The organism is Cellvibrio polysaccharolyticus (assembly GCF_015182315.1).
Classification (GTDB): Bacteria; Pseudomonadota; Gammaproteobacteria; order Pseudomonadales; family Cellvibrionaceae; genus Cellvibrio; species Cellvibrio polysaccharolyticus.
Map to the genome: position 1 here is coordinate 3,397,785 of NZ_PRDL01000001.1, position 57,671 is coordinate 3,455,455.

The 57,671-nt window shown below is 52.0% G+C and carries 40 protein-coding genes, 4 tRNA genes, 6 rRNA genes, 1 other RNA gene and 2 riboswitches (2 of these 53 cut by a window edge); of the genes, 14 read left to right on the forward strand and 37 right to left on the reverse strand.

Annotated features, from left to right (window positions below; all coding sequences use genetic code 11):
* The 12 genes from murC to rnpB form a co-directional block, all read right to left on the reverse strand.
* Positions 1-1,061, reverse strand: the 5' portion of a protein-coding gene (gene murC / locus C4F51_RS14350) for a UDP-N-acetylmuramate--L-alanine ligase (RefSeq protein ID WP_193910952.1). 364 nt of this gene lie to the left of the window's left edge; only the first 1,061 of its 1,425 coding nucleotides appear in the window; its start codon is at positions 1,059-1,061; its stop codon lies off the left edge, out of view.
* Complete coding sequence (murG, locus tag C4F51_RS14355; protein ID WP_193910954.1) at positions 1,054-2,145, reverse strand: undecaprenyldiphospho-muramoylpentapeptide beta-N-acetylglucosaminyltransferase; 1,092 nt, start codon at positions 2,143-2,145, stop codon at positions 1,054-1,056. Before murG ends, murC begins: the two co-directional genes overlap by 8 nt.
* Positions 2,142-3,341 (reverse strand): putative lipid II flippase FtsW, encoded by a 1,200-nt coding sequence (gene ftsW, locus C4F51_RS14360; protein ID WP_407926934.1) that lies wholly within the window; start codon positions 3,339-3,341, stop codon positions 2,142-2,144. Before ftsW ends, murG begins: the two co-directional genes overlap by 4 nt.
* Complete coding sequence (murD, locus tag C4F51_RS14365) at positions 3,341-4,687, reverse strand: UDP-N-acetylmuramoyl-L-alanine--D-glutamate ligase (protein WP_193910956.1); 1,347 nt, start codon at positions 4,685-4,687, stop codon at positions 3,341-3,343. Before murD ends, ftsW begins: the two co-directional genes overlap by 1 nt.
* Positions 4,688-4,755: 68 nt before the next feature.
* Entirely contained in the window at positions 4,756-5,838 is a 1,083-nt protein-coding gene (gene mraY, locus C4F51_RS14370) for a phospho-N-acetylmuramoyl-pentapeptide-transferase (protein ID WP_193910958.1), read from the reverse strand.
* On the reverse strand, positions 5,838-7,226 hold the full coding sequence (locus C4F51_RS14375) for a UDP-N-acetylmuramoyl-tripeptide--D-alanyl-D-alanine ligase (RefSeq protein WP_193910960.1): 1,389 nt from the start codon (positions 7,224-7,226) through the stop codon (positions 5,838-5,840). The genes mraY and C4F51_RS14375 overlap by 1 nt, the downstream gene beginning before the upstream one ends.
* On the reverse strand, positions 7,223-8,803 hold the full coding sequence (locus C4F51_RS14380) for a UDP-N-acetylmuramoyl-L-alanyl-D-glutamate--2,6-diaminopimelate ligase (RefSeq protein ID WP_193910962.1): 1,581 nt from the start codon (positions 8,801-8,803) through the stop codon (positions 7,223-7,225). Before C4F51_RS14380 ends, C4F51_RS14375 begins: the two co-directional genes overlap by 4 nt.
* The gene (locus C4F51_RS14385) at positions 8,800-10,554 is read right to left on the reverse strand and encodes a peptidoglycan D,D-transpeptidase FtsI family protein (protein WP_193910964.1); all 1,755 of its coding nucleotides are present in this window, start codon (positions 10,552-10,554) and stop codon (positions 8,800-8,802) included. Before C4F51_RS14385 ends, C4F51_RS14380 begins: the two co-directional genes overlap by 4 nt.
* Positions 10,547-10,858 (reverse strand): cell division protein FtsL, encoded by a 312-nt coding sequence (ftsL, locus tag C4F51_RS14390; protein WP_193910966.1) that lies wholly within the window; start codon positions 10,856-10,858, stop codon positions 10,547-10,549. The genes C4F51_RS14385 and ftsL overlap by 8 nt, the downstream gene beginning before the upstream one ends.
* 33 nt (positions 10,859-10,891) lie before the next feature.
* On the reverse strand, positions 10,892-11,821 hold the full coding sequence (gene rsmH, locus C4F51_RS14395; protein WP_193910968.1) for a 16S rRNA (cytosine(1402)-N(4))-methyltransferase RsmH: 930 nt from the start codon (positions 11,819-11,821) through the stop codon (positions 10,892-10,894).
* A 9-nt stretch (positions 11,822-11,830) separates the two neighbouring features.
* Positions 11,831-12,271, reverse strand: a complete 441-nt coding sequence (mraZ, locus tag C4F51_RS14400) for a division/cell wall cluster transcriptional repressor MraZ (RefSeq protein WP_193910970.1) — start codon at positions 12,269-12,271, stop codon at positions 11,831-11,833.
* Between the two features lie 512 nt (positions 12,272-12,783).
* Positions 12,784-13,177: RNase P RNA component class A (gene rnpB, locus C4F51_RS14405), an RNA gene on the reverse strand.
* Positions 13,178-13,349: 172 nt separating this feature from the next.
* Here rnpB and C4F51_RS14410 point away from each other — a divergent pair.
* Positions 13,350-15,731: a TonB-dependent receptor gene (locus tag C4F51_RS14410; RefSeq protein WP_193910972.1), complete on the forward strand. Its 2,382-nt coding sequence runs from the start codon at positions 13,350-13,352 to the stop codon at positions 15,729-15,731.
* 13 nt (positions 15,732-15,744) lie between these two features.
* Here C4F51_RS14410 and rsmI read toward each other — a convergent pair whose 3' ends face one another.
* Positions 15,745-16,608: a 16S rRNA (cytidine(1402)-2'-O)-methyltransferase gene (rsmI, locus tag C4F51_RS14415; protein ID WP_193910974.1), complete on the reverse strand. Its 864-nt coding sequence runs from the start codon at positions 16,606-16,608 to the stop codon at positions 15,745-15,747.
* A 69-nt stretch (positions 16,609-16,677) separates the two neighbouring features.
* Here rsmI and C4F51_RS14420 point away from each other — a divergent pair, with 69 nt between their 5' ends.
* The 7 genes from C4F51_RS14420 (at position 16,678) to C4F51_RS14450 (ending at position 24,322) form a co-directional block, all read left to right on the forward strand.
* On the forward strand, positions 16,678-18,633 hold the full coding sequence (locus C4F51_RS14420) for a penicillin-binding protein activator (protein ID WP_235992342.1): 1,956 nt from the start codon (positions 16,678-16,680) through the stop codon (positions 18,631-18,633).
* 8 nt (positions 18,634-18,641) lie between these two features.
* Positions 18,642-19,016, forward strand: coding sequence for a YraN family protein (locus C4F51_RS14425; protein ID WP_193910976.1), 375 nt, complete (start codon positions 18,642-18,644; stop codon positions 19,014-19,016).
* Positions 19,017-19,162: 146 nt separating this feature from the next.
* Complete coding sequence (locus C4F51_RS14430; protein WP_193910978.1) at positions 19,163-19,753, forward strand: SIS domain-containing protein; 591 nt, start codon at positions 19,163-19,165, stop codon at positions 19,751-19,753.
* Positions 19,750-20,325 (forward strand): BON domain-containing protein, encoded by a 576-nt coding sequence (locus tag C4F51_RS14435; RefSeq protein WP_193910981.1) that lies wholly within the window; start codon positions 19,750-19,752, stop codon positions 20,323-20,325. Before C4F51_RS14430 ends, C4F51_RS14435 begins: the two co-directional genes overlap by 4 nt.
* 15 nt (positions 20,326-20,340) lie before the next feature.
* Positions 20,341-20,937 carry a LemA family protein gene (locus tag C4F51_RS14440; protein ID WP_193910983.1) on the forward strand — a complete coding sequence of 199 codons (597 nt, stop codon included), beginning with the start codon at positions 20,341-20,343 and terminating at the stop codon, positions 20,935-20,937.
* A 24-nt stretch (positions 20,938-20,961) separates the two neighbouring features.
* Positions 20,962-22,977 carry a M48 family metallopeptidase gene (locus tag C4F51_RS14445; protein ID WP_235992343.1) on the forward strand — a complete coding sequence of 672 codons (2,016 nt, stop codon included), beginning with the start codon at positions 20,962-20,964 and terminating at the stop codon, positions 22,975-22,977.
* 67 nt (positions 22,978-23,044) lie between these two features.
* Entirely contained in the window at positions 23,045-24,322 is a 1,278-nt protein-coding gene (locus C4F51_RS14450) for an aminotransferase class I/II-fold pyridoxal phosphate-dependent enzyme (protein WP_193912612.1), read from the forward strand.
* 144 nt (positions 24,323-24,466) lie between these two features.
* Here C4F51_RS14450 and C4F51_RS14455 read toward each other — a convergent pair whose 3' ends face one another.
* Both C4F51_RS14455 and C4F51_RS14460 read right to left on the reverse strand, forming a co-directional pair.
* Positions 24,467-24,892, reverse strand: coding sequence for an ExbD/TolR family protein (locus C4F51_RS14455; protein ID WP_193910985.1), 426 nt, complete (start codon positions 24,890-24,892; stop codon positions 24,467-24,469).
* A gap of 1,047 nt (positions 24,893-25,939) precedes the next feature.
* On the reverse strand, positions 25,940-26,380 hold the full coding sequence (locus tag C4F51_RS14460; RefSeq protein ID WP_193910987.1) for a hypothetical protein: 441 nt from the start codon (positions 26,378-26,380) through the stop codon (positions 25,940-25,942).
* Positions 26,381-26,436: 56 nt separating this feature from the next.
* On the opposite strand from C4F51_RS14460, the gene C4F51_RS14465 reads away from it, so the two are divergent.
* Positions 26,437-27,273: a hypothetical protein gene (locus C4F51_RS14465; protein WP_193910989.1), complete on the forward strand. Its 837-nt coding sequence runs from the start codon at positions 26,437-26,439 to the stop codon at positions 27,271-27,273.
* Positions 27,274-27,340: 67 nt separating this feature from the next.
* Here C4F51_RS14465 and C4F51_RS14470 read toward each other — a convergent pair whose 3' ends face one another.
* Positions 27,341-28,018: a cyclic nucleotide-binding domain-containing protein gene (locus C4F51_RS14470; RefSeq protein ID WP_193910991.1), complete on the reverse strand. Its 678-nt coding sequence runs from the start codon at positions 28,016-28,018 to the stop codon at positions 27,341-27,343.
* 333 nt (positions 28,019-28,351) lie between these two features.
* Here C4F51_RS14470 and C4F51_RS14475 point away from each other — a divergent pair, with 333 nt between their 5' ends.
* On the forward strand, positions 28,352-29,500 hold the full coding sequence (locus C4F51_RS14475) for a TonB family protein (protein ID WP_193910993.1): 1,149 nt from the start codon (positions 28,352-28,354) through the stop codon (positions 29,498-29,500).
* Between the two features lie 37 nt (positions 29,501-29,537).
* On the opposite strand, the gene C4F51_RS14480 is transcribed toward C4F51_RS14475, so the two are convergent.
* The 5 genes from C4F51_RS14480 to C4F51_RS14500 all read right to left on the reverse strand — a co-directional run bounded on the left by C4F51_RS14480 (position 29,538) and on the right by C4F51_RS14500 (position 35,611).
* Positions 29,538-29,879, reverse strand: coding sequence for a hypothetical protein (locus C4F51_RS14480; RefSeq protein ID WP_193910995.1), 342 nt, complete (start codon positions 29,877-29,879; stop codon positions 29,538-29,540).
* On the reverse strand, positions 29,879-31,462 hold the full coding sequence (locus tag C4F51_RS14485; protein WP_193910997.1) for a peptide chain release factor 3: 1,584 nt from the start codon (positions 31,460-31,462) through the stop codon (positions 29,879-29,881). Before C4F51_RS14485 ends, C4F51_RS14480 begins: the two co-directional genes overlap by 1 nt.
* A gap of 230 nt (positions 31,463-31,692) precedes the next feature.
* Entirely contained in the window at positions 31,693-33,063 is a 1,371-nt protein-coding gene (locus C4F51_RS14490) for a cytochrome c (protein WP_193910999.1), read from the reverse strand.
* A gap of 12 nt (positions 33,064-33,075) precedes the next feature.
* A complete protein-coding gene (locus C4F51_RS14495) occupies positions 33,076-34,851 on the reverse strand; it encodes a GMC family oxidoreductase (RefSeq protein ID WP_193911001.1) in 1,776 nt (591 codons plus the stop codon).
* A gap of 4 nt (positions 34,852-34,855) precedes the next feature.
* Positions 34,856-35,611: a gluconate 2-dehydrogenase subunit 3 family protein gene (locus C4F51_RS14500; RefSeq protein ID WP_202987694.1), complete on the reverse strand. Its 756-nt coding sequence runs from the start codon at positions 35,609-35,611 to the stop codon at positions 34,856-34,858.
* 334 nt (positions 35,612-35,945) lie between these two features.
* Positions 35,946-36,031, forward strand: a riboswitch (glycine riboswitch).
* A riboswitch (glycine riboswitch) is annotated at positions 36,032-36,138 on the forward strand.
* A 22-nt stretch (positions 36,139-36,160) separates the two neighbouring features.
* Between C4F51_RS14500 and C4F51_RS14505 the strand changes: the two genes are divergently transcribed.
* Positions 36,161-36,781 carry a trimeric intracellular cation channel family protein gene (locus C4F51_RS14505; protein ID WP_193911003.1) on the forward strand — a complete coding sequence of 207 codons (621 nt, stop codon included), beginning with the start codon at positions 36,161-36,163 and terminating at the stop codon, positions 36,779-36,781.
* On the opposite strand, the gene C4F51_RS14510 is transcribed toward C4F51_RS14505, so the two are convergent.
* Positions 36,778-38,127 (reverse strand): MATE family efflux transporter, encoded by a 1,350-nt coding sequence (locus C4F51_RS14510; RefSeq protein ID WP_193911004.1) that lies wholly within the window; start codon positions 38,125-38,127, stop codon positions 36,778-36,780. The two genes, C4F51_RS14505 and C4F51_RS14510, sit on opposite strands and share 4 nt — an antisense overlap.
* A gap of 185 nt (positions 38,128-38,312) precedes the next feature.
* Here C4F51_RS14510 and C4F51_RS14515 point away from each other — a divergent pair, with 185 nt between their 5' ends.
* Both C4F51_RS14515 and C4F51_RS14520 read left to right on the forward strand, forming a co-directional pair.
* Positions 38,313-39,596 (forward strand): ATP-binding protein, encoded by a 1,284-nt coding sequence (locus C4F51_RS14515; RefSeq protein ID WP_193911006.1) that lies wholly within the window; start codon positions 38,313-38,315, stop codon positions 39,594-39,596.
* On the forward strand, positions 39,589-40,131 hold the full coding sequence (locus C4F51_RS14520; RefSeq protein WP_193911008.1) for a response regulator transcription factor: 543 nt from the start codon (positions 39,589-39,591) through the stop codon (positions 40,129-40,131). The genes C4F51_RS14515 and C4F51_RS14520 overlap by 8 nt, the downstream gene beginning before the upstream one ends.
* On the opposite strand, the gene rimI is transcribed toward C4F51_RS14520, so the two are convergent.
* From rimI to tyrS, 15 genes are all read right to left on the reverse strand, one after another.
* Positions 40,132-40,614, reverse strand: a complete 483-nt coding sequence (gene rimI / locus C4F51_RS14525; protein WP_235992344.1) for a ribosomal protein S18-alanine N-acetyltransferase — start codon at positions 40,612-40,614, stop codon at positions 40,132-40,134.
* A complete protein-coding gene (locus tag C4F51_RS14530; protein WP_193911010.1) occupies positions 40,607-41,401 on the reverse strand; it encodes a hypothetical protein in 795 nt (264 codons plus the stop codon). The genes rimI and C4F51_RS14530 overlap by 8 nt, the downstream gene beginning before the upstream one ends.
* On the reverse strand, positions 41,401-42,951 hold the full coding sequence (locus C4F51_RS14535) for a 2-isopropylmalate synthase (protein WP_193911012.1): 1,551 nt from the start codon (positions 42,949-42,951) through the stop codon (positions 41,401-41,403). Before C4F51_RS14535 ends, C4F51_RS14530 begins: the two co-directional genes overlap by 1 nt.
* Positions 42,952-44,065: 1,114 nt before the next feature.
* Positions 44,066-44,181, reverse strand: a 5S ribosomal RNA gene (rrf, locus tag C4F51_RS14540).
* A 208-nt stretch (positions 44,182-44,389) separates the two neighbouring features.
* A 23S ribosomal RNA gene (locus C4F51_RS14545) occupies positions 44,390-47,278 on the reverse strand.
* A 253-nt stretch (positions 47,279-47,531) separates the two neighbouring features.
* A tRNA-Ala gene (locus C4F51_RS14550) sits at positions 47,532-47,607 on the reverse strand.
* Positions 47,608-47,716: 109 nt separating this feature from the next.
* Positions 47,717-47,793, reverse strand: a tRNA-Ile gene (locus tag C4F51_RS14555).
* Between the two features lie 146 nt (positions 47,794-47,939).
* Positions 47,940-49,473: ribosomal RNA gene (locus tag C4F51_RS14560) — 16S ribosomal RNA — on the reverse strand.
* A gap of 348 nt (positions 49,474-49,821) precedes the next feature.
* Positions 49,822-49,937 (reverse strand): 5S ribosomal RNA (gene rrf / locus C4F51_RS14565).
* Positions 49,938-50,145: 208 nt separating this feature from the next.
* A 23S ribosomal RNA gene (locus tag C4F51_RS14570) occupies positions 50,146-53,034 on the reverse strand.
* 253 nt (positions 53,035-53,287) lie between these two features.
* Positions 53,288-53,363: transfer RNA gene (locus C4F51_RS14575), tRNA-Ala, on the reverse strand.
* A gap of 109 nt (positions 53,364-53,472) precedes the next feature.
* Positions 53,473-53,549, reverse strand: a tRNA-Ile gene (locus C4F51_RS14580).
* A gap of 146 nt (positions 53,550-53,695) precedes the next feature.
* A 16S ribosomal RNA gene (locus C4F51_RS14585) occupies positions 53,696-55,229 on the reverse strand.
* The 16S, 23S and 5S rRNA genes sit together here with 4 tRNA genes alongside, the layout of an rRNA operon.
* 163 nt (positions 55,230-55,392) lie before the next feature.
* Complete coding sequence (locus tag C4F51_RS14590; RefSeq protein WP_193911014.1) at positions 55,393-55,539, reverse strand: hypothetical protein; 147 nt, start codon at positions 55,537-55,539, stop codon at positions 55,393-55,395.
* A gap of 113 nt (positions 55,540-55,652) precedes the next feature.
* Entirely contained in the window at positions 55,653-56,960 is a 1,308-nt protein-coding gene (gene tyrS / locus C4F51_RS14595) for a tyrosine--tRNA ligase (protein ID WP_193911016.1), read from the reverse strand.
* A gap of 206 nt (positions 56,961-57,166) precedes the next feature.
* Between tyrS and C4F51_RS14600 the strand changes: the two genes are divergently transcribed.
* Positions 57,167-57,671 carry the 5' end (the start) of a peptidoglycan DD-metalloendopeptidase family protein gene (locus tag C4F51_RS14600; RefSeq protein ID WP_193911018.1) on the forward strand. 941 nt of this gene lie beyond the right edge of the window, so the window shows 505 of its 1,446 coding nt (coding positions 1-505); its start codon is at positions 57,167-57,169; the stop codon falls past the right edge of the window.

Below are 57,671 nucleotides of genomic sequence, written 5' to 3' on the forward strand. Positions count from 1 at the left end.
GCGGCAACTTCACGCGGGTGATGGCCATAATCGTCCACCAACATCGCCGTGCCGTTATCAATCGGGAATTCGCCATACACCTGAAAGCGACGACCAACACCCTGGAATTGTTCAAGCCCTTCCTGAATAGCCGCATCGCTCAGGCCTTCGTCGGTTGCCACAGCAATCACCGCAGTTGCGTTAAGCACATTGTGAATGCCAGGAATATTCAGGCGGATCGACAATGGCTTGTCATTGCCCGGGCGTACCACGTCAAATTCGGATTGCAGTTTGTCCTGGCGGATGTTAATCGCCCGGAAATCACTTTCTTCATCAAAACCGTAGGTGAGAATCGGTCGGGAAACCGAAGGGATGATGTCACGCACCACGGCATCATCACGGCACAACACCGCCAAACCGTAAAATGGCAGGTTGTGAATAAAGTCGAGAAAAGTTTTTTTCAGCTTTGAAAAATCGCCGCCGTAGGTTTCCATGTGGTCAGCATCAATATTGGTAACCACAGTAACCATCGGCTGCAAGTGCAGAAAGGACGCATCGCTTTCATCAGCTTCGGCCACCAGGTAACGACTGTCACCGAGTTTGGCATTGCTGCCGGTGCTGTTCACCAGGCCACCGATGATAAAGGTCGGGTCCTGTTTTGCAGCGGCAAGTACCGAGGCCATCAAACTGGTGGTGGTGGTTTTACCATGGGTGCCGGCTACCGCAATACCATGGCGATAGCGCATCAATTCACCGAGCATTTCTGCACGACGCACGATAGGAATACGGCGCTCACGCGCACCAATCATTTCCGGATTGTCTTCGCGCACCGCACTGGAGTTTACAACCACATCGGTGCCAATTACGTTGGTATCCGCATGACCGATAAAAATACGAGCGCCCTTGCTCGCCAAACGCTCGGTAACGTTGCTCGCACGAATGTCGGAACCGGAGATTTCATAGCCTTGGTTCAACAACACTTCGGCAATACCGCTCATACCCGCGCCGCCAATACCAATAAAATGAATACGGCGAATACGGCGCATTTCCGGCACTTCGTAATGTTCCAGTGTTTTATCCATTAGCCACCTCCAGACAGCATGCGGAAACTTCAGCTGCTGCATCAGGACGGGCTAACTGCCGTGCCTTTTCTGCCATCGTCAACAACAACTCACGTTCAGATAATTCGTTGGTTAGTAACGCAGCCAGATCAGCTGCGGTTAATGCCCGTTGAGGAAAGGAGCGCGCTGCGCCCGCCTCAACCAGCACGTTTGCATTAAAAGTTTGGTGATCATCAATCGCTGTCGGCAACGGAATAAAAATAGCCGCGACACCGGCGGCCATGACTTCCGAAACCGTCAGGGCACCAGCACGGCAAATAATCAAATCGGCCCAGCCATAGGCTTGCGACATATCGCCAATAAAGGCATCTACTTTCGCCGTAACACCGACATCCTGGTAACGCTGACCGGTAGCTTGCCAATGCTTTTCGCCCGCCTGATGCCACACGTCGGGGCGCTGCGCTTCATCCAGCAAAGCGATTGCCTGAGGTATTAATTCATTAATTGCCAGGGCGCCCAGGCTGCCACCGAGAATCAATAATTTCAAGGGCTGTTTTTCGTTGTTGCGAGCCAGATAACGTATCGCCGGTGCTGGCAACGCAGCAATATCACTACGCACCGGATTACCCACCGTAATCGAGTTGCGCAAGCTAACCGGAAACGCAGTCAGTACCCGACGCGCCAATGGCGCCAACAAACGATTGGTCGTTCCCGGTACGGCATTTTGTTCGTGAATCAGCAACGGCTTGCCGGCCAACCGCGCAGCGATGCCACCCGGGCCGGAAGCAAAGCCGCCAAAACCGATAACGACATCCGGTTTTTCTTTTTTGATCAGGCGCAGCGCTTCCGCAATCGCACCGATGATCAAAAAGGGAGCTTTTAACAAGCCTTTGATACCGCGCCCACGCACACCTTCAACGCGTAGAAAAAATAACGGAATACCCGCTTCAGGCACTACGCGGGATTCAATGCCGCGTGCCGTGCCAAGCCAGATAACATCGGCACCCTGCTCACGTAATTCTCTGGCCACCGCCAGCGCAGGAAAAACATGCCCGCCGGTACCACCGGCCATCACCAGAACTTTGCTCACTGAAGGCGCACTCATGCCGGCACCTCCTGAACAGGAATTACCCGGCGCTGAATACGCGCTGCAGTTTCGGGCAATGGTGAAACCCGGGTATGCAATTCCCACCGGGCGCGCACCACAAAGCCCATCAATAAACAGTTGATCAACAAACTACTGCCGCCGTAACTGATGAACGGCAAGGTCAAACCTTTGGTTGGCAATAATCCGGAAGCGACACCGGCATTAATGAAAACCTGGATGGAAAAAAGAATGGCAATACCAAACGTAGCCAGTGCCGGAAACACCCGCCCCATGGCCAGATTCTGCCGCGACAGCAGAAAAATTCTCCAGATCAGGGCCGCGAATAACGCCAGCGTAACCACCGCACCCACCAGCCCGAATTCTTCAGCAATAATGGCGAAGATAAAATCGGTATGGGCTTCCGGCAGGAAGAATAATTTTTGCAAGCTGTTGCCCAGCCCCAAACCTACCCATTCACCACGGCCAAAACCAATCAGCGACTGGGTGAGCTGGTAACCGGAATTGAATTGATCCGCCCAGGGATCAAGAAAGGTAATCAACCGTTGCATACGGTAGGGGGAAAAAACAGCCACCGCCGCCAGCGACATAACACCGATGGCGATCAACAACAGGAAATGCCACAGCCGTACCCCGGCGATAAACATCATGGCAAATACGGTGCCGCACAAAACCACCGAGCTACCAAAGTCCGGCTCGAGCAACAACAGCACAACAAACAAACCTACAATCAACAACGGCTTGAGAAAGCCCTGCCAACCGAAATGCAACTCCTGATAGCGGCGCGCGAAAAAGCTGGCGAAAAATATCACCGCACAGACTTTGGCAATTTCCGATACCTGAATGGAAATAAAACCGAGGCTCAACCAACGCTGGCTACCATTAACCCGCTTGCCAATACCGGGGATCAATACAATCACCAGCAGCAATAATGTAAACAACAACAGGTAACCGCTGTAGCGCTGCCAGACGCTCATTGGCAAGCACATAACAAACAGCGCTACCATCATGCCCATCATCAAATAAATGCCATGGCGACGGGCAAAATACCAGGCGTCGTCATAATTGAGCGCAGCAAAAGCAATGGATGCCGAGGCGACCATGATCAGACCAATGGTCATCAAGGCAACCCACAGCGCGATCATCGCGCCATCAACGCGGGAACCGGCCAGTGGCATGGCATTGGGTGAGCGCATCATGACGTCAGCGCCTCCACCGCATTGCAAAATTGTTGTCCACGGTCAGCGTAGTTACGGAACATGTCGAGACTGGCGCAAGCTGGCGACAAGAGCACTGCATCACCGGGGCTTGCCAGGGCGAATGCCTGTTGCACCGCATCCTGCATGTCGGTTGCGAACGCGATAGCAACCTTGCCTTGCAGCGTGTCCGCCATTTTTTTTGCGTCGCGGCCAATCAATACCGCATGACTTACCGTATCGCGCACGGCCGGCACCAGATCATTAAACGCTGCACCTTTGCCATCGCCACCGGCTATCAATACCAGTGAGGCAGGTGAACGCGCCAGACCTTTCAATGCGGCAACAGTGGCACCCACGTTGGTGCCTTTGGAATCGTTGTAAAAATCAATGTCGTTTTTAGTGGCCACCCACTCGCAACGATGCGGCAAACCTTTGAAGGTTTTCAGGGTTTTCAGCATGGCATCCATCGGAATGCCGGCAGCTTGACCCAACGCCAGTGCAGCCAGGGCGTTATCCACGTTGTGGCCGCCCGCCAGTTTCAATGCGGAAACCGGTAACAGCGCCTGAAATTGCCAGGCCAACCAGGATTCGTTGTTTTGGTTGAGCACGCCGAAATGATGAAACTCAGCCGGACCACCAAAAGTGATCGGACGCGCATCGCGAGCCAACGGTGGCTGGGTCAGAATATCCTTGCGGTTATAAACAACCGTTTCAGCGCCCCAGTAAACTTTCAGTTTGGCAGCGTGGTAAGCACGCATATCCGCATAGCGATCAAGATGGTCTTCGCTGATATTAAGAATGGTGGCAACTTTGGCATTCACTTTGGTCACGGTTTCCAACTGAAAGCTGGATAACTCCATAACGTAAAGCTCAACCGCGTCATCCAGCAATTCCAGCGCCGGGGTACCGAGATTGCCGCCTACCGCAACGCGAATACCGGCGGTTTTTGCCATCTCACCGACCAGCGTAGTCACGGTACTTTTGGCATTGGAACCGGTGATGGCAATGACCGGCGCGCGGGCATCGCGCAAAAACAGTTCAATATCACCCACCACCGGAATACCGGCCGCGACCGCAGCTTGAATAGCCGGGTCGGCAATGGATAAACCCGGGCTGACAATAATTTCATCCGCCAGCAACAAGGTTTCTTTATTCAACGCACCGGTTTCGATAGCAACCTGCGGAAATTCCTGGCGAATTGCGTCCAGGTTGGGCGGATTGTCACGCGTGTCGAGGAAAATAAATGGCTGCTGCTGACGCGCCAGAAAGCGCGCCACCGACAAGCCGGTAATACCGGTGCCGATAATCGCTTTCAATTTGCTGGTCGCAATCAGTTGAGCCACGTGTTTGATCCTTGTTTTTTCAAAATCGTATAAAGACAGTTGTCAGTTATGCTGCTGCAATCAATTTATTAACGCAGCTTCAGGGTTGCCAGGCCGATCAGCACCAGCACCACAGTAATAATCCAGAAACGCACAATCACCCGCGGCTCCGGCCAACCTTTCAGTTCAAAGTGATGATGAATGGGCGCCATTCGGAAAATACGTCGACCGGTCAGCTTGAAGGACGCCACCTGCAAGATGACCGAAATGGTTTCCATCACAAAAATACCGCCCATAATGAAGAGCACGATTTCGTGACGAATAATCACGGCAATCACCCCCAGCGCCGCGCCCAGCGCCAGCGCGCCAACGTCGCCCATAAATACTTGCGCGGGATAGGTGTTGAACCAGAGAAAGCCCAGCCCGGCACCGATCAGTGCACAACAAAAAACCACCAGTTCACCGGCACCGGCGACATAAGCAATTTGTAAGTACTGGGCGAATTTCACGTTGCCACAGAGGTACGCGATCAAACCCAGCGCCGCCGCCACCATCACCGTTGGCATAATGGCCAGGCCGTCGAGGCCGTCGGTAAGATTCACCGCGTTGCTGGTGCCGACAATCACGAAGTAGGTAAATACGATGTAAAAAATGCCGAGATCAATCGCAACATTTTTGAAGAACGGAATAAACAATTGTGTTTCAACCGCACTGGAGGCGGTCATAAACAAAAAGGTTGCCGCACCGATACCGGCGATGGACTGCCAGAAGTATTTCCAGCGCGCCGGCAAGCCGCGGCTGTCACGCTTGGCGACCTTGCGGTAATCATCCACCCAGCCAACTGCACCGAATACCGCCGTTACCACCATCACCACCCACACATAGCGGTTGCTTAAATCAGCCCATAACAGTGTGCTGATAAAAATGGCTGACAGGATCAACGCACCGCCCATGGTTGGTGTGCCGGATTTACTCAGATGCGATTGCGGACCATCGGTGCGGATGGATTGGCCAATACGCATTTCATTCAAACGACGAATAACCCAGGGTCCCATTAACAGGGATATGCCCAGCGCGGTCAGCACACCGAGGATGGCTCGCAAGCTCAGGTATTGGAACACCGCCAAACTGCGCATATGTTCCTGTAAATAATCGGCCAGCCAATACAACATCAGTGCAGCTCTCCACAGGCTTCAGGGTTGGAACTCAGAGCAGCGGCGATAATATCGGTGCGCGCACTGCGAGAGCCTTTGATTAAAAATACCGTTTGCTCATCGGCAAACGCTTTCAGGTCGTGAATCAATTGTTGTTGATTCGGGTAATGCTTCCCGTGTGCGCCAGCGGCCAGGCTGGTAAACCGGCTGACGTCGCCCTGGGAAAAAACATAATCAATCTGCTGCTTGAGCGCATGCTCACCCACTTCCGCATGCAGTCGCTCTGCCTCGGAACCCAGCTCGCCCATATCGCCCAGCACCAGAACGCGCTTACCCGGTTGCAATGCCAGCGCATCAATAGCGGCTTTTACCGAACCGGGGTTGGCGTTGTAGCTGTCATCAATAACGGTGCAACCCTGAATGCCTTTTCGCATCACCATACGGCCAGCAACCGGTGTAAAAGCAGCTAGCCCGGACGCAATTAACGCGATATCCGCACCGACAGTTACTGCTGCCAGCGCCGCTACAATGGCATTGCGAACATGATGAAGACCCGGCAGATTCAACTGGATGGCAATGACCTGCTGCTGCAAACACAACTCAAAGCGGGAATAGTTGGCGAACAATTGCACATTGCGTGCATAAGCATCGGCTTCGGTGTTTTCCAAGGCAAAGGTCAGAAATTTCTGCCCCTGCAAACTATTAATCCACTGCTGCGCGTAAGGCTCATCAAGATTGATCAGCGCTACGCCATCGGTGGCGAGCCCCTGATAAATTTCACCTTTGGAGGTGGCAACACCGTCCAGCGAACCAAAACCCTGAATATGCGCGGGCATAACATTGTTGATAAACGTTAGCGTCGGCTTTGCGAGTTCACACAAATACGCAATTTCACCGGCGCCACTGGTACCCATTTCGATAACGGCATACTGATGATCTGCCTGCAAACGCAACAAGGTCAGCGGCACACCGATGTGATTATTCAGGTTGCCCTGAGTCGCCAGTACCGAGCCGGCCTGCGCGAGAATTTGAGCAATCATTGCCCGCACGGAGGTTTTTCCGCTGCTGCCGGTAATACCAATCACCGGGCCGGAAAATGCCTGGCGGTTCAGCGCGGCAATAGCGCCCAGAGCCAACAAGGTGTCGTTAACAATAAATTGCGGTACCGCCAGCGCAGCTGTTTCATGATCTACCACCACCGCCACCGCACCTTGCTCAATAGCGGTCGTTAAATGATCGTGACCATCAAACCGCTCACCGCGCAAAGCAACAAAAATTTGCCCTTCACTCAAGGTGCGGGTATCTGTGGAAAATTGGTCAGCGAGCGCATCGCCACCCACCAGACGTGCCACCAGTGATGCAGGCAGTTGTGAAATCAATTCGGATAAAAGTAATGGAGTAATCATGCAGATTCTCCATTGGCTGCGGCATCAAGACGGGCAAGACGGCGCTGCAACGACAGGCGCGCCTGTTTTACATCGCTGAATGGCAGAGTTTGATCCGCAAAAATCTGATAATCCTCGTGACCTTTACCGGCGATCAAAACAATGTCGCCCTCACGGGCTTGCTGCACAGCAAGGTCAATCGCTTGCGCACGGTCGGCAATTACCAGGCAAGCATGTGCGTTGTGCATACCGCGCAAAATTTCCGCGGCAATGGCTGATGGCTCTTCGCTGCGCGGGTTGTCGTTGGTGACAATGACATAATCGCTCAAGCGCTCGGCGATACGCCCCATCATCGGGCGTTTGTTTTTATCGCGGTTACCACCGCAACCAAACACCGTCCAGATTTTTGCAGCGCTGTGCTCGCGCAATGCCTGCAAGGTATTTTCCAGGGCGTCCGGCGTGTGGGCGTAATCAACAATGACAGAGATCGGCTGATGTTGCTGTTCCAGCGCGACCACTTGCATACGACCAGGCGCAGCAACCAGCAGCGGCAGCGCACTCAGCACTTGTGCCAGCGCAATACCTTCGCAACAGGCCACACCGATGACCGACAGCACATTGCTCAAATTGAAACGGCCAATCAGCGCGCACTCCAACCGCCCTTCGCCCCAGGGCGTAACCACCTGACCACTGACACCCGAGGTGCTGCAGGCAACATCTTTTATATAAATATCGGCGCTGCCATCACTGATCGAATAGCGGTAAAGCTTGACGGAGGCGGGGGCGATATCGCCCAGTGTTTTCGCCCAGTCGTCATCTGAATTGACCAGCGCATAACCGAGTTTTGGCGCGAACAACAATTGTTCTTTGGCTTTGCCATAACTGGCCATGTCACCATGAAAATCCAGATGATCGCGGGTGAGGTTGGTAAATACCGCGCCGGAGAATTCCACCGCAGCAACACGCCCCAACACCAGGCTGTGGGAAGAAACTTCCATGGCAACACGGGCTGCCGGCATATCTGCCGCCAACTGAGCCAGAATACGCTGTGTACTGACGGCATCCGGCGTCGTAAAGCCGGTGGCCTGCAAAGCATTCAGCTGTTGCGCGAGCGGCGCCAGCGTTTGACTATTGAGCACACCAAAACCGATAGTTCCGATTACCCCGGCCTGCTTATCGAGCAGGGCGAAGAGTTGTGCCAGCAGCAAGCTGCAGGTGGTTTTACCGTTGGTACCGGTAATGCCAATAACACGAAGCAAGGCAGAAGGCGTCTGATAAAAACGGGCCGCAATCGCGCTTATTTGTTGCGGTAAATTGTCCAGCGCAATTACCGGAACATTATTGAGCCAGCGAATGCCCTGCCACTGTTCATCGGCGTCTACCAGCACCGCAGCAGCGCCGCGTTCTATAGCCTGATGAATGTATTGGCGGCCATCGCTGGCAGCACCGGCAACCGCAATAAAAAGATCATCATGGGTAATGGTACGGCTGTCGAGTGACAGTCCTTTAACCACAATCCCCGCTGCCTTTTGCAAATCGACGTCGGGCAACAGGGAGTTCAGTGATTGAACCAGCAGTAATTTTTCAGCAGTCATCATGATACCGGTTTCCCCTTGGCAGGCTTGGAAACCATATTCTCCGGCTTGACAGTTTCTTCGTTTTTTCTGGGCGGAACCTGCAACATACGCAAGGCGCCTTCAGTCACTTTGGAAAAAACCGGAGCAGCGGCGAGGCCGCCAGCATATTTTTCGCGCTTGGGTTCATCAATAACAACCACGGCAACAATCCGTGGATCTTCAGCAGGCGCCATACCGGCAAAAGAGGCCATGTAACGATTTTCATCGTAGCCCTGCGGGCCTACTTTGCGCACCGTGCCGGTTTTACCGGCAACAGAATAAGACACCGCACGGGCGCGACTACCGGTACCTTCGGTACTGGCCACACGTTTGAGCATGTCGGTAATTTCGTTGGTCAGGTCGGTGCTGACGACTTGTTCGGCTTCCTGCACCTGATCTACCCGCAACAGGGAAACCGGACGCTTGTAACCACCACTGGCGATAACGCCGTAAGCCTGCGCCATTTGCAATACGGAAACATTCATACCGTAGCCGAAAGACAAGGTAGCCCGCTGGATAGGACGCCATCTTTTAAAAGAAGGCAGCATGCCAGCGGTTTCACCTGGAAAGCCGGTGCCGATGGCCTGGCCAAGCCCGAGGCGCGCATACATGTTACGAATGATGTCCGGCTCCAGCTCCAGTGCCAGCTTGGTCATGCCCACCTGGCTGGATTTGGCAATAACCTTGGAAAGGTCCATCACGCCGTAATTGATCGGATCGCGCAGGGTTTTGGTGCCGACACGGATATAACCAGGGCTGGTGTTGATCAGATCATCCGATTTGAAGCGACCGGTTTCCAGCGCCGCCATCACCGCAATCGGCTTGACGGTAGAACCGGGTTCGTAGTTATCGGTAATGGCACGGTTGCGCAAACCGGCACCACGGGAGTGGCTGCGATCGTTAGGGTTGTACGACGGCCAGTTGGCCATCGCCAGCACTTCGCCGGTATCCACATCCAGAATAACGAGAGAACCGGCGATAGCGCCGGTGTCTTCTACTGCCAGTTTCAGCTCGCGATAAGCGAGGTATTGCAAGCGAAGATCAATACTGAGTGTGAGGTTCTGGCCGGAGCGGGCAGATTTGATCAGTTGCACTTCTTTGACGGTGCGCCCTCGCAAATCCTTGAGCACCTGCTTGGCACCGTTCTCGCCAGACAACCAGGCGTCGTAAGCGAGTTCCATGCCTTCCTGACCACGGTCATCAATGTCGGTCATGCCAACCAGATGTGCGGTTACGTCACCTGCCGGGTAATAACGACGGTATTCGGTTTGGCCGTAAACGCCAGGAATGTCGAGAGCCAGAATACCTTCCGCAGTTTGCGGCGGAACGTGACGCAGCAGATACATAAATTCTTTGGTGCCGAAGCGGCCCAAGCGGGATTCAAGATCAGCCTTGCTCAGATTCAATGCCTGGGCGAGTTCAGCCCAGCGGTTCGGTGCCTGTAACAGCACCTGCGGATTGGCCCACAAAGAAATGACCGGCGTGCTCACCGCCAGCGGTGAGCCATTACGATCGGTGATTACACCGCGATAGGCAGTAATGGATTCGGTACGCAGGGTGCGCGACTGCCCCTGATCCTGCAGAAACACATAGCCTTTATCGTTAGGCAGTACCTGAAGGTTGGCGAGGTGCCAGACCAATGTGAGTGACAGCAACACCATCACCACAGCCACGGCGTAAAAACGCCAGCGGGCAACTTTGAGGGGGGATGAATTGCTGTTGAGGTTATTCATTGCCGGTCACCATAATAATGTGATCAGCAGTTGCCGGGATCATATTCAGTTTACTGGTGGCAATCGCCTCGACACGGCTGTAAGCCGCCCAGGTACTTTGCTCCAGCAGATATTGGCCCCATTCGATTTGCAAGGCCGATGCTTCGCGGCGCTGGGTTTCCAGCGTGTGCACCAGCTTGCGCACTTCATGGGTTGAAGCCACCACGCCCAGCGCGGAAACCACAATCAACACCCACAAAAAAACAATACAGGCCAACGCCAGTGGCGTTACCGATGTATTGAATTTGCGTGAGAGTGCGCCCATAACCAATCCGAAAAAAGTGAAGAATCAAAATATTTAGATTTTTTCTGCAATGCGCATAATCGCACTGCGTGAACGAACGTTACCGCTAACTTCTCCATCACCGGCTTTTACCGGTTTGCCGCAGCTGCGCAAACGTTTGTTCAATTGATCTTCCCGAACCGGCAAACCACGGGGCACCTGATCACCCTGTTCCTGCCGGCGAATAAAGCGCTTCACCAGACGGTCTTCCAGAGAGTGGAAGCTGATCACCACCAGACGCCCACCCGGTGCCAACACATTTACCGCTTGCTCAAGCACTGCTTCGAGATCGCCCAGTTCGTTGTTAATGTGAATACGAACAGCCTGAAACGCGCGTGTTGCCGGGTGCTTTCCTTTTTCCCAGGCCGGGTTGGCCTCGCGAATCACCGAGGCAAAATGCCCGGTGCGTTCAAACGGCTTTTTTTGCCGCTCGGCCAAAACGGCTCTGGCCATACGCTTGGCAAAACGCTCTTCGCCGTATTCCTTTAATACCCAGGCGATGTCGGCCTCGTCGGCGCTGTTGATCCATTCGGCGGCGCTTTGACCACGGGTTTGATCCATGCGCATATCCAGCGGGCCGTCCTGTTGAAAGCTGAAGCCGCGTTCGGCTTCATCCAATTGAGGAGAGGACACCCCCAGATCAAGCAACACGCCCTGCACTTTGCCCAGCAAACCGCGATCGGTAATTTCCTGCTGCAAGGCGGCAAAGGATTCATGAGCAATAGCAAAACGGGAGTCGTCCGAAAACCGTTGATGCGCTACTTCAATTGCTGCTACATCTTTATCAAACGCCAGCAATTTTCCGTCTGCTTGCAAACGCTGCAAAATCAACCCGGAGTGACCGCCGCGGCCAAAGGTGCCATCAACGTAAAAACCGGAATGATCTGTCAGTAATGCATCAACCGCTTCATCGAGAAGCACTGTGATATGGGGTTGGTTATTCACCGGAATCTCCTAGAGTGTCAGCGCAAGTAATTCAGCCGGGATTTCGTCATCCGCCGACTCGTCCAGTAAGGCGAGCCAGGAATCCTCACTCCACAATTCCAGTTTTTTCCCCTGCCCGACCAGCATCACTTTCTTTTCCATTCGGGCGTAATCACGGAGAGTAGCCGGCACGAGAACCCGGCCATTGGCATCAATATCGAGTTGCGTGGCATAACCGATGGTGATGCGTTTCACTCGCTGAGCCTGTTTATTGAAACTGGGTAATGCTTCGATTTGTGGCAACAAACGCAGCCATTCAGGCTCCGGATAAACCAGCAAACAACGGTCACTGGTATGTGCGGTAATAACCAGACGCCCACCACAGCTTTCCGCCAACTCATCTCTTATACGAGTCGGTATCGCCATGCGACCTTTCGGGTCCATGCTGATGGAATGGCTGCCAGTAAACACGTTTGATTATTTTTCCGTCTGAATTTCCACAAAAAACCACTATTACCCACTTTTTCCCACTGTTGCACACTATAAATCCAGGCAGGGCAAAGTCAAGCGAACAAAGGCGCGAAAATACGCATGAATAAAGGCTTGGCGGGGAGGTTGCTGTATATAAAATCAGGGGTTTTCAAGGAAGGGGATGCAGCCGAAAACTGAAATTCTCACGCCTTTCAAACAAATAAACGCAACACTTAATGTATTACATTAAGTTTGAAATTATTTGGAACCAAAAGATAAAATTTATAGAGGAAAGAAATATAACCAAAAAGCAGGTGTTAAGCGCATCACAGTTTTTGCGAGACGCCGATAATGCTATCTCAAAGCGGGCCGCGCAGCCAATAATTTTTTACTGCAAAATCACTGCGATTGCGCCAAATCAATCTAATCGCACCTTCAGCAAAACGCAAGTCAGCCATTGTATGAAACTGTAGAACGAAAAATCCCGGGCCTTGTGGGCCCGGGATCAGGATAAGTGGAGTTGGCCGGTAAGCCGGGTTCTGTCGTGGACAATCATTCATCTGGGACAAGCGTCACCACTTGCCTCAAGCAACCTACCCGAACCCGATGCGGGCCGCACCAATGGGTTCCTATTTGGTCTTGCTCCGAGCGGGGTTTACCATGCCGCAAACTGTTACCAGTTGCGCGGTGCGCTCTTACCGCACCCTTTCACCCTTACCGGCTTCGGTTTGCCGAAGCACCTGAAGCTTAGGCGGTCTGCTCTCTGCTGCACTTTCCGTAGGCTCACACCTCCCAGGCGTTACCTGGCGCTCTGCCCTATGGAGCCCGGACTTTCCTCCCGCATGCACCGGATAATACGCAAGCGAATTACCCCGTTAACACCCGAGCGATTGTCTAGCCAACTCCGGCGTGCACAGTAATCGCACAGATCGCAAAGCGCAAGGTAATTTTCCCCCGGCGACAGCCCGCAAGCCGCCCGCGCCAGACGACAAAGTCAGACAGTCTTTTCCCGGAGAAAACATCCGTATAGGATGCAACACAGCGATACCATAACAAGGATAAATCCCGGAAGATTTTCATGAAGACCGCCCGATCTGCACTTTACCTCGCCCTTTTGGCCACGCTCTCGCCATCGCTGCTGGCCAGCACGGCACACCCGATGCTGGAAGAAGTTTACGTAACCGCCCAGAAGCGGCAACAAACGGCACGCGAGGTGCCTGTTTCCTTGCAAGCCATCAGCGGTGAACAATTAAACAGCCGACACCTTACCGGCATTGAACAGATGAGCGACTACCTGCCCGGGCTCAGCATGTCACAGACCGGCATAGGTACACATATTGCGATTCGCGGTATTGCCTCGGGCGTTAACCAGGGGTTTGAGCAATCGGCGGCGCAATTTGTAGATGGCATTCATTTTGGCCGCGCCCAGTTATCCCGTGCACCACTGCTGGACGTTGAACGCGTTGAAGTATTGAAAGGGCCGCAAAGTATTCTCTTCGGAAAAAATAGCACCGCTGGCGCGATCAGCATAACAACCGCCAAACCCGGCGAAAACCGCGAGGGCGAGCTGCGGGTGCTGCACGAGCCGGAGCATGGCGAAACCGATGTCCGCTTTGTGGTGAGCGGCCCGATAAGCGACAACCTCTCTGCGCGGTTTGCTGCGCTGGATCGCCGCATGGATGGTTATTACCACAACACCACGCTGGATCGCGATGAAAGCGGCGATATCGAACAGCTCTACCGCCTGTCGCTCAACTGGACACCGAACGATTGGCAAATTTTTCTTAAAGCCGAAAAAGGCCGGTTTGATAGCGAGGGTCGCAATATCGAAGTGGTACAGCCGGTGCTCAACCCGCACGTCGGCCGCCCTCCGGTGCAGTACGCCAGCGTGCTGAGCGCGCTCACCCAGGGGAATTATCAACTGGATACCCGGCAGGATTTCAAGCGGCAATCCAATGGCGATTTCAGCTATAACGACACTGAAAATATCACCCTGAATATTGAAAAAATGCTCGGCGAATATTTACTCAGTGCCACCACCGGTTTTAACGCTTACCGCTATCACGAATGGTGCGATTGTGATTTTACCGGCGCGCAAGGGTTTAATATTGTATCCAACGAAAACTACCGGCAGACCAGCCAGGAAATACGGATAGCCTCGGCAGAAGATCAGCCGTTCAGTTATCTCGGCGGCATTTTTTATCAACACAGCACACTGGATTTTCATGACGATGTGCAGGTGCCTGTCGATAGCGTTATTCCAATAGCAATGATGGGCACATTGCCCATTGCGCACCTGTTAGCCGGTGCATCAACGCAACGAAATTTTGATCAGCAAAGCGACATAGCCGCCCTGTTTGGCCAGGCGACCTGGCAATTTCAGCCGCACAGCAAACTCATTATCGGCGCGCGCTATACGCAGGAATCCAAGTCGGCGTCCCGCCATCAATACCACATGGACGAGGATGGCCATCCGTTACCGCAAGGCGGTGTGGCCGATGACTACAACCGCCTGTGGAGCATTTTTAAAATTGACCCGCACCAGATAAAAGGCAAGCGCAACGAGTCGGGCTTTACGCCGTTGATCACCTTGCAGCACGATTTGAACACTACCGATCGACTCTATCTGAGCTATACCACCGGCTATAAATCCGGCGGTTTTGATGTGCGCTCCAACGCGGCGCCCAACGCCCTGGGCGGCGTTTACAACGGCCCTTCTCCGCTGACCAATATCGAAGGCACCTGGGAATTTGGCGAGGAAAAAGTCAGAAATTACGAATGGGGCGGAAAGTTTGTTTTTGCCGATGGTGCAGCTGATATGAATATCGCGCTGTTCCGCTCGGAGTTTCGCGATCTGCAAACCAGCCAGTTTGATGGCAGCCTGAGTTTTAATGTCGCCAATGCTGGCGAGGCGGTGGTACAAGGTGTTGAACTGGAAACCCGCTATGCGCTAACCGAGCGCTGGATGCTGCACGGTGCGTTAACCTGGCTGGATTTTGAATACCGGCATTTCCCCAACGGACAATGTTATTTTGGCCAGCCCGATAATATCGCGCCCTTCGGTGATGGCGTCTGTGACGCGACCGGTTTGCGCAAGGAGTTCACGCCGGAGTATCAGGGTTATGCCGGTATCGATTATCAACGCGAGCTGAACAACGGCTGGCGCTTCAGCCATTCGCTTGATCTGATCTACAGCGACCGCTATTTCACCACGCCCTCACTGGACCCACGCATGGTGCAGAGCGCCTACGTCAAGCTGAATGCCCGTATCGCGCTGGCCGCAGCCGATGACCGCTGGGAACTGGCGCTGATTGGCAAGAACCTTACCAGCGAAAGGGTTATTCGCTACGCCAACGGCTTGCCGGTTGCCAATATTCTGACCCAGGGCACCGGCAGCGGTTTTTACGCATTTTACGAGCGCCCGGCGAGTGTCGCCTTGCAGGGGACGATACGTTTTTAGTGATGCGCCGGGCTTATTTATCCAGATCCAGCGCCCATTGATACAGTACGTTTTTTCGCGCGCCGGTCAGTTTGGCAGCCAGAGCGGCGGCCTGTTTGACGGGCAACTCTTCCAGCAAAATGCGCATGGTGCGCTCTGCTTCAGCATCCAGCGCCTGCTCGGCGCGATGCGGCGCACCGTGCACCAGCAATACGATTTCACCCCGGGACTGGTTGCTGTCGGCGGCAATCCATGCTGCCAGCTCGGCAGCCGGTGCACTTTTTATCGTTTCGAAGGTTTTGGTGAGTTCGCGGGCCATTACCACTTCGCGGTCTGCGCCCATGATGCTGGCGATATCCTGTACGCATTCCAACACCCGATGGGGCGCTTCATAAAAAATCAGGGTGCGGGGTTCCTGCTGCAGCAACTCCAGCGCTTTTTGTCGCGCCAGCGGTTTGGCCGGTAAAAAGCCTTCAAAGGCAAAACGATCCGATGGCAACCCGGAAGCGCAAAGCGCAGCAACCATCGCGCAGGCGCCAGGCACCGGCACAACGTTGATGCCTTGCAACCGCGCCTCACGCACCAGCCTGTAGCCAGGGTCAGAGATTAACGGCGTTCCGGCATCGGAAATCAATGCTACGCTGTCTCCTTGCAAAAGACGCTGTATCAGGGTCGCGGTGCGCTGCTCATCGCTGTGGTCGTGGTAAGCCTGGGCTGGCGTGCGGATATCAAAATGGGATAACAAACGCGAGCTGTGGCGGGTATCTTCCGCCGCAATAACGGCTACCGTTTGTAGTGTTTCTACCGCTCGCGGTACCATATCCGCCAAATTCCCAATGGGTGTAGCAACAATGTAGAGCGTGCCGCTTTCGCTGGCAGCCGGGTTGGTATGGCTCATCGGTGATTATCTCTTCAATACAGGCAAGGCTCTGTCGTCTGACAGGCCAATACGGGAAACAGGAAAATTATGAAACAGGCTGGTCATCACTCACAGCAGTCAATGGTTACCGGACAGTTTACCCGTAATCTCTCCTCCCGGCAGACACAAAGCGCAACCGGCATGCGCGCGCGCGCCATAACCGGCGGCCTGCTTGCCTCACTGCTGGCATTTATTCTGGCAGGTTGCGGCAGCACACCACCCAAAGCGACCACGACAACACCAGCCGCGGCGACCAGCACCCAGGCAACCACAGCGCAACAACTGCTGGCACAGGCGGCAAAAGTCCAATCGCCCGAGAAAGAAAAACTGATTTTGCAAGCGGCCGGCCTGTACCTGAAAAGAGGCGACTACAACCGCACCCGCAATGCGCTGGCAGAAATTCAACAACAAGCCGATTTGCCCGATGACCAGTTTATTGAACACGTCCGCCTGTTGGGGCGCGTTGCTATTCACGATGATTCCTGGATTCTGGCGCACGGCATTTTAACGTCCGAGCGTCTGGAGCAACAATGGCCGCATCTGGAGCCGGAAACAGAAGCCGATTTGCGCGAACAGCGCGCCCAGGTGTTCGTGCGCACCGGTGATATACAGGCCAGCCTTGAAGAGCGTATCAAACTCGCCGCGCTGCTCACCGACCCGCAAGCCGCCAGCCAGAATCGCGAAACCCTGTGGCGCACCATGATGACCATGCCTGCCGACGAGCTGCAAACTCTGGCCAGACGCCATCACCGCCGCGACGTACTCGCGGGCTGGTACAACCTCGCCGCCCTCGGCAAAAATGAACAAACCGACTTGCAAGGCCAGCAAGCGGCGCTGGAACGCTGGCAAGCCGATTGGCCACGTCACCCGGCCAGCCTCGATTTGCCTGCCGATTTAAAAATTCTTCGCCAGTTAATCGATAACCAGCCGCGCAAAATTGCCTTGCTGTTACCCACCAGCGGCCGCCTGGCCAAAGCCGGTGAAGCGGTTCGCGATGGTTTCTTTGCAGCTTATTATCGCAACCTCGATGAGCAAAACCTCGCACCGGAAATTCTGCAATACGACAGCAGCGGCGATATTTTACAAGCGTGGCAACAGGCAGTTGATGATGGTGCCGAGCTGATTATTGGCCCACTGGATAAAGAAAAGGTTGCCGAGCTGTCTTTGTTGCCATCACTTGCCGTACCGGTGCTAACCCTGAATTACACCGACACTCAGGAAGGCGTAACGCCGGACAATTTTTATCAATTTGGCCTGGCGGTTGAAGACGAAGCCAGACAAGTCGCTCGCCAGGCGTATATGGAAGGCCATCGCTACGCGTCCATTCTGGTACCTGCGCAAGAGTGGACCGAACGCAGCGCTCGCGCCTTCAACGATGAGTGGCAAGCGCTGGGTGGAAAAGTGGTGAATTACAGCACTTTCCGCGCAGGCACCGATTATTCCAACACCATCAAAGATGCCATGCTGGTAGAGCAGAGCAAAGAGCGCACCCGCGATTTGCGCCGCGTTTTCGGCAATGATTTGCAAAGCCAGATCAGACGCCGCAACGATATTGATATGATTTTTCTGGTAGCGGACCCAAGCCAGGCTCGCCAGATCAAACCGACTCTGGCATTTCACTACGCGGGCAATATTCCGGTGTATTCAACCAGCCAGATTTATTCCGGCGTTGAAGACGCAAAAGCTGATCGCGACTTGAATGGTGTGCGTTTCAATACCTTGCCCTGGCTGTTCGACAACAATAATCCGGACAAAAAACAAATCGACAACAACGCACAATCATCACCCGTATACAGCCGGCTACATGCGCTGGGTGCCGATGCATTTCGCTTGTACCCTCGCCTGCCACAGTTGGCACAAGTGCCAGGCATGCGTATTTACGGTGCTACCGGCGCCTTGCAATTACTGGAAAACGGCCGTGTAGAGCGCGAGCAGATCTGGGCGCGCTTTCGTAACGGCATTGCCCAACCACTGCCCACCGTGGTGGTCGCTCAGGGAGATTAAAAAAAGCTATGTTTTTTTCGTCGAAGGATCGCACCAAACTGCAAGGAGCGCAGGCAGAAACTCAAGCTGAGCAATTCCTCCAACAACAGGGGCTTGTGCTGCAACAAAAGAATTTCCGCTGCAAAGCGGGTGAGATTGATCTGATCATGCGCGATCAACACTATCTGGTGTTTGTCGAGGTAAGGCTGCGCAGCAATCGCCAATTTTCATCCGCGGCAGAAAGCGTTACCTGGCAAAAGCAGCAAAAAATTGTCCGCACCGCGCAAATATACCTGCTCAAACACAACCTGCTCGACAAGGCCCGCTGCCGCTTCGACGTGGTTACCTTTGACCGGTTGAGCGGTCACCCCCAATGGATCAAAGACGCGTTTGGCGGGGCCTGACAGCAAAGCGCTGTGCCATGTCGCCAGAGCGCTGGTAAAAATACTGTAATCACTGCACCATTATCATCTTTCAGAGTCACAGATTCTGTTCACAATTTCGGCCCCGGTTATTGCCAAACCGGCATTACGACAGACAGGCGTCAATTATGGATCAACGGGTTATCACGCTTTTTCATGAAAGCATCGAAGCCAAAATGCAAGCTGGCGAAGAACTCGCGCCGCTTATTGCCCACGCCAGCCAGGCGATTGTTAACGCATTGCTGAACGACAAAAAAATATTAACCTGCGGTAACGGCATCAGCGCCGCACAGGCGCAAATTTTTACCGCCTGCCTGCTGGACCGTTTTGAACATGAGCGCCCCAGCCTGCCCGCCCTGAGCCTGGGTACCGACCTGACCACGCAAACCGCCATCAGCGCCGACTACAGTTTTAACGATGTGTACGCCAGACAAATTCGCGCCATCGGCCAGCCGGGCGATCTGCTGGTGTTACTGAGCAGTGACGGCAACAACAGCAACCTGCTGCAAGCCATCAGTGCCGCCCACGAAAAAGATATTCAAATTATCGCGCTTACCGGCAGAGACGGTGGCGATGCAGCCTTGTTGCTGGACAGCCGGGATATCGAGTTACGCGCTGCACTGAACAGCCGCCCTCGCATCCACGAAGTCCATTTGCTCACTTTGTTTTGCCTTTGCGACCTTATAGAACAACAGCTATTCGGAGGATTCGAGTCATGAGCCGTACCGCTGCATTTTTCTGGCCACTGCTAGGCGCACTGCTGCTGAGCGGTTGCACGGCCTTGATTGATGTAACCACCAGCGAACCACTGCAAGTTGATCCGGGCAAAAGAACCACCGGCGCCCGTATTGATGATGGCAATATTGAGCGAGTCGCTGCCGTTAATCTGCGCAAAGCCCATGCCGGTATTCTCAACGGCAATGTGCACGTCAACAGCTTCAATGCGGTGGTACTGTTAACCGGCCAGGTAGCCAATGAAGAACTGCGCGCACTGGCGGGTGATACAGTTAACAAAATCCATACCGTTCGTCAGGTTCATAACGAAATTCAAATTGGTAACAATGCCAGCATCGGCGATATCAATTACGATACCTGGCTGACTACCAAGGTGAAGGGCAAGCTGTTGGCGCGAGGCGATATTGAAGGTCGCCGTGTCAGAGTAGTCACCGAGGCAAAAACGGTATATCTGATGGGGCTGGTAAGCCGGGATGAAGCCGAACGCATTACCGACGTTACCCGCTCTACCGGCGGTGTGCGTCAGGTTGTACGGGTTTTTGAATACATTGACTAATAAAGGAAGATAAATATGTTAGGCACAATTATTACTTTAGCCATTATTGCCGCTCTTGTTTTTTACATTATCGGCATCTACAACCAACTGGTTACCCTGAAAAATCGCTACGAAAATGCTTTTGCCCAGATTGAAGTTCAGTTGAAGCGTCGTTATGACCTCATCCCCAATCTGGTTGAAACCGCCAAAGCCTATTTGTCCCACGAACGCGAAACCCTTGAAGCGGTGATCAACGCTCGTAACCAGGCCGCTGCCGGTTTGCAAAATGCCGCCGCACACCCTGGCGATGCCCAGGCCATGGCGCAACTGGCCAGCGCAGAAAATTTGCTGGGCAGCGCGCTGGGTAAATTGAACGTGGTTGTGGAAGCCTATCCGGATTTGAAAGCATCGCAAAATATGATGCAAGTGTCAGAAGAACTGACCTCTACCGAAAACAAGGTTGCGTTTGCACGCCAGGCGTTTAACGATGGCGTAACCGCTTACAACACTTACAAGCAAACCTTCCCACCGGTGATTGTGGCCGGCGTTTTTGGTCACGCGAAAGATGCCAGCTTGCTTGAGTTTGCCGACAGCGCTGAAATTCAGGCTGCACCGAAAGTATCATTCAAGTAACTTGCCGCGCGGTTTTGTCGCCCGATGCGTAGGTTGGGCGACAAAACCGTTTCTGTTTTTACCGCCTCCGATGGTCTTCGTATGAACTTCTTTGAACAACAGGATATTGCTCATCGCAACACACGTTGGCTGATCATTCTGTTTGGCCTTGCGGTTATTACACTCATCGCCATTACTGCCCTGCTCTTTGCCGCGATGTTTGCCTATCTGCAAACCGGCCATTCTCCTTACGACATTGATGCCGCCCCCGTCAGCTTTGGCCAGCGCGTGCTGAATAATCTGGACTGGTCAATGCTCGGCATTATCGCCCTCTCGGTTTGCACCGTCGTAGGACTCTCCAGCCTGTTCAAATTTTTTCAATTGCGCGGCGGCGGCCGGGTAATTGCCGAGGCAATGGGCGGACAATTAATCAATCAGCAAACAACCAATGCGGACGAGCGCAAAATTCTCAATATTGTCGAGGAAATGGCCATCGCCTCCGGTGCGCCGGTACCGCCGGTGTATTTGATGGAAGACGACGCTATTAATGCGTTTGCTGCCGGGCACAATCCGCACAACGCCGTTATTGGCGTAACACGCGGCTGTATTCGCCTGCTGAACCGGGATGAATTGCAAGGCGTGGTGGCGCACGAATTCAGTCATATTTTTCACGGCGACATGCGTTTGAACTTGCGGCTGGTAGCCGTGTTGCATGGCATTCTGGTATTGGGGCTGGTCGGGCAATACCTGTTCACCAGCGCGCGCTATCGCATGGCTTTTCGCTCCAGCAAAGACAATTCGCCGCTGATCCTCTTCGGTATGGCACTGGTGCTGGTGATCATTGGTTATGCCGGCACTTTTTTCGGCAACATTATTAAAGCAGCGGTCAGTCGCCAGCGGGAATACCTGGCCGATGCATCAGCGGTGCAATTTACCCGTAACCCGTCAGGCATCGCTGGCGCCCTGAAAAAAATTCGCAACCACAGCCAAGGCTCCTTGCTGCACAATGCCCATGCCAGCGAGTTCAGCCATATGTATTTCAGCCAGGGGGTACGCGCCAGCTTTACCGGATTGATGGCCACTCACCCGCCGCTCGACAAACGTATTAGCCGCATAGACAAATCCTGGCAGCCAGAAACCACCACCAGCGCACAACCAACAGCCGCCGGAGATCAACGCACCAGCCAGTTTGCTGGCAGCGCCGCCGGAGCAACGGCCAGCGATACGGCTCAACAGGATGTGGCCAGTGTAGGCACGGCGTCTCCGGAATATCTCAGCAGCGCGCAATCCATTTTGACCACCATTGGCGCCCCGTTGCGTAATGCCACGCAAGACCCGTTTCTCTGCCGCGGCGCATTACTGGGTTTATTTTTAGCAAAAGATACCGCAACAAGAACCGCACAATGGCAGTTACTTGAGCCATTGGTACAACAGGACGCTACCGGTGAATGGCAATCCATCCTGGAACTGGCGGCACAACTGGCTCCCGAGTTGCGCTTGCCGTTAATCGAACTCGCGCTGCCCGGCCTGAAAAAATTAACCGATTCCCAGGTCACCGGTTTCAAAAAATTGCTTGATGATCTGGTGCTGGCGGATAAAAAAATCAGCCTGCAGGAATGGTCATTGCAACGTATCGTCCTGCATCATTTGGAACCGGTACAACCGCAATTTCGCACCCGCAATCTTCGCGAGTTGCGTAAAGAGTGTGAAATATTATTGGCAGCGCTGGCGTTTGCCGGTCACAGAGATGATCAACAGGCGCAGGCAGCCTTTCAAGCAGCCGCCAATGAGCTTCGCCTGTCGGCATTAACATTGCCCAGGCGCGGCCACTACGCGTTAAAAGATCTGGATCAGGCTCTGGCGACACTCAATAGCGTTGCGCCGCTGCAGAAACCACAGCTGCTCAAAGCCATGAGCCGTTGCATTCAATACGATGGAAAAATAACTGTCACAGAACGGGAATTATTACGGGCAATGGCCGATGGCCTGGATTGCCCTATGCCACCGCTGGTTAGCACTGCAACCTTAACAAGCCACGCAAACGCCTTAACGCGCTCGTGAAAGTACCTGACAGAGCAGGTATAATGCTGGCCGTTTTCTGCCCCCAACCATGATGAGGTGAATGACCTTGCAACTGGATCAAGCTACGCCGGAACAACTGCGCCAATGGGAAAGCCAATTGGACGCCGAATATCAGGGTTTTCTCGCCCAAAAACTGAACCTCGATCTGACCCGTGGCAAGCCATCGGCAGAACAGTTGAGCCTGTCCGATGCACTGGACGGTATCCTCAAGGGCAATTACATTGCTGCTGATGGTACTGACACGCGCAATTACGGCGGTCTTGATGGTCTTCCTGAAGCCAAACAGCTCGGTGCAAACCTGTTAGGTGTAGCCGCATCCGACATTCTGGTCGGCGGCAACAGCAGCCTGACCCTGATGTTCCAGGTTATGCTGGCAGCGCATCAGTTTGGTTTGAAAGACAGCGCCAGCGCCTGGAAAAATGAAGGCGAAGTCAGCTTTATTTGCCCGGTGCCAGGTTACGACCGTCACTACACCGTGTGCGCCCAGCTCGGCATTAAAATGATCAACGTTGCCATGACCGCCAATGGCCCGGACATGGATGCTGTTGAAGCACTGGTGAAAGCCGATAAATCCATCAAAGGTATCTGGTGTGTACCCAAGTACTCCAACCCGACCGGCGTGGTGTATAGCGATGAAACCGTTGACCGCATTGCGGCGCTGGGGAAAATTGCCGGTGATAACTTCCGCGTATTCTGGGACAACGCCTACGGCGTGCATGACCTGATCGATAACGCACCGGTACTGGCCAGCATTCTCGAAGCGACCCGTCGCCACAACACCGAAGACTCGGTGATTCAGTTTGCTTCAACATCCAAAATTACCCACGCCGGTGCCGGTGTAGCCTTTGTTGCTGCCAGCGCTGCCAACCAGGCGGGAATCAAAAAATTCCTGAATACCTGCACTATTGGCCCGGACAAGGTAAACCAGATTCGCCACACCCGCTTCCTGCCCGACAATGCTGCACTGCTGGCGCACATGAAGAAGCACGCTGCACTGCTTAACCCGCGTTTCGAAGCCGTACTGTCAGCACTGTCCGGTGCGTTTGACGGCACCGACCTGGGCTATTGGGAAAAGCCGGTGGGCGGTTATTTTGTTTCTTTTGATACCCGCAAAGGTTGTGCGCAGGAAACCGTACGTTTGGCCGCAGAAGCTGGCGTGAAACTGACGCCTGCCGGCGCTACCTACCCCTACGGCAAAGATGCGGAAGACCGCAACATCCGTATCGCCCCGTCAGTACCAACAGTGCCGGAAGTTGTAGCTGCTATGAAAGTGTTCGTGACTTGCGTGAAGCTGGCTTCGGTAAGAAAGCAACTGGCCAGCTGATAAGAACATCCGGGCTGGCGCTAGCGCTCTGGCCCGGCCTCCCGATACTACGGGAGACATGGAAACGGGTAATTCACCTGAATTCCAGGCAATAAAAAAGCCGCTTTGGTTTCCCGAAGCGGCTTTTTTGTATCTGTTACACCATCAATTATTGATAGGCACCAGAACAACAGCAGGGGCATTGGCTTCCTGGGCGGCATCCTGTACAGCAACGTAAGTTGCCGCATTCGCCTTATTGTCAGCCTGAATGATTACTGAGGCTTTCGGCAATTCTGCACGCAAACGCTCAATATTTGAACGCACTTGACGCTCATCAACACGACGCTCACCGGTTTCATCACGGAACCAGATTTGATTGTCGGCAGAGATACGAACCAGGATGTTCTGAGGAGCATCATCTGGCGGAGGGCTGTCATTCTTCTCCGGCACATTGACATCAAGACCTACTTCTTTAACGAACGATGCGGTCACGATAAAGAAAATCAGCATGATGAACACAACGTCCAGCATTGGCGTCAAATCAATTTCGCTACTATCGTCGGCGCTACGGCCTTTCTTTCTTCGACTCACCGCATTTACTCCTCTTTTTATCGGAACGGTATCTGTTTTAGCCCAGCGGTCGGGTTAACTACCAATACTATCAGTTTTTAATATCGACTGACCAATCCTTTATTGGATATTTATGAGTGATTATTGGGTTAACTTTCCCCGAAAAAGACCAAAAACACATTAAAAAACAAACTTAAATTCTATTTAGGAATATATGGTTTGATTGGCTGGTCAGTAAATATCCAGCACCGGCACCTTGGCAACAAGGCTCAATATCTGCCCGAAAAAGATCGCCAGCATACACACTGCCGCTCGCGTTTTTCGACTTTTCCAAAGACCACGAAAACGAAAAGATGTTCATTACAGCCAGGGAAAGATAACGCCTGAACCCCATAAATACCAGAAGGAAGCAGCTTTGAAAAAACAACGACTGTTCCTCCTGCGAAATTCACATAACCAGGATAACTGCTCATGCGTTTGCATCACTGGATGCGACGCGAACAGCAAGAGAAAATAATGCACCCGCCGCCCACAGTAATCGACATCTACGGATCGACCATTGCAACACCTTCCACGCGATAGTTTATCGAGCCGATAATTCAAACCAGCCGGCCAAAGATAACTGATCCAGCCTCAGGAATTTCATCTTCAAAAGCAAAAGTCCGATCATCTTCACCTCGCAAACCCGGCTCAATAATCATCCGCTGGAGCCACTCAAGTGCGAACCAAAAAAAGTTATACATAACGAGCAACAACGCCCTGGCCAATCATCAAAAACTTCACCGCAGTTGTTCGATATCAACCTGATCAGCATTAACCGGTTTGAGCAACTACAGGTAAAAATATTTTGCACGGCTGAAATTGCCAGCTCTCACCAAAATCGGATTTCTCCATCAATTGCCCGGCCAGCAGTTTGTTTACCTTTCCATATTCAACGTTTTTTAAATACCGGCGCACTTGATGCCCACTCAATACCAAAAAATTGGCTGATAATCAGTATCACCTTCAGGCAATATCGATGACTTGCCACTCGGTCATTCACCATTTGAAAAACCAAAGCAGTGGCAGTTACACAGGTGTTTTATGAATGAGCGATGACAATCCAGCCGTTAAAACTTCCAGGGAGTTGTTCATTCGCTTCGCCAGCTTGCAGATCACCGTCGGGACGAATCCACCCTGCACAATCCTCAGCAACCCGGTGCGTTGAAATTTCATGGGTTGAAAGTGCAATTTATAACCGCAACCGGCGGTGAGAAAAAACAACAACACAATCAATATACTGATCATCACGTGGCAAACAAAAATGATGTTTTGCCGGTGGGCTGGCAAGGTTTTGCAAGTTTTGTTCGGCGAGACAAAAGTCGACCAAATTGCGTGAATAAATAGAACTTGAAGCTCAAGTGGTAATTTCGGACCCAATTCCCCCTGAAAATTCAAAAATCGGGATTTTTTTATACCATTTGAACGTAAAAAACTTGAATTTTTTCCATAAAGTTTTAACTTATGCATGTTGTAGGTTTTCATTCACTTAATCGATTTTTCGAAAAAAATAAAGGAATCTCATCATGGCTGCACGTCAAGCTAAAGCGGTTGATACTGTTGCGAATTTAGAACAGCAGTTGACCCAGTTGAAAGCTCAGTTGGCAAAAGCGCGTGTCGCTCAAGCTGCTGATGCCCAAAAAAATGTTACTGCCTTAACCAAAGATGCAGCTAAAGCTGTTGCATCCCTGAAAGCAGCACAAACCAAACTGGCCGCTGCTGCCAAGAAAAAGACCCCGGCTGCCGCGAAGCAAACCGCTGCTGCCAAAGCAGATGCTGCCAAAGCAAAACAAGCTGCTGATGCTGCCAAGAAAGTAGTTGCTGAAGCGAAGAAAGAATTGGCTGGCATCAAATCAGCCAATCGTCTGGCTTCTGCTCACGACAGAGCATCTGCCAAAGCGGCTGCGGCTGTTGCCAAGCGTTTGAAAGCGGCTGCTAAAAAAGCGGCTGCCAAGCAGAAGCTGGTAGATAGAAAAGCGGCTGCCAAAGCCAAACTGGCTGCCAAGAAAGTTGCTCTGCGTGAAAAAGCAGCAGCTAAAAAAGCGGCCCTGAGAGCACGAGCTACCGCCAAGAAAGAAGCTGCAAAGCAAAAAGCAGCTGATAGAAAAGCAGCTCTGAAAGCTAAAACTGCTGCAAAAAAAGCAACCGTTCGCACCAAAGCACCGGTTGCGCGTAAAGCTGCTGCCCCTAAAGCTGCTGCTACCACCACTGCACCAGCCGCTAAAAAGCCGGTTGCTCGTAAGCCAGCTGTTCGCAAGCCGGCCGCTGCTAAAGCAGCACCAGCTGCTGCAGTAGCTGCAAAAGCTCCAGCCAAGCGTGGCCGCAAGCCAAAAGCTGCTGTTGCCGCTGCACCTCAAGCCTGATTTTCATCAGAGCAATAAAAAAGCGCCTCAGGGCGCTTTTTTATTGTCTGCAAGAAATGCCTGGGTCTCAGGTAAGATCTTTTTCTCCCACCAGCGGCACATTGTCGATCGGTGCACCAAATTCGGTATTCCATTCCAACAACAGCAACGCCAGCGCGTGAGCCTGGTCATGCAACGCCTTTAGCTCTTCCGGCGTATCTTTTGCGCCCGTGTATAAACGAACCTGCCGGTGGCGGTTCGCCAGTGCATGCTGTAAATGTTGGGAGCGATAGACTTCCAGTTTCCAGCGCAAGTTGTGCACGGTATTTCGATAATAGGCGAGCTTGGTTTGCAAATTGATAGGGCGAGTGTCGGTGAGCTCACCAAAAATAGAACAGTCAGTCGCAAAAACCATGGACTCCTTACTGGCGGCGTCAGCCACCAGCGTGGCAGTGCGCGGCTGTCCAACAAGGCGGGACAAATCCCCGAATACCTCACCGGGTGTAACGTAGTTGATCAGTTCACCCTGCCCCAATTGATCAACATAAACGGCCAGACGTCCTTTTAATAGAAAGTACATCCAGTTGTCTGCATCCCCCCGCTTGAGAACAATATCGCCAGGCTGATAGGTCACAATACGGGATGATTGCAGCAGTAATTCGAATTGCCATGCATCCTGCTGGCGAACCGTCTTGAAGAAAGGGATAGCAGAGAGCAGATGTTCTACTGTGTCTCTGGCAAATTTTTGCAACGGTTTAATTTCCATCGTATTGAATAGACCCCGTCATAATGGGTAGGTCACCGAAAAAAACGGCTTGTTCATCGTGCATTCCTTCACCGTTAAGCAGTGCATATGGGAACAACAATAGTACGCAAGCCGCATTACGGCTGCCAGCGATTACTCTACGTTTTAATGTGTGATTGCTTCAGGTTTTGATTTAACACAATCAGGATGATGACCTTAAGGTCACATTTTCGTAAAACACGCGACACTAATATATTATACTGCGCCAACGGTCAGATAAATCCAATAACCCCGTTAATGGAAAAACCCAGGCAGTAATGTCTCAGAATCTTAAAATAATGAGAGATACATCATATGTTGTTGAAAATGCCCTGGCGCACATTGATGTGCGCAACCCTCGTGTGTGTTGGCGCTTTTGCTCATGCGGCTCCCTTGTTGAATGGTATTTCGGTTCATCAGGAGCTGGGTAACGAGCAATTTATCGGCGCGCTTTATTCTGAAACTCTGAGTGATAACGCAGATACCCTGGTCAGCAGCGCTGTTGCCAAGCGCATGGAGTTAAAAGTTGTTGCCGCAGATGGCCTTGCCGTACGCCGCTTCAGCCGCATGTGGATTGAGGGGATGGCGATCAATAACAACAGCAATATTCTTACCGCCCAGGCCGATAATATGGTGCGGTTCGACGGCCTGTTTAAAGGCCGTCTGCAAAAAAACGATCACATCGTAGTTTCCATGACGCCAGGCGAGGGCGTTTCCATCACCATCAACGATGTGTTGCTGGATAACATTGCCGATGATCAATTCTTTCAGCTGTTGCTGAGCACCTGGATTGGCCGGGTACCACTTTCATCGACCTACAAAGCCGATCTTTTAAAAATGGGCGACGTTGCCAGCAACCTGCGCAACCGCTACGACGCTATTCGCCCGGATCCATCGCGCAATCGCGAGATTGCCGCATGGCATACACCGGAGCCGGTTTCCTCCTCCAGTTCTTCCTCTGCTGCTGCGATAGTGGCCCGCTCATCCGCCGCGCCTTTGCCGCCGGCCAGAGTCGAGTTACCCGCATTGGCAGCACAGCCGACGCCAGCCGTTTCAAGCCAGGCCAGCTCTGCGGTTCCGCCCGCACCGCCAGCGATGGCGGTAGCATCAGCGGCTGCCGTGGAAGAGGAGGATGACGATCTGCAACCGGCATTGACTACCGAGTCGCTGCTGGCGAGACAGTTTTACGTTTCTGACATGTTAAAGAAAATTCGCTCCAGCGTGAGATACCCGCGCAGAGCCCAGGAACGCAATCAGGAAGGTGGGGTTCGTATCGCCATCACAGTAGATCAACAGGGCAGTATTCGCAGCATGTCGTGGATAGAAGAAAGCCGTTATGATTTATTGAACAAGGAAGCATGGGAAGCCGTGCAACGGGCTGCGCCCTTCCCCGCGATTCCCTCATCAATGAACGTACAATCTTTCGAGTTTTCTGCACCCATCACGTTCGAAATGCGCAGATAAAAAAGCAATCCCGGCACGGACAAGGTGCCGGGATTTTTCAGTCTTGCGCTTCAGATTCCAGCGTTTCCAGCAACGCCCGAATTTCTTCCAGACCTTTGCGAGTAAACAGAAAACCGGATCGATTGATGCCGGTAAACTCGCGTTCCTCAATTTCCAGACATTGCTCTCTCAGATTGTGCAGAAAAGGATCGTGACGTAACGGCAGGGCGGAGAACAAACGCCAATCGTTTTCGGTGGCTTTACCATCCAGAACCAGGCGAAAAAGATTGGCGACGTTGTTGCGGGTTAACCGGTAATGCGGGCCTTTGGCCCACATTAAAACCAGCACCACGCCGACAAAAACTACGATGGTTAATATCAGCGTGATGATTTGCACCATTAGTGTTCCCGTGTGGCCCGGAACACCACATCCGGATGACGTTCCTGGGTAAGCGAAAGATTGACTCGCGTTGGCGCCAGGTAAGTCAGGTGCCCACCGCCGTCAACCGCGAGGTTGTCGGAACATTTGCGTTTGAATTCCTCGAGTTTTTTCGAGTCGTCACATTCGATCCAGCGCGCCGTTGCCACGTTGACCGGCTCGTAAATCGCCTCCACCTTGTATTCGTCTTTCAAGCGATAGGCAACTACCTCAAATTGCAGCACCCCCACCGCACCGACCACGATATCGTTGTTGTCGACCGGGAAAAATACCTGGGTGGAGCCTTCTTCAGCCAATTGCTGCAAGCCTTTTTGCAGTTGTTTGGTTTTCAGAGGATCTCTCAGGCGAATGCGGCGAAACAGCTCCGGTGCAAAGTGTGGAATACCGGTAAATTTCAGTTCTTCGCCGTCGGTGAAGGTATCACCGATTTGAATGGTGCCGTGGTTGTGCAAACCGATAATGTCGCCGGCCACGGCTTCTTCAACAGCACTGCGGTCACCGGCCATAAAGGTTACCGCATCGGCAATTTTAATATCCTTGGCGATGCGCACATGACGCATCTTCATACCCTGATTATAGGTGCCCGAACAGACGCGCATAAAGGCAATACGGTCGCGGTGTTTGGGGTCCATGTTGGCCTGAATTTTAAAAACGAAACCGGTAAATTTTTCTTCTTCGGCGGCAACTTCCCGTTCATTGGTTGCGCGGCTGCGTGGTGTAGGCGCCCACTCAACGAAGCCGTCGAGCATTTCGCGCACGCCAAAATTACCCAGCGCCGTACCGAAAAATACCGGTGTCATGCGGCCTGCAAGATATTCTTCAAGATTAAATTCATTGGTGGCGCCGCGCACCAGTTCGATTTCTTCGCGGATGTCATCAATGTAACCGCCCAGCAATTGCGCTGCTTCATCGCTTTGCAGACCTTTGATCTGAATATCGTCAGGGATGGTATGACCTTTACCTTGTTGATAGACGTGGATGGTGTCGGTGTAAAAATTGTAAACGCCTTTGAATTCCTTACCGGTGCCCAGCGGCCAGTTGATCGGCGAGGCAGCAATTTTCAGCACGGTTTCAATTTCGTCCAGCAGCTCGACCGGGCTGCGACTTTCACGGTCCATTTTATTGATGAACGATAAAATCGGTGTATCACGCAGGCGACAAACTTCCATCAATTTGATGGTGCGATCTTCAACACCTTTGGCGCCGTCGATCATCATCAGCACAGAGTCAACCGCGGTGAGGGTGCGATAAGTATCTTCAGAAAAGTCTTCGTGCCCGGGAGTATCCAGCAGATTTACCACGCGGCCTTTATAAGGAAACTGCATGACCGATGAGGTCACCGAAATTCCACGCTCCTGCTCCATGGTCATCCAGTCGGAACGCGCATGAGGGCCACGCTTGCCTTTCACCGATCCCGCCAGCTGAATAGCGTTGCCCCACAGCAGGAGTTTTTCAGTAATGGTGGTTTTACCCGCATCCGGGTGCGAGATGATGGCAAAGGTTCTGCGTTTAAGAACTTCCGAGCGAAGCGAGGTGTTTGACATTGATTTCTATCTTCCAGGTAAGGGCGATTGCAGAAAACCGATCAAGACGCCCGAAGAAGACTCTTTTACCGATAAATCTGTCATGTTAATCATAAAAGGCGCACATTTTCGCCGATTCAACCGGCAGAAACAATCAAGCGATTTGTTAAATGCCTTTTCGGTGCCATTCCCGGTGATTTCAGGAAAAATAAACACCCGGCTACGTTATAGCGGCGCGCTGCTTTTACCCCTTACCGACGATTGTTGCTCTCAATAACCGCCCGTTCCTGTGCCGACATCTCATCCAGCATTTGACGAACCTGTATTACCTGATCCACCGACACAGGGTTGGCTTCGTTGCCCCAGCTGTGGCGAATAAAGGTGGATAGTTGAGCAACTTCATCATCAGACAAGCGCCAGGCAAACCCGGGCATGCCCAAATCGGACGGTGCTGTTCGCGTGGACGGCAAGCGGCTGCCAGCAAGAATAACGCGAATCAGCGATACCGGATTTTCCGCCAGCACCGAAGGGTTTCCGGCGATGGTGGGAAAAACACCCTTGTGGCCCAAACCGTTGGTGCGATGGCAAGCCGCACAGTTATCGACAAATAACTCGGCACCGCGACTTTCTTCCACACCCGCTGCCAATGCCTCGGCAGTGGATGGGTCAGCCTGATAAAACGACGTGCTGATATTGGCCGGAGACAGCTGTTTTAAATAAGTAGCCATCGCGTGCAAATCGTCATCGTGCAGATGCTGGGTGCTGTGTAGCACTACATCACTCATGCCATGTCCGAGTACGGCATATTCATCATTGCGCCCGCTTCGCAGCGTGTCGACAATATAAGTGGATGGCCAACGTCCCAGCCCATCCGCGTCGTCACTTCGTAAATTAACCGCCAGCCAGCCATCAATGATCGGGCCGCCGGCAAGGAAATCCCGGCTATGTTCCCAATAGGCTTTTTCTTTCATCGTCCACGAACGTGGCGTATGACAGGAGCCACAATGCCCCAATCCCTGCACCAGATAAGCACCGCGAGCGATAACCGGATCTTCATAAACCGGTGCTTGTTGCTGCCATTGAGCGGGGGTAAGCGCGAAAGCTTTTCGCCATACTATTAAAGGCCAGCGCATGGAGAGCGGCCAGGGAATATCGACGTTTCGATTCGCTTGCGCCACCGGTGAAACACCGTGCATAAAGTAGGCGTAAAGGGCTATCAGATCTTCATCGGTCATGCGCGCATAAGACGGAAAAGGCATCGCCGGATATAAGGCATCACCGGAGGGTGCAATGCCGTAACGCACCGCCCGGTCAAAATCATCCAGCGTGTAATGACCAATGCCGCTTTCCTTGTCTGGCGTAATATTGGTGCTGTAAATAAGACCGAGCGGTGATTCAAGCCCAAAGCCCCCGGCATAACGCTGCGCGCCCGGTGCGGTATGGCAGGCTACACAATCACCCGCGGCTGCCAGATATTCACCGCGCTCAATCAGTGAGGCATCGGTGAAATTGATATGACTGGCGTCGAGTGATGGCGTTTTGGAGGGCAGCAGCGCAACCGTCAGCACACCCGCAATAATCAACACGCTGATAATCAGTAATCTGCGAAGCCGTTTTTTCATTACGGATTCTCCTTATGCCTGAACCAGCGGGCCGGGATTTTTCAGATATTGTTTACAAATTGCATCGGCCGCCCAATAGGCCAGACCACCTACAAGACCGGTCGGGTTGTAGCCATTATTTTGCGGAAAAGCATTGGCGCCAATGGCAAACACATTGGCAACATCCCAGGATTGTAAATAGCGATTGAGCGCAGAATTGCTTGGACTATCACCCATGATCGCGCCGCCGCAGGTGTGGGTACTTTGATACTGGGTGGCGTTATAGCGGGCGCCCTCTTTTTTCGATTCGCCGGTCATCGCACGCGGGTTGAGCACACGACTCATTTGCAAGGCTTTATCAACCAGAAATTGTGAAGCCTTGATTTCGTTATTGTGCCAATCAAACGTCATGCGCAATAAAGGGCGCCCGAAGGCATCCCGATATTGAGGATCAAGATCAAGATAGTGCTGACGATAGGACATGCAAGCGCCCTGCACTTCAAAGTAAAACGTGTGTCGAAATGAGTCCGCTACCGCACGCTTCCAATCACTACCCCATGCCGGTGTTCCCGAGGGAACCGGAATACCGCGCACCGGGCCGGCGCCAGGCTGGCGCGCCCAAATAATACCGCCGCCAACAAACCCGGCAGCGGCGTTATCCAATTGTTTGCCATTCAGATCATCAAAGGTTGCACCACCGCCACCAATTCCCATGAAGCCATTGGCCTGTACATCTTTATTAAAAAACAACACCACACGATTCAGGTTTTGATAGGAATAATTTTTGCCAACCGTGCCCTCGCCGGTTTCCGGGTTGTAAGGTTTGCCAATGCCGGACAGCAGCATCAGCTGCACGTTGAAAAGAGAGAACGCACAAAGCAAAACGATATCTGCCGGCTGTTCAACTTCTCGCCCCTCGGCATCAAGATAGGTTACGCCGGTTGCTTGTTTGCCTTCGTCATCAAGATTCACTTTGAGTACGTGCGCATGGGTTCGTAATTCGAAATTTTTTCGTTGCCGCAACACCGGCAAAATACAGGCGTTAGGGCTTGCCTTCGAGTAATTCAAACACCCGTAATCGCTACAAAAGCCACAAAAATTACACGGCCCCAATTGGCAACCGTAAGGATTAACATAGGGCCCGGAGGCATTGGATGCAGGAATCGGATAGGAGTGATAACCCATCTCGCGCGCCGCTTTATGAAACATTTCTGCACCGAGATAATCGGCATTGGCGCCGAGGGGATATTCCCGTGAGCGGGAACCTTCAAAGGGATTTCCACCCTGTTGCACCACGCCGTTAATGACACCGGCTTTTCCTGATGTGCCACATACGTATTCGTAGTGATCCAGATAAGGCTCCAGTTCCTTGTAGGAAACCGGGAAATCCTGAATCGTCATATCGTCCGGAATAAATTTGCTGCCATAACGCTCAGCCATGCTGGAGCGGAAATTCATGTCTTCCGGTAGTGGTCGGAAATGACAACCGGACCAGTGCGCGCCGGCACCACCAACCCCCGTGCCGGGCTTGAAGGAACCCATTTGTCGAAAAGGCACCGCGGTATCATTAATGCCGTGGCGAATGGTAAAAGTTTCCTGCCCGAGGCTTTGTAAAAAGCGCCGGTGTACCGAGCCTTCCAATTCATCCACAACCCGTGGATAGGCAAAATCCGGTTGGGTGTCACGATCAGGGCCGCGCTCCAGCGCAACCACATGCAAACCTTCATCGGTTAAACGTTTCGCCATAATGGCACCTGTCCAGCCCATGCCGACAATCACCGCATCCACTTTCTTTTTTATTGTCGCCATCGCATCAACCCCGCTTTCCGGATAAATCAACGGGCGGCAAGGGATAAGCACGATCCCGCACGCCGACCCAATCGAGGTAATCGGCACGCATGCCCGGATAACCAATCATTTTCCAGGCGCCCATATTTTTATTGCCGCCGTGTAGCGGGTCAGAAAAATAACCGTTACGGGTTTCAGCGAGCAGCTGGGAGAAAAACAGTTTTGCGCTGATATCTTCCAGCTCCAACTTGCCGCCTTCCGCCGCTTTCAAAATATCGGTTTGCTGTTCAGCCGTAAGGTCGGAAAAGCGTTTGCCCGAAAATTCTGCCAGACAATATTTTTCGATAGCGGCAATCCCGATTTGTATTATTTCCCGCAGCGCCAAACGCCCCTGGTAACCGAACTCGGACAGCGAATCAATAAAGGGGCCTTGCCGGTACCAGATATCACCACTGGCATAAGGGGTTTGCATGTGACGATCAATAAACTCCGGCACGCCACTTTCAAGCGCGCCTGGACCAATATCATCGGCCGGGATCAAACGGTCGCAAGCCGCCAGAAGAAATGCCCACTCCAGAGGTTTGAAAAATGTTGGCTGGTAAGGGCGCGCATCCGCGGGGGTTTCAGAAGACGGGTTCCGCTTTGCATCGGTATCGCCCGTTGCTAGGACGCTACCGGAAAGAGTTACCGCCGGAATCAGAGAGAGAGATGTGCGCAAAAAATTACGACGCGCAACGCTTTTATCGTTATCGCTCGACATACCAACCTCTTGTGCCAACACGGTTTGTTTTCCTGTGTCAGCCGGTTGAAACCGACTGCAAGGTTATTTGAAAGCTATTTGCCCCTCATCAGCTGCAGCCCCCGGGTGCATTACCACGCTGATGCCGATTTACCGACCCACGCAAGATCGGTTCCGCCTCAATAGCGCGCTGCACCCGGGTTTTGGAAACAGGTGTCTGGAGATAGCTTTTTGTGATTAACAAGTGCGTTTTAAAGCATAGTCCGCTTTTGCCGGTCGATCCTTTACTGGCGTCAAAGAGCGCTTTGCGGGGTATTTAAAGGCGGTTTTCAGAAGGCGGGTAACACTGGTAGCGCAAGCGGATTACTGTATAATCGCCAGCCTCGCAGGAGAGAGAGGTTTATCCTCCGCCGAAGGCGCAAACTCCCATAATCGCTCAGGCAAATATACTGCGACACACAGATTTCGCCGTCTGGAGAGAGGTTGACTTGATCAATCCACCGAAGGGGCAAGTTATCAACAGGTGTTGGTGACGTAAACTCTCAGGTACCCGGGACAGAGGGAGAGGCGCTACGTCCGCAGGAGATCTGTGTGCTGACCTATATCTATATTATTGCTATTACTGCTGAAGCCATGTCTGGCGCGCTGGCCGCCGGCCGCCGCAACATGGATATGTTTGGCGTGAGCCTGATCGCATTTATCACCGCGTTGGGTGGTGGTACCGTCCGCGATATGTTGCTGGGCAACTACCCGGTCACCTGGACCCAGCACTCTGCCTATATTTACCTCACCATTTCTGCCGGCCTGTTTACCATGGTCGTCGCTCGCTATATGCACCATTTGCACAAAATTTTTCTGGTTCTCGACGCCATGGGGCTTATCGCTTTTACGGTGATTGGCTGTAACGTTGCACTGAAGCTGGAATACTCAACGCCGGTAGTGATTATGGCGGGGATTACCACGGGTATTTTTGGCGGAATTTTGCGGGATATTTTATGCAATCAAACCCCGATGGTGTTGCATAAAGAACTCTATGCGAGTGTCTCGTTACTGGTGGCGGTATTGTATTTGTCGTTGCGCAAATTCGGGGTCGATCACGATCTCAACCTGCTGGCATCGTTTACCGTGGGGCTCTCGTTGCGGCTGGCGGCTATTCGCTGGTCCTGGTCGCTGCCGGTGTTTTCCTATTCACCGGAACGCTGGCACAACTAGCAAGCCGGCGTGCTGGCCACATACCGGCGCAACCAGAACCAGCCCCAAATACCAATGCAGAAATTGGATAACATGGTGGCGACAAATATCCCGGTCAGCCCCCACAAATGCTGACCGAGAAATGCCAGCGGCAGAAACACAAACAACACCCGCCCGGCAGATAACGCCATTGCAGGCCAAGGGCGCCCCATCCCGTTAAAAGCCGCATTCACAGACATAATGATGCCGTAGGCGCCATAGCTGAACGGCACCAGGCTGAGATAAAACACCACCACCGGGATAACCGCTTCGTGGTCAGTAAACAGGCCCGCAAGAAAGCGTCCGCTCACCAGCAGAATCAACGCCAGTAATAACCCCCAGGCAAGACAAAACCCGGTTAGCACCCGAATCGCCTCTCCAAGACGGTCGTATTTCCCCGCCCCGAGATTCTGCCCGAAGAAAGGCCCCACCACCCCCGAAAGGGCAAAGAAAACAATCAGGGCCAGCGGTTCAATTCTTACCGCAATGCCCAGCGCGGCTACCGCATCCGTACCATAACTGGCCACCATGGCGACCACCATAGCGCTGGCCAGCGGCACGATAACGTTGGCGGCCATGGCCGGCACACCCACATGAATAATCGCCTGCCAGGAAGGCTTGAGCTCTTGCCAACGGATAAACGGATTCACCAGCAAACCCACACGGAACAGCAAAATATACAGTGCGACCAGCAGCATCAAAAACCGGGTAATGAGCGTCGCCCAGGCAGCGCCCTCCAACCCCAGGGCCGGGGCGCCCAGCAAACCAAAAATAAGAATAGGATCGAGAATGACATTAAATAAGGCTGCCGAGCCCATGAGATAGCCCTGCACGCGGCTCATCCCCATGGCGCGCAGCGCCGCCAGACAAACCATAGGCACAATCAGGCAGGGAGCGCTGAATAGCCAGATCGACATATAGCCACGAATCAACGGCATCAGGTTGTCGGTGGCACCGAGCAGGCGAAATAGCGGGTCTATCAACAGCCAGCCGGTTATACAAACCAGCACAGAAATACCGAAAGCGAGTGTCATAGCGTCGGTAGCCAGACGCCTGGCCATAGACGAGTTACCCTCGCCAATGGCGCGCGAAACAGCAGATGAAGTGCCGGCACCCAGGCCAATGCCGAGGCTGGTCAATACCATTAAAACCGGGAAGGTAAAACTCAACGCCGCCAGCGGAGCACTGCCCAGACGGGCGATAAAGAACACTTCGACAATATTGAGGGTCATGGTGGCAGCCAATCCCCACACCATCGGCACTGCCAGTTCTTTTAATTGCGTGGATACCCGTCCTTCTATCAAAGTGGCGTTAATGGTGGGTTCCATGAAGGGAAAACAGCCTCTTATCAAAAGCGAATCTGCAGGACAGGCGAATTGGCAGTATACACCACCCCAAAAGACAAATTACTTTGCCCCTGCGACAACGTGTCACAGGTTTATCAATTAATCCCGGTTTTTATTCCGGTTATAATTCGGCCATTACCGGACGTAGATGATGAGCGCCACTTTCTATGATGCAGACTATTCTTGCTTATCGCAGCGCCCCCGAGGCACATCTTCGCCATCTGGTGTTTATTCGCTTTCTGGTCATCGGCGGCTTATGGCTTGCTATTGTGGGCAATCTGCTGTTTTTTACGCTGCCGCTTGCCACCGCGCCGGTGGTTGCCACTCTCGGTGCTCTCACCCTTGTTAATGTGCTCACCTGGTTGCGCATCAACAAAAGTTTGCCAGTTACCGATATTGAACTGTTTATTCAGCTGTTGCTGGATGTTTGCTGCCTTTCAATTCTGCTTTATTACTCCGGCGGCGCCAATAATCCGCTGATCTCTTACTTGCTGGTGCCCATCTGTCTCGCGGCGGCAACCCTGACTACCCGGCTGGTCTGGTTTGTGACACTGCTGTGCCTGACCATCTACACCTTGCTGCTTTTTTTTCACATAGAGCAACCGCTACTGTCGCCCCATCAACATCATTCACACACTACCGACACACTCAATTTTCACATCCTGGGTATGTGGGCGATTTTTTCGGTTAGCGCGCTGTTGATCAGTTATTTCGTCAATCGTATGGCAAACAACTTACGCACCCAGAGCGATTGGCTAAAACAGCGTAACGAAGAGGAAATGCGCGATGAGCAATTAATGGCGGTGGCAACGCTGGCGGCAGGCACCGCCCATGAGCTGGGCACCCCGTTGTCGACGATCAAACTACTGCTACATGAAATGCAACAGGATGCAGAAAATCAGGCTTTTAAAGATGATCTTGTTATTTTGTCGACGCAGGTAGAGCAGTGCTCCAGCATTTTGAAACAGCTGGTAACCAAAGCCGATCAACAATTTAATGGTGAATTGCTCGCCGTGCCGGTGCGGCTATTTTGCCAATCCATTATTGATCAGTGGAAACTGATGCGACCGGAAGTGAACAGTAGATTGACATGGAACTCACCGGACAATGGCCTTCAGGCTGTTTTCGACCCCACCATCAAACAAGCCATTTTGAACCTGCTGCACAACGCCGCCGATGCCAATCCGGATAACGTTGCGGTAGAAATTGAGTGGGATAATCTCAAGATGCGTTGGCAAATCGATGATGACGGCCCCGGAATTCCCCAATCGTTGCAGGAGCAACTGGGCAAAGCCTTTGTTACGACCAAAGGAAAAGGCCTGGGAATAGGTTTCTTTCTTACCAACGCCACGGTGAATCGACATGGCGGAGAAATAAAACTGTTTTCCCGATCGCCGCACGGCACCCGCACTGAATTAACTGTGCCACTTACAGGGCAACTCAATGACTGACACCGCACAAAATTTTATGATTGTTGAGGATGACCCGGTATTTGGCATGGTGTTGCAACGTGCGCTATCACGGCGCGGTTTCAACGTTCATCACGCTCCGGACATGGCAGCCGCATTGCAGCTGTCACAACATCACCAGTTTGATAAAGCGGTGGTCGATTTAAAGCTGGAACAGGAATCGGGGCTGACGGTTATCGCTGAACTTAAACTGCGACAGCCGGCTATGGAAATTGTGATGCTAACCGGTTATTCAAGCATCTCTACTGCCGTGGATGCCATCAAACTGGGGGCGATTAATTACCTTAGCAAACCGGCCAATGTGGATGAAATTCTGGCGTGTTTTGAATCGGTAGCGGCAGTGGCAACTGATGACCAACAAAATATCAGCTACGCGTCTGTCGAAAGGCGGGAGTGGGAATATATCCAAAAAGTGTTATCGGAAAATGAAGGCAACGTGTCGGCAACCGCTCGTTGCCTTGGTATGCATCGCCGGACGCTACAACGTAAATTGCAAAAGCGCCCGGTCAAACAATAATTACAGCTGTCGCGCCATCAATAATGCGTCTTCATGCCCATTCACGGTCGGATAATAATTTTTACGGTGCCCCACCTCAAAAAATCCTTCTGCGCTGTAGAGCTCAATAGCGCGATGGTTGGACACGCGTACTTCCAGAAATAACATATCCGCATGTGTCTCCACAGCCTTCACCGCATGCTCGAGCATTTGCCGCCCCAGCCCCTTGCGCTGCCAGGTCGGCGCAACAACAACATTGAGCAACTCTGCATCACCACCACCATGAGCCACCACGATGTATCCGCGAATTTCATTGTTAACAATAGCCAGCCAGCATTTTTGACGCCCTTGCAAACAGTCTTCAAAGCTGGAACGTCGCCAGGGGTGAGAGTGCGCTTTTCGCTCTATATCCATCACCGTATCGATGTCTTCTGCGGTAATAAGCCGATAGGTGATTTCATTCGTGGTGTTGGCGAAAACATCGGAAGGTTGCATTTCACTCATGCGATGAAACTCTTAAACGTTGCCATAATTTTTTCTTGTGGTTGGGGTCTTCCAGAAGCTCGACCAGCGAAGGAACAACCCAGGCAGTAACACCGCCAGTCAGCTCATAATGCTGCCAGAGAGATTCTTCATAAGTCCCCGTTGACACATTCGTGTAACGCCAGGCAACTTCGCCCATTACCAGCAATTTATTCACTGCATGCTTTTCATGCGCCACTTCAATCCATACAGAAAGCGCATCTTTTGCATCTTCTTCCGTCTGATGAGAAAACGTATTTTCAGCAAAAGGCCAATGCCAAACCTCCTCAACACCGGTACGCAAAGGCTTCTGCCATAGCGCCTGAATAATATTATTCAGCAACGCCGCTGTAGGAAGTGCAGCTTGAGGCTTGCGGGAGTCAATCACCAGCCAATCATCGTGGCTGTACCACATGCTCAATGAAAAGGTTACCGCTGGCCGAGTGATCGGGATAACTTTTTCAGGAGTCAAAGCCGCCGAGGAATCTTTTATTTCCCGGGCTGGAGGTGTTTCAACCAGACTTTTGAACACCCGATCAATGGTTTGCGCTGTTTGCTCAAGAGTAGTGGCAGACAACGGAAAATCGGCAACGGCATCGTCCAAACCACCATCAACAATAGCCGTCTCATTGAAGGATGTACTGCCCTCCACCGTCGCCTGGGGCAGCTCACACAACACCGGTAATGGTGCCACGTCAAACTGCATCAATGGCATATAGCTATCAATGCCCAGTGCAGCGAGATACCGTTGGCGACGAAGTTCCTGCATCAAATACCAGCCTGATGCGGGTGTGGTTTAATATGATGGTCCTGCATAAGATTCAATGCATGCAAATAGGCTTTTACAGATGCAACCACAATATCCGTGTCGGCGCCTACTCCATTAACAATCAGACCATTCTTTTCAAGACGCACGGTAACATCGCCTTGTGAGTCGGATCCCTGGGTTATTGCATTCACCGAATACAGCTGCAGAACGGCACCGCTTTGAGCAACGCTTTCAATAGCTTTAAATGCTGCGTCAACCGGTCCGCTGCCGGTGCTGGATGCAGCCTTAAGCTGTTCACCCACCAACAGAGACAAAGTCGCTACAGGTAACTGCCCTGACTTACTGACCACTTCCAGTTCGGCAAGCTGAATATTATTGCCTTCCGATTCCACACTGCTATCAGTTACCAGCGCTTGCAAATCTTCATCGAAAATTTCGTGTTTTTTGTCAGCCAGCGCTTTAAAACGTATAAATGCTTCGTTGAAAAGTGCATCACTTTCAAATGTCAGCCCAAGCGCAGAAAAGCGGGCTTTTACGGCGGCTCTACCGGAATGTTTGCCGAGCACCAATTTGTTAGTATTCCAACCAACATCTTCGGCTCTCATAATTTCATAGGTTTCACGGTGCTTCAGGATTCCGTCCTGGTGAATGCCGGACTCATGGGCAAAAGCATTGGCTCCCACAATGGCTTTGTTGGGCTGCACAGGGAAACCGGTAATACTGGCAACAAGACGCGAGGTAGGCACGATATGGGATGCATCAATATGCGTCTCAACCGGCATAAAATCTTTACGGGTTTTCAACGCCATAACAATTTCTTCAAGCGCTGCGTTACCTGCGCGCTCACCCAGGCCATTGATCGTACACTCAATTTGCCTTGCACCATGCATCACCGCAGACAGCGAATTTGCTACTGCAAGCCCGAGGTCGTTATGGCAATGGGTTGAAAAAATCGCTTTGTCCGCATTGGGAATCGCCTGTAACAAACGGCCAAACATCGAACCGTATTCATCGGGAACCGCATAACCAACGGTATCCGGCAGATTAATTGTTTTCGCGCCAGCGGTAATGACGGCATCAATAATCCGACACATAAAATCAAATTGGGAACGGCTGGCATCCTCCAGCGAAAACTCTACGTCATCGGTGAAATTTCTCGCCAGTTTTACCGCCGCAACAGCCTGTTCAAGAACCTTTTCCGGCTCCATTTGCAACTTATACTGCATGTGAATCGGCGAGGTTGCGATAAACGTATGGATACGCCCTGAATTTGCCGGCTTGATTGCCTCCGCGGCACGTTCAATATCCCCTTTGACCGCGCGGGCCAAACTGCAAACGGTGGAGTCTTTGATGGCCTCAGCCACAGATCGAACAGCTTCAAAATCACCCTGGCTGGCAATTGCAAATCCAGCTTCAATGACATCGACATTCATTTTTTCCAGCATTTTGGCGATACGAACTTTTTCGTCCCGGGTCATTGATGCACCAGGGCTTTGCTCACCATCACGCAATGTTGTGTCAAAAATAATCAGTTTGTCTTTTGCAGCCATTTCAGCAACTCTCCAAAAAATCCGGCAATCAAAAACCGCATTATATGCTATTCAGGCGAGACGCAGAAAAGTCAATCGCTTCTCATACTGACTATTGAGATGCCAGCGTGAGGCAAAATGCTGAGGTTCTTCAGTTTAAGGATGAGGAAACTCTGGAATCTAACGGCTTATCTGTCTTGTTGAATTGGCCAATTAGTATCAACCAGAGGAAGATATGAGATTGAATCGGGAAACGATATGAAATTTCGGGTAAAAATTGAAATACCTTAACTTCGTAACGGTAAAAACACAGGCGGTAGGGAGGTATGCGGATAGAAGGTATTCAAGAAGAGGTTGCTAGCAAAACGGAGCGCATTATTTAGTCACGGTAACCGACAGGGTTCCATGAAACAGCTGGAACTCCAATTCAATACCAGCGGAGATGTGCCTTCGTTCAAGCTGAAAGCAACTCAACCCGATATTGTCTGAGACCGGCTAACTCACGCGCACTTGGCGCGACAAGAGACAAGAGACAACGGAGCTTGAATATCTTGATTCTCGAAAGAAGCAGTTAAAAGTGTCTCGTTAGCGATAGCTGCCATCTGCCATCTGCCATCTGCCATCTGCCATCTGCCACGGTTGATAGTGACTCAACAGGGACAGTGAAGTACTAATTGAGTAAGCCAAGACCGTGATGCAAACACTTCAAACCGGCCAAGAAACAGTTGGCCGGTTACCACTACATACAAGGTGGCAGTTTATTGATGCAGGGAGTCAGCTCAATTTCAAACAGTCGAGCGATAAATACAGGCAAATATCAGTTTGCCAAAGTGCCTCCTCAACGGAAGTCCTACCTGAGCGTCCAGACAGCAACAATCCCGGGTAGCGGTTATTAATACAGGGAGTGCTAAACATCTGGATGTCGCAGCACAGGAGAACCGGGGGCAAGAATAGGTATGATGTAATCGCGGGTATCCGGATGTCAGTTGCAGTTCCGTTACACCTTCCGCGCTGGCTGACACGACCAGAGAGATTACGCTTCTAACAGGGAAAATCGGAAGAGGCAAAGCCCGGATTATAAAATCGGAGTATAAAAAAACCCCGTGCACGGAGTACACGGGGTTTAGTATTAGGCGCTTGACGATGACCTACTCTCACATGGGGAAACCCCACACTACCATCGGCGCTAAGTCGTTTCACTTCTGAGTTCGGAATGGGATCAGGTGGTTCCAACTCGCTATGATCGTCAAGCAATTCGGTTGAGTTCGAAGGTCTTACCGCCGTTTCCGGAGGGCCTTGATGGACTCGAATAAGGTGATGGAAAGTAAAGTATACAGCATTCGCCGATCGATTAACGAGGGTGCGAATGTTCTTTCTGTCGGTTAATTGCTGCTATGGCCATGTGTTTCCACAAAGTCCGTCGTTCTGTGTTGTAACGTGAATCAGTCGATTCTGTTATATGGTCAAGCCGCACGAGCAATTAGTACTGGTTAGCTCAACGCCTCACAGCGCTTCCACACCCAGCCTATCAACGTCGTAGTCTTCAACGGCTCTTCAGGGGGCTCAAGGCCCCGGGGAGATCTTATCTTGAAGGAGGCTTCCCGCTTAGATGCTTTCAGCGGTTATCCCGTCCGCACATAGCTACCGGGCAATGCCATTGGCATGACAACCCGAACACCAGAGGTGCGTTCATTCCGGTCCTCTCGTACTAGGAACAACTCTTCTCAAATCTCCAACGCCCACGGCAGATAGGGACCGAACTGTCTCACGACGTTCTAAACCCAGCTCGCGTACCACTTTAAATGGCGAACAGCCATACCCTTGGGACCGGCTTCAGCCCCAGGATGTGATGAGCCGACATCGAGGTGCCAAACACCGCCGTCGATGTGAACTCTTGGGCGGTATCAGCCTGTTATCCCCGGAGTACCTTTTATCCGTTGAGCGATGGCCCTTCCATACAGAACCACCGGATCACTAAGACCTACTTTCGTACCTGCTCGACATGTCTGTCTCGCAGTCAAGCGTGCTTTTGCCTTTACACTAACCTCATGATTTCCGACCATGATTAGCACACCTTCGTGCTCCTCCGTTACTCTTTGGGAGGAGACCGCCCCAGTCAAACTGCCCACCATACACTGTCCGTAGCCCGGATTACGGGCCGACGTTAGAACCTCAAACATACCAGGGTGGTATTTCAAGGACGGCTCCATTAAGACTGGCGTCTTAACTTCAAAGCCTCCCACCTATCCTACACAGACAGGTTCAAAGTTCAGTGCAAAGCTACAGTAAAGGTTCACGGGGTCTTTCCGTCTAGCCGCGGGTACACGGCATCTTAACCGCGATTTCAATTTCACTGAGTCTCGGGTGGAGACAGCGCCCCCATCATTACGCCATTCGTGCAGGTCGGAACTTACCCGACAAGGAATTTCGCTACCTTAGGACCGTTATAGTTACGGCCGCCGTTTACCGGGGCTTCGATCAAGAGCTTCGCTTGCGCTAACCCCATCAATTAACCTTCCGGCACCGGGCAGGCGTCACACCCTATACGTCCACTTACGTGTTTGCAGAGTGCTGTGTTTTTAATAAACAGTTGCAGGGGCCTGGTATCTTCGACCGGCCTCAGCTCAGGGAGCAAGTCCCATCACCAAAACCGGTGCACCTTCTCCCGAAGTTACGGTGCCATTTTGCCTAGTTCCTTCACCCGAGTTCTCTCAAGCGCCTTGGTATTCTCTACCTGACCACCTGTGTCGGTTTGGAGTACGGTCTCTTTTTACCTGAAGCTTAGAGGCTTTTCTTGGAAGCATGGCATCAATCACTTCATGTTCCGAGGAACACTCGTCATCAGTTCTCGGCCTTGATATCCCGGATTTGCCTGAGATATCAGCCTACCACCTTAAACACGGACAACCAACGCCGTGCTGATCTAGCCTTCTCCGTCCCCCCATCGCAGTAAAAAGCGGTACAGGAATATTAACCTGTTTTCCATCGACTACGCCTTTCGGCCTCGCCTTAGGGGCCGACTAACCCTGTCCCGATTAACGTTGGACAGGAACCCTTGGTCTTCCGGCGGGGGAGTTTTTCACTCCCCTTATCGTTACTTATGTCAGCATTCGCACTTCTGATACCTCCAGCAAGCTTCTCAACTCACCTTCAACGGCTTACAGAACGCTCCCCTACCATGCGTGCAAGCACGCATCCGCAGCTTCGGTTGCCAGTTTTAGCCCCGTTACATCTTCCGCGCAGGCCGACTCGACTAGTGAGCTATTACGCTTTCTTTAAAGGGTGGCTGCTTCTAAGCCAACCTCCTAGCTGTCTAAGCCTTCCCACATCGTTTCCCACTTAACTGGCATTTGGGACCTTAGCTGGCGGTCTGGGTTGTTTCCCTCTTCACGACGGACGTTAGCACCCGCCGTGTGTCTGCCATGATTGCACTCCGCGGTATTCGTAGTTTGCATGGGGTTGGTAAGTCGGGATGACCCCCTAGCCCAAACAGTGCTCTACCCCCGCGGGTGAGACATGACGCACTACCTAAATAGTTTTCGGGGAGAACCAGCTATCTCCCGGCTTGATTAGCCTTTCACTCCGATCCACAGGTCATCCCCGTCTTTTTCAACAGACGTGGGTTCGGTCCTCCAGTAAGTGTTACCTCACCTTCAACCTGCCCATGGATAGATCGCCGGGTTTCGGGTCTATTGCCAGCGACTGAACGCCCTATTAAGACTCGCTTTCGCTACGGCTCCCCTATTCGGTTAACCTTGCCACTGACAATAAGTCGCTGACCCATTATACAAAAGGTACGCAGTCACAGAACAAGTCTGCTCCTACTGCTTGTACGCACACGGTTTCAGGATCTATTTCACTCCCCTCACAGGGGTTCTTTTCGCCTTTCCCTCACGGTACTGGTTCACTATCGGTCAGTTGGGAGTATTTAGCCTTGGAGGATGGTCCCCCCATATTCAGACAGGATAACACGTGTCCCGTCCTACTCGTTTTCATGATTAAGGCCTTTTCGTGTACGGGGCTATCACCCTGTATCGCCGCACTTTCCAGAGCGTTCCACTAAAACCAAAACCACTTAAGGGCTGGTCCCCTTTCGCTCGCCGCTACTGAGGGAATCTCGGTTGATTTCTTTTCCTCCGGGTACTTAGATGTTTCAGTTCCCCGGGTTCGCTTCCTGTACCTATGTATTCAGTACAGGATACTCAGGTTACCCTGAGTGGGTTTCCCCATTCGGACATGTCAGGATCAAAGCATGTTTGCCGGCTCCCCTGACCTTTTCGCAGGCTCCTACGTCCTTCATCGCCTCCAACTGCCTAGGCATCCACCGTGTGCGCTTAGTCGCTTGACCATATAACACAAGCGACTGATTAACAATTACAACTTTGATGTGCTCACGATAATAAGCACATCACATAAGTATTGATCGCCGGACTTTGTGTAGAGAAACACAATCGCCCATATCAGCAATTATTAACTTTACTTTCCATCTTGTTAAAGAACGTCTGGTGTAAAAACCAGTCAGTTGTTTTCTTTGTTCATCAAGCAATTTGCTTCGCTGAACCAGACAACAAGTGACTGACTTCTTCGTATTAACAGTGAAGTGGTGGAGCTAAGCGGGATCGAACCGCTGACCTCCTGCGTGCAAGGCAGGCGCTCTCCCAGCTGAGCTATAGCCCCTTAATATTCAACCAAAGGGTTAGGGTTTTTCATTTGTCTCATTCGAGGTGATACGAGGCGAAGCATGTAGATACATGATGGCGTACTATCAACGATGAGTGAGGCAAATTGGTAGGCCTGGGCAGACTTGAACTGCCGACCTCACCCTTATCAGGGGTGCGCTCTAACCAGCTGAGCTACAGGCCTGTAATCGTCAAGCTTCAGGTTAAGCATCAAGGTTGCTTGAGCTCCACTTGCAGCTTATGGCTTGTAGCTTGCAGATTTGACTTCACTGCTAATTCCAGTTGATCAAGCAATGCGTGTGAACACTTACAGGACAGGGCGATATCGTTTAAGGAGGTGATCCAGCCCCAGGTTCCCCTAGGGCTACCTTGTTACGACTTCACCCCAGTCATGAATCACACCGTGGTAACCGTCCCCCTTGCGGTTAGACTAGCTACTTCTGGTGCAACCCACTCCCATGGTGTGACGGGCGGTGTGTACAAGGCCCGGGAACGTATTCACCGTAACATTCTGATTTACGATTACTAGCGATTCCGACTTCATGGAGTCGAGTTGCAGACTCCAATCCGGACTACGAACGGTTTTATGGGATTAGCTCCACCTCGCGGCTTGGCAACCCTTTGTACCGCCCATTGTAGCACGTGTGTAGCCCAGGTCGTAAGGGCCATGATGACTTGACGTCGTCCCCACCTTCCTCCGGTTTGTCACCGGCAGTCTCCCTAGAGTTCCCGCCATTACGCGCTGGCAACTAGGGACAAGGGTTGCGCTCGTTACGGGACTTAACCCAACATCTCACGACACGAGCTGACGACAGCCATGCAGCACCTGTCTCAGAGTTCCCGAAGGCACCAATCCATCTCTGGAAAGTTCTCTGGATGTCAAGACCTGGTAAGGTTCTTCGCGTTGCGTCGAATTAAACCACATGCTCCACCGCTTGTGCGGGCCCCCGTCAATTCATTTGAGTTTTAATCTTGCGACCGTACTCCCCAGGCGGTCTACTTATTGCGTTAGCTGCGCCACTAAGACCTCAAGGATCCCAACGGCTAGTAGACATCGTTTACGGCGTGGACTACCAGGGTATCTAATCCTGTTTGCTCCCCACGCTTTCGCACCTCAGCGTCAGTATCAGTCCAGGGTGTCGCCTTCGCCACTGATGTTCCTTCAGATATCTACGCATTTCACCGCTACACCTGAAATTCCACACCCCTCTACTGTACTCGAGCTTGACAGTTCCAACCGCAATTCCCAGGTTGAGCCCGGGGCTTTCACGGCTGGCTTATCAAACCGCCTACGTGCGCTTTACGCCCAGTAATTCCGATTAACGCTTGCACCCTCCGTATTACCGCGGCTGCTGGCACGGAGTTAGCCGGTGCTTCTTCTGTGGGTAACATCAATTTGCTCACGTATTAAGTGAACAACCTTTCTCCCCACTGAAAGTGCTTTACAACCCTAAGGCCTTCTTCACACACGCGGCATGGCTGGATCAGGGTTTCCCCCATTGTCCAATATTCCCCACTGCTGCCTCCCGTAGGAGTCTGGACCGTGTCTCAGTTCCAGTGTGACTGATCATCCTCTCAGACCAGTTACGGATCGTCGCCTTGGTAGGCCTTTACCCCACCAACCAGCTAATCCGACGCGGGCTCATCTGATAGCGAGAGGTCCGAAGATCCCCCCCTTTCCCCCGTAGGGCGTATGCGGTATTAGCGTTCGTTTCCGAACGTTGTCCCCCACTACCAGGCAGATTCCCACGCGTTACTCACCCGTCCGCCGCTTTACTCATTCCGAAGAACTTTCGCGCTCGACTTGCATGTGTTAGGCCTGCCGCCAGCGTTCAATCTGAGCCATGATCAAACTCTTCAGTTTAATTTTTGCGCCATATTCATATTGCAGAATACGACTTAAAACTGGCTCAAATACTCGTGAACGTAACATCATTTAAATGAATTATACGGGTCACTTGCATTTGATAAATATTGCTTTCGCCATCTATCCTGCAAGTGCCCACACGCATTGCTTGATCGATCTGTTAAAGAACCGGCGAGGGCAGCGCCTCAAACCGTGGGATGCGAATTATACGCACTTTCTTCATTCTGACAAGGAGTTTTTCAACTTTTTCTTGTCTTTCCTATCTTTTACTTTGAGCAAAAACATAGGCTTACACTATATATAAAAAAACCCCGTGCACGGAGTACACGGGGTTTAGTATTAGGCGCTTGACGATGACCTACTCTCACATGGGGAAACCCCACACTACCATCGGCGCTAAGTCGTTTCACTTCTGAGTTCGGAATGGGATCAGGTGGTTCCAACTCGCTATGATCGTCAAGCAATTCGGTTGAGTTCGAAGGTCTTACCGCCGTTTCCGGAGGGCCTTGATGGACTCGAATAAGGTGATGGAAAGTAAAGTATACAGCATTCGCCGATCGATTAACGAGGGTGCGAATGTTCTTTCTGTCGGTTAATTGCTGCTATGGCCATGTGTTTCCACAAAGTCCGTCGTTCTGTGTTGTAACGTGAATCAGTCGATTCTGTTATATGGTCAAGCCGCACGAGCAATTAGTACTGGTTAGCTCAACGCCTCACAGCGCTTCCACACCCAGCCTATCAACGTCGTAGTCTTCAACGGCTCTTCAGGGGGCTCAAGGCCCCGGGGAGATCTTATCTTGAAGGAGGCTTCCCGCTTAGATGCTTTCAGCGGTTATCCCGTCCGCACATAGCTACCGGGCAATGCCATTGGCATGACAACCCGAACACCAGAGGTGCGTTCATTCCGGTCCTCTCGTACTAGGAACAACTCTTCTCAAATCTCCAACGCCCACGGCAGATAGGGACCGAACTGTCTCACGACGTTCTAAACCCAGCTCGCGTACCACTTTAAATGGCGAACAGCCATACCCTTGGGACCGGCTTCAGCCCCAGGATGTGATGAGCCGACATCGAGGTGCCAAACACCGCCGTCGATGTGAACTCTTGGGCGGTATCAGCCTGTTATCCCCGGAGTACCTTTTATCCGTTGAGCGATGGCCCTTCCATACAGAACCACCGGATCACTAAGACCTACTTTCGTACCTGCTCGACATGTCTGTCTCGCAGTCAAGCGTGCTTTTGCCTTTACACTAACCTCATGATTTCCGACCATGATTAGCACACCTTCGTGCTCCTCCGTTACTCTTTGGGAGGAGACCGCCCCAGTCAAACTGCCCACCATACACTGTCCGTAGCCCGGATTACGGGCCGACGTTAGAACCTCAAACATACCAGGGTGGTATTTCAAGGACGGCTCCATTAAGACTGGCGTCTTAACTTCAAAGCCTCCCACCTATCCTACACAGACAGGTTCAAAGTTCAGTGCAAAGCTACAGTAAAGGTTCACGGGGTCTTTCCGTCTAGCCGCGGGTACACGGCATCTTAACCGCGATTTCAATTTCACTGAGTCTCGGGTGGAGACAGCGCCCCCATCATTACGCCATTCGTGCAGGTCGGAACTTACCCGACAAGGAATTTCGCTACCTTAGGACCGTTATAGTTACGGCCGCCGTTTACCGGGGCTTCGATCAAGAGCTTCGCTTGCGCTAACCCCATCAATTAACCTTCCGGCACCGGGCAGGCGTCACACCCTATACGTCCACTTACGTGTTTGCAGAGTGCTGTGTTTTTAATAAACAGTTGCAGGGGCCTGGTATCTTCGACCGGCCTCAGCTCAGGGAGCAAGTCCCATCACCAAAACCGGTGCACCTTCTCCCGAAGTTACGGTGCCATTTTGCCTAGTTCCTTCACCCGAGTTCTCTCAAGCGCCTTGGTATTCTCTACCTGACCACCTGTGTCGGTTTGGAGTACGGTCTCTTTTTACCTGAAGCTTAGAGGCTTTTCTTGGAAGCATGGCATCAATCACTTCATGTTCCGAGGAACACTCGTCATCAGTTCTCGGCCTTGATATCCCGGATTTGCCTGAGATATCAGCCTACCACCTTAAACACGGACAACCAACGCCGTGCTGATCTAGCCTTCTCCGTCCCCCCATCGCAGTAAAAAGCGGTACAGGAATATTAACCTGTTTTCCATCGACTACGCCTTTCGGCCTCGCCTTAGGGGCCGACTAACCCTGTCCCGATTAACGTTGGACAGGAACCCTTGGTCTTCCGGCGGGGGAGTTTTTCACTCCCCTTATCGTTACTTATGTCAGCATTCGCACTTCTGATACCTCCAGCAAGCTTCTCAACTCACCTTCAACGGCTTACAGAACGCTCCCCTACCATGCGTGCAAGCACGCATCCGCAGCTTCGGTTGCCAGTTTTAGCCCCGTTACATCTTCCGCGCAGGCCGACTCGACTAGTGAGCTATTACGCTTTCTTTAAAGGGTGGCTGCTTCTAAGCCAACCTCCTAGCTGTCTAAGCCTTCCCACATCGTTTCCCACTTAACTGGCATTTGGGACCTTAGCTGGCGGTCTGGGTTGTTTCCCTCTTCACGACGGACGTTAGCACCCGCCGTGTGTCTGCCATGATTGCACTCCGCGGTATTCGTAGTTTGCATGGGGTTGGTAAGTCGGGATGACCCCCTAGCCCAAACAGTGCTCTACCCCCGCGGGTGAGACATGACGCACTACCTAAATAGTTTTCGGGGAGAACCAGCTATCTCCCGGCTTGATTAGCCTTTCACTCCGATCCACAGGTCATCCCCGTCTTTTTCAACAGACGTGGGTTCGGTCCTCCAGTAAGTGTTACCTCACCTTCAACCTGCCCATGGATAGATCGCCGGGTTTCGGGTCTATTGCCAGCGACTGAACGCCCTATTAAGACTCGCTTTCGCTACGGCTCCCCTATTCGGTTAACCTTGCCACTGACAATAAGTCGCTGACCCATTATACAAAAGGTACGCAGTCACAGAACAAGTCTGCTCCTACTGCTTGTACGCACACGGTTTCAGGATCTATTTCACTCCCCTCACAGGGGTTCTTTTCGCCTTTCCCTCACGGTACTGGTTCACTATCGGTCAGTTGGGAGTATTTAGCCTTGGAGGATGGTCCCCCCATATTCAGACAGGATAACACGTGTCCCGTCCTACTCGTTTTCATGATTAAGGCCTTTTCGTGTACGGGGCTATCACCCTGTATCGCCGCACTTTCCAGAGCGTTCCACTAAAACCAAAACCACTTAAGGGCTGGTCCCCTTTCGCTCGCCGCTACTGAGGGAATCTCGGTTGATTTCTTTTCCTCCGGGTACTTAGATGTTTCAGTTCCCCGGGTTCGCTTCCTGTACCTATGTATTCAGTACAGGATACTCAGGTTACCCTGAGTGGGTTTCCCCATTCGGACATGTCAGGATCAAAGCATGTTTGCCGGCTCCCCTGACCTTTTCGCAGGCTCCTACGTCCTTCATCGCCTCCAACTGCCTAGGCATCCACCGTGTGCGCTTAGTCGCTTGACCATATAACACAAGCGACTGATTAACAATTACAACTTTGATGTGCTCACGATAATAAGCACATCACATAAGTATTGATCGCCGGACTTTGTGTAGAGAAACACAATCGCCCATATCAGCAATTATTAACTTTACTTTCCATCTTGTTAAAGAACGTCTGGTGTAAAAACCAGTCAGTTGTTTTCTTTGTTCATCAAGCAATTTGCTTCGCTGAACCAGACAACAAGTGACTGACTTCTTCGTATTAACAGTGAAGTGGTGGAGCTAAGCGGGATCGAACCGCTGACCTCCTGCGTGCAAGGCAGGCGCTCTCCCAGCTGAGCTATAGCCCCTTAATATTCAACCAAAGGGTTAGGGTTTTTCATTTGTCTCATTCGAGGTGATACGAGGCGAAGCATGTAGATACATGATGGCGTACTATCAACGATGAGTGAGGCAAATTGGTAGGCCTGGGCAGACTTGAACTGCCGACCTCACCCTTATCAGGGGTGCGCTCTAACCAGCTGAGCTACAGGCCTGTAATCGTCAAGCTTCAGGTTAAGCATCAAGGTTGCTTGAGCTCCACTTGCAGCTTATGGCTTGTAGCTTGCAGATTTGACTTCACTGCTAATTCCAGTTGATCAAGCAATGCGTGTGAACACTTACAGGACAGGGCGATATCGTTTAAGGAGGTGATCCAGCCCCAGGTTCCCCTAGGGCTACCTTGTTACGACTTCACCCCAGTCATGAATCACACCGTGGTAACCGTCCCCCTTGCGGTTAGACTAGCTACTTCTGGTGCAACCCACTCCCATGGTGTGACGGGCGGTGTGTACAAGGCCCGGGAACGTATTCACCGTAACATTCTGATTTACGATTACTAGCGATTCCGACTTCATGGAGTCGAGTTGCAGACTCCAATCCGGACTACGAACGGTTTTATGGGATTAGCTCCACCTCGCGGCTTGGCAACCCTTTGTACCGCCCATTGTAGCACGTGTGTAGCCCAGGTCGTAAGGGCCATGATGACTTGACGTCGTCCCCACCTTCCTCCGGTTTGTCACCGGCAGTCTCCCTAGAGTTCCCGCCATTACGCGCTGGCAACTAGGGACAAGGGTTGCGCTCGTTACGGGACTTAACCCAACATCTCACGACACGAGCTGACGACAGCCATGCAGCACCTGTCTCAGAGTTCCCGAAGGCACCAATCCATCTCTGGAAAGTTCTCTGGATGTCAAGACCTGGTAAGGTTCTTCGCGTTGCGTCGAATTAAACCACATGCTCCACCGCTTGTGCGGGCCCCCGTCAATTCATTTGAGTTTTAATCTTGCGACCGTACTCCCCAGGCGGTCTACTTATTGCGTTAGCTGCGCCACTAAGACCTCAAGGATCCCAACGGCTAGTAGACATCGTTTACGGCGTGGACTACCAGGGTATCTAATCCTGTTTGCTCCCCACGCTTTCGCACCTCAGCGTCAGTATCAGTCCAGGGTGTCGCCTTCGCCACTGATGTTCCTTCAGATATCTACGCATTTCACCGCTACACCTGAAATTCCACACCCCTCTACTGTACTCGAGCTTGACAGTTCCAACCGCAATTCCCAGGTTGAGCCCGGGGCTTTCACGGCTGGCTTATCAAACCGCCTACGTGCGCTTTACGCCCAGTAATTCCGATTAACGCTTGCACCCTCCGTATTACCGCGGCTGCTGGCACGGAGTTAGCCGGTGCTTCTTCTGTGGGTAACATCAATTTGCTCACGTATTAAGTGAACAACCTTTCTCCCCACTGAAAGTGCTTTACAACCCTAAGGCCTTCTTCACACACGCGGCATGGCTGGATCAGGGTTTCCCCCATTGTCCAATATTCCCCACTGCTGCCTCCCGTAGGAGTCTGGACCGTGTCTCAGTTCCAGTGTGACTGATCATCCTCTCAGACCAGTTACGGATCGTCGCCTTGGTAGGCCTTTACCCCACCAACCAGCTAATCCGACGCGGGCTCATCTGATAGCGAGAGGTCCGAAGATCCCCCCCTTTCCCCCGTAGGGCGTATGCGGTATTAGCGTTCGTTTCCGAACGTTGTCCCCCACTACCAGGCAGATTCCCACGCGTTACTCACCCGTCCGCCGCTTTACTCATTCCGAAGAACTTTCGCGCTCGACTTGCATGTGTTAGGCCTGCCGCCAGCGTTCAATCTGAGCCATGATCAAACTCTTCAGTTTAATTTTTGCGCCATATTCATATTGCAGAATACGACTTAAAACTGGCTCAAATACTCGTGAACGTAACATCATTTAAATGAATTATACGGGTCACTTGCATTTGATAAATATTGCTTTCGCCATCTATCCTGCAAGTGCCCACACGCATTGCTTGATCGATCTGTTAAAGAACCGGCGAGGGCAGCGCCTCAAACCGTGGGATGCGAATTATACGCACCTTTTTCTTTTTGTAAACAGTTAATTTCATTAACTTTTTACCTTCTTCCGGGTCCGCTTTTTGTTTCGCTTCAACCCCGGAAGAGGTGCGCATACTACCTTGTTTTCCGTCTTTGCCAAGGATTATTTTCAATTAAATTCATAATCCGCAAAAACATTTACAACACCGAACATTTTCCAGGCGATTCGAATAGTTAACCAACGAAATCACTGAATTTCAAACAGGTGGTATTTCTTTTTGCCCATGCGGATCAGATAGAAACCGCCGAACACAGCATTGGCCGGCGCAAATATTTCCACAGCATTCATATTATCTGCCGGCGCCAAGGCCCGACCGTTAACAACCAGACCACCATTTGCCAATGCATCTTTTATTTGCTTGCCAGAACCGGCAACGCCGTTATCAACCAGCAACTGCGTAAGCGGCAATTCACCGACAGATGAACGAGCCACGCCGGCAAATGGCAAACCATCCAGCTTCAATTGCTGATAATCCTGCTCGGAGAGACTCGCGTGATCGCCATTAAAGAGAGCTGCAGTAATTCGCTTGGCCGCCGCAAGTCCTGCATCGCCGTGAATCAGGCGAGTCATTTCATCCGCAAGAATACGCTGAGCCTCCGGACGCCCTTCACGCTGACGATCTTCACTTTCGATTTGATCGATTTCGGACACCGAAAGAAAGGTGAAATATTTCAGAAATTTATAAACATCGGCATCCGCCGTACCCAGCCAGAACTGATAGAAGGCATAGGGGGATGTTTTGGCAGCATCCAGCCAAATAGTTCCGCCTTCTGTCTTGCCAAACTTGGTACCGTCGGCCTTGGTTACCAAAGGCATGGTCAAACCATAAACCTGAGCACCGTGGGTTCTGCGAGTCAGATCAATACCGCCGGTAATATTTCCCCACTGATCGCTACCACCAATTTGCAGGGTACAGCCGGAACGTTTGTACAATTCGGCAAAGTCAAAAGACTGCAGTAATATATAGGTGAACTCGGTAAAGGAAATTCCTTCGCCTTCGCGCTCGATGCGCTGACGCACCGACTCTTTGTTGATCATATTGTTAATGGAGAAGTGCTTGCCGACATCGCGCAGGAAATCCAGCACGTTCATATCGGCAACCCAATCCAGATTGTTGACCACTTCTGCCGCGTTATCGCCGCAATCAAAATCAATAAAACGGCTGACCTGCTGACGGAGGCGATCTACCCAGCCAGCAACCACATCGGCGGTATTGAGCTTTCTTTCCTGGGCTTTGAAGCTGGGATCACCAATGAGCCCGGTAGCACCGCCAACCAGCGCGATGGGTTTGTGCCCGGCCAATTGAAAACGTTTTAGGGCAAGCAAGGGAACTAAATGGCCAATGTGCAGACTATCAGCTGTTGGATCAAAACCACTATAAAGAGTACGGGGGGCCTCGCTCAAATAAGTAGCAAGAGCATCGCCGCCAGTTGTTTGGGCGATTAGCCCGCGATCCTGCAAGTCCTGAAACAAATGTTGATTAACCGAGCTCATTTATAGCAACCACCTTAATTCGACAAATTCACCCTTGCGACCCTTTGTCAGGCAAGAGGTCGGTCAAGATACCTTATCCCGACCCAAAAACAAGGAGAATGCCGTGGAACATATGGAAAGATTGCAAATTTTCGGGTGTCATGGTGTTTTTTTTCTGCTATAAATGCCGCTCTTGCGCAAACTTATAACTTCGGGTTTAGTCTCTCATGCAACCCCTTCAAAACCTTTGCAAAAAATTTCCGGGCGCTGTCGTCAAACAGTTCCCCAAAGGCCATCTGATGGCGGCAGGCGCACTGACGGTGATCCTGGCGAGCGGCCTCATTTTTTATCCCTCTGATACACCAGCTGTTGAAGCAGTCAGTACCGTATCCACAGAACCGGCATTTATCTCTCTCCCTGCACAGGATGCACCAGCACTATTACCCGTTAATAGTATTCTGGATGCGACCCTGGCCAGCACCCCTTTTGCGATAACGGATATCTCGGCACTCCCGGAGCAGGAGCAACAAGCGGTTGTTGATGAGAATATTCGCCCCAAAGAATTCACCATTAAAAGCGGCGACAGCCTCTCTATTATCTTTCAGAGAGCCGGACTGGGCGATGGTGCTATCTATGAGCTGTTTAATAGCAGCCCTGACTCCAAAGAATTACGCCGCATTATGCCGGGGCAGACCATTGCTTTTGCTATCAGCGATGATGGCAAGCTGGAAA

Bases quoted from the DNA above. Each gene is read 5' to 3' on its own strand.
- murG (WP_193910954.1), bottom strand. From the start codon at position 2,145: ATGAGTGCGCCTTCAGTGAGCAAAGTTCTGGTGATGGCCGGTGGTACC.
- ftsW (WP_407926934.1), bottom strand. From the start codon at position 3,341: ATGCGCTCACCCAATGCCATGCCACTGGCCGGTTCCCGCGTTGATGGC.
- mraY (WP_193910958.1), bottom strand. From the start codon at position 5,838: ATGTTGTATTGGCTGGCCGATTATTTACAGGAACATATGCGCAGTTTG.
- C4F51_RS14375 (WP_193910960.1), bottom strand. From the start codon at position 7,226: ATGATTACTCCATTACTTTTATCCGAATTGATTTCACAACTGCCTGCA.
- C4F51_RS14380 (WP_193910962.1), bottom strand. From the start codon at position 8,803: ATGATGACTGCTGAAAAATTACTGCTGGTTCAATCACTGAACTCCCTG.
- C4F51_RS14385 (WP_193910964.1), bottom strand. From the start codon at position 10,554: ATGAATAACCTCAACAGCAATTCATCCCCCCTCAAAGTTGCCCGCTGG.
- ftsL (WP_193910966.1), bottom strand. From the start codon at position 10,858: ATGGGCGCACTCTCACGCAAATTCAATACATCGGTAACGCCACTGGCG.
- C4F51_RS14410 (WP_193910972.1), top strand. From the start codon at position 13,350: ATGAAGACCGCCCGATCTGCACTTTACCTCGCCCTTTTGGCCACGCTC.
- rsmI (WP_193910974.1), bottom strand. From the start codon at position 16,608: ATGAGCCATACCAACCCGGCTGCCAGCGAAAGCGGCACGCTCTACATT.
- C4F51_RS14420 (WP_235992342.1), top strand. From the start codon at position 16,678: ATGAAACAGGCTGGTCATCACTCACAGCAGTCAATGGTTACCGGACAG.
- C4F51_RS14425 (WP_193910976.1), top strand. From the start codon at position 18,642: ATGTTTTTTTCGTCGAAGGATCGCACCAAACTGCAAGGAGCGCAGGCA.
- C4F51_RS14430 (WP_193910978.1), top strand. From the start codon at position 19,163: ATGGATCAACGGGTTATCACGCTTTTTCATGAAAGCATCGAAGCCAAA.
- C4F51_RS14435 (WP_193910981.1), top strand. From the start codon at position 19,750: ATGAGCCGTACCGCTGCATTTTTCTGGCCACTGCTAGGCGCACTGCTG.
- C4F51_RS14440 (WP_193910983.1), top strand. From the start codon at position 20,341: ATGTTAGGCACAATTATTACTTTAGCCATTATTGCCGCTCTTGTTTTT.
- C4F51_RS14445 (WP_235992343.1), top strand. From the start codon at position 20,962: ATGCGTAGGTTGGGCGACAAAACCGTTTCTGTTTTTACCGCCTCCGAT.
- C4F51_RS14460 (WP_193910987.1), bottom strand. From the start codon at position 26,380: ATGCATAAGTTAAAACTTTATGGAAAAAATTCAAGTTTTTTACGTTCA.
- C4F51_RS14465 (WP_193910989.1), top strand. From the start codon at position 26,437: ATGGCTGCACGTCAAGCTAAAGCGGTTGATACTGTTGCGAATTTAGAA.
- C4F51_RS14470 (WP_193910991.1), bottom strand. From the start codon at position 28,018: ATGGAAATTAAACCGTTGCAAAAATTTGCCAGAGACACAGTAGAACAT.
- C4F51_RS14475 (WP_193910993.1), top strand. From the start codon at position 28,352: ATGTTGTTGAAAATGCCCTGGCGCACATTGATGTGCGCAACCCTCGTG.
- C4F51_RS14480 (WP_193910995.1), bottom strand. From the start codon at position 29,879: ATGGTGCAAATCATCACGCTGATATTAACCATCGTAGTTTTTGTCGGC.
- C4F51_RS14485 (WP_193910997.1), bottom strand. From the start codon at position 31,462: ATGTCAAACACCTCGCTTCGCTCGGAAGTTCTTAAACGCAGAACCTTT.
- C4F51_RS14490 (WP_193910999.1), bottom strand. From the start codon at position 33,063: ATGAAAAAACGGCTTCGCAGATTACTGATTATCAGCGTGTTGATTATT.
- C4F51_RS14495 (WP_193911001.1), bottom strand. From the start codon at position 34,851: ATGGCGACAATAAAAAAGAAAGTGGATGCGGTGATTGTCGGCATGGGC.
- C4F51_RS14510 (WP_193911004.1), bottom strand. From the start codon at position 38,127: ATGGAACCCACCATTAACGCCACTTTGATAGAAGGACGGGTATCCACG.
- C4F51_RS14515 (WP_193911006.1), top strand. From the start codon at position 38,313: ATGATGCAGACTATTCTTGCTTATCGCAGCGCCCCCGAGGCACATCTT.
- C4F51_RS14520 (WP_193911008.1), top strand. From the start codon at position 39,589: ATGACTGACACCGCACAAAATTTTATGATTGTTGAGGATGACCCGGTA.
- rimI (WP_235992344.1), bottom strand. From the start codon at position 40,614: ATGAGTGAAATGCAACCTTCCGATGTTTTCGCCAACACCACGAATGAA.
- C4F51_RS14530 (WP_193911010.1), bottom strand. From the start codon at position 41,401: ATGCAGGAACTTCGTCGCCAACGGTATCTCGCTGCACTGGGCATTGAT.
- C4F51_RS14535 (WP_193911012.1), bottom strand. From the start codon at position 42,951: ATGGCTGCAAAAGACAAACTGATTATTTTTGACACAACATTGCGTGAT.
- C4F51_RS14590 (WP_193911014.1), bottom strand. From the start codon at position 55,539: ATGCGCACCTCTTCCGGGGTTGAAGCGAAACAAAAAGCGGACCCGGAA.
- tyrS (WP_193911016.1), bottom strand. From the start codon at position 56,960: ATGAGCTCGGTTAATCAACATTTGTTTCAGGACTTGCAGGATCGCGGG.